We start from the raw sequence: 56725 nt of genomic DNA, 5'->3' as shown, positions 1-56725 counted from the left end.
TTCGGTGAGGACGCCGTCGACCAGGTCGAGGATCCGGCCCATCCGAGCGGCGTGATCCCGGTCGTGCGTCACCAGCACCAGGCCGCACCCGCGCTCGGTCGCACTCAGCAACGCGTCGATCACCAGGGTCCCGGTCTCGGTGTCCAGAGCCCCGGTCGGCTCATCGGCCAGCAGAACACGCGGATTGCGTACGAGGGCCCGCGCGATCGCCACCCGCTGCTGCTCGCCGCCGGACATCCGCGCCGGGCGGTTCTTGGCCAGATGCGCGATGCCGACCTGGTCGAGGGCCTCGAGCACGCGCCGTCGCCGCTCCCGCCGGGGCAGCCAGCCCTGCCCGTTGACCAGCGCCATCGACACGTTCTGGGCCGCGGTGAGGTGCTTGAGCAGGAAGAACCGCTGGAACACGAAGCCGAAGTGCGAGCTGCGCAGCTTGGCCGCCCGCCGCTCGGGCAGCCGGCTGATGTCCTGCCCGGCCAGGTGGTACGTGCCTTGGTCGGGCCGGTCGAACAGCCCGATGACGCTGAGCAGCGTGCTCTTGCCCGAGCCGGAGCGGCCGACGATCGCGACGCTCTCGCCGGGCTGGACGGTCAGGTCGACGCCGTCGAGGATCGTCCGCGGTTGTTGCTGGCCCTTGAGCACCTTGGTGATGCCGGCCAGCTCGATCAGCGTGTCTGGTTGTCCGCTCGTCCAGGCTTGTTCGTCGCTCATCCGGGCTTGTTCGTCGCTCGTCCGGGCTTGTTCGTCGCTCATCCGGGTGCTCCCGAGCCGCCCTGGTCGCCCGGCTGCGGCGCGGCGGTCGGCAGGTCGGGCCCGGGCACGGCGATGGTCTCGTCGCCCTTGAGGCCCTTGCGAATCTCGATGACCTTGCCGTCGGTGAGGCCGAGCGTCACGTCGACGGTCTTGCGGGTCTGGTCGGGCCCGACCACGTCGACCTTGCCCCGGCCCTGGATCCCGGCGACGGCCTCGACCGGCAGCACCAGCACGTGCGAGGCCTTGGCGGTGACCACATCGAGCGTGACCGCGGCCCCGTTGATCAGCTTGACGTCCTCCGGCGCCGTGCAGACCAGCCGCAGCCCGGTCGGCTCGGACCCCTCGCTGCCGCCGGTGTCGCCGGTGTCCCCGGCCGGATCGGGCAGGCTGACGACGGGCGGCCCGCCGGACGGGTTGGTGGCCGGCGCCGTAGTGGACGGCGGCGGTTCCGGAATCGTCCCGGCCGGCAGCGCGGCGATCGTGCCGAGCGCCTCACACGCGAACGGCCCCGGCCCATTCTTGATCTGCCCGCGAACGGTCTTCACGGCCCCCGAGATCCGGTACGCCTGGGCGCTGTCGATGTCGGCGACGATCCCGTAGCCCGCATACTTCGCCGACACCACCGGCATGCCCTTGGTGACGTCCGCATGGTCGTCCATGAGCCGCCCCGCAAGCGTCGAGTCCTTGGGAATCTCCACCCGCCGAGGCACACCGTCGTCCCAGACCGAGGCCACCCACAACGGCCGCGTAGCCGGCGTCTTGGACGGTTGCTTGTCGAGCCACCGAAGCTCCCCATCAACCGGCGCCACGATGCCGAAGATCGGGTTGATGGTGACCTTCCCGCTCAGGCTGATCCGATTGCTCAGATCCTGCCGCGTCGGCTTCACCGTGGTGAAGACCGTCCCGCGATCGGCGAGCCCCGGCGTCTCGGCCGCATCCGTGGACGACGTGCACCCGCACAACAGGGCGCCCGCCGCGACCACGACGCCCAAGTGGGCGAGCCTGCGTCTGTCCACGAATCTCCCCTTCGCCGGGTTGGCCGGTGCGCCGGGCAACAACAACGAAGACCGCCGATACGCCCTGGCGGGGGAGACGCTACATCGATCATGCAACCCCGCAGCGGACGCTTGTCACCACGCTGAGTGGTCGCGGTCGGGGTCCCGGAGATCGGGGATGGGGGGTTGGCCGGAGTGCCGCCGGGCCGAGCTGAACCGAGCCGAGCCCGCCGGCCAGCCCGCCTGCCCGCCTGCGGCTGAGCGGTACCCGGTCGGCGGGGAGGCGAGCGCTGTGGCCTTGGCCCGCCCTGGGTGGGCGCTGTGGCCCGAGCCCGCCCCCGGTGGGCGCTGCGGCCGAGCTCGTCCGACGTGATTCGCAGCCGGCGTCCTCCGAAGGACGCAGTCCCCGCCCCAGCAGTCCCCGCCCCAGCAGTCCCCGCCCCGAGCAGTCCCCGCCCCGAGCAGTCCCCGCCCCGAGCAGTCCCCACCCGTCAACTGGGTGGGGCGACGTTAGCGCCGGCATACGACATTTTCGGACGGCCGTCCACAGGGCCTTGGCGCTCGATGAGCGGTGATCGGTGGCCGGGATCTGGTGCGAGATGGCCGCAGAGAAAGCTGAACCGGAACGAGCGCCCCCGTTGGTCCCCCACCCCGTCAACTGGGTGGGGCGACGTTAGCGCCGGCATACGACATTTTCGGGCGACCATCCACAGAGGGCCTTGGAAAACCCCACCCAGCGTTCAACCCGCCACAGTCAATCGAAACGGAACCGAAGCCCCTTCCGGCTCCCCCGACACGGGCCGCGCCGTGATGGTCACTGCGGCTGCGTCGGCGCGGGCCACCCGGGACGTGGTCAAAATCAGCACCGCCACCCCGCCCAGCCTCGGCATCAGCGGGTAGAACTCCACCGCTACCCCGCGGGGCAGACCATCTGCCCCGAGCCGCACGCGGGTGCGCCTCAAGCGGTGTGGTGCGCGGAAGGTGACCAGCACGGCCGCCATGGCGCCGCACGCGACCTCGGCCGCTATCGGGTCCAGGGCCATGGTGTATTCGTCGTGTCGCACGGCGGCTCCGGGAGGATGAGCGGCGAGACGGACGGTGACAAGAGATGCGGGCGGTGACAAGAGAAACGGGCGGTGACAAGAGATAAGGGCGGCCGGCACCCCAGGCCGGCCGCCCGAAGGGTCGCGCTGGAGGCAGAGTTAGCTCTGGGCGGCCGTTGAAACCTCGACGGTCGAAGCAACTTCCGAGCGGCGCGCCGCCCAGCCGAACAGGAGCATCGCGGGCAGCAGGAACAGGCCCGCCACCGAGATGCCCGTTCCCAGGGACGTGCGGGAGGCGATCACGCCGACCGGCGGGCCGCCGGCGATCTGGCCGAGGGCGTCGGCCTGGGCCTGGATCGAGAAGACCGTGGCCCGCGAGGACGGGGCCGTGGCCGAGACCAGCCAGACGTTCAGGATCGGGGCCGACGTGTCCCGCAGCAGTCGCACCAGCAGGTAGAGCGGCACCGCCACCCACCAGACGCCGCTCAGGCCGAACCAGATCATGCCGGCCGCCGTGATCGCCTGGACCGCGGCGAGCAGGCGGCCGACCCGGCGCGGGTGGGCCAGGTCGAGCCGGCGGCCGATCAGTCCGGTGGCGGCGATCGCACCGAGCGAGGCGATCACCGCCAGCGCCCCGAAGATCAGGGGGCGGTCACCGACGTACGGGATCAGGAAAGGCTGGCTCAGGCGGTCGAAGCCCTCGCTGCTGAGGCCCGCGAAGAACGTGCCGGCCACGATGCCGGTCAGCAGCGCGCTGCCCCGGACGGCGCGGCCGCCGGCCACCACCTGCCGGCCCATCGAGCTCAGCGCGCCGGAAGCGACAGGCGAAGGGGACCACCGCCGCTCGGTCATGAGGACCGCGAGGAGTGCGCCGAGGAGCAGCGTCAAAACACCACCGGCGACGATCGGGACCGCCAGGCCGAAGACGGCGAGCCCGACCGCGGCGAGGATGCCGAGCAGCGAGCCCGCCTGGCCGATCTGGCCGCCGCGCACGAAGGCGGAGGTGACCCGGTCGGGGTCGATCTCGTCGGCGGCCCAGGCCTCCTCGGCGCCGTCGACGCAGACCGCGCCGATCGACCAGATCACGTTGGCCACGATGATCGCGGCGAACGACGGGACGAGGCCCCACACGAGCAGGCCGGCGCCCATCAGCAGGTAGCCGATGATGACCGAGAGCCGGCGGCTGATCACGTCGGCGATCACGCCGGTGGGCACCTGGGCGACGAAGCAGACCGTCTCCATCACGGTGCCGACCAGCACGAGCTGCAGCGGCGACAGCCCGACGACGGTGGCCTGGTAGATCAGGTTGAGGGTGAAGGCGATCTTGCCGGCGAACGAGCCGAGACCGCAGATGAGCAGATAGAGCCGATATGGCGACATGCGGAAACTCCGAGATCGTCAGGTCCCGGCGCTCAGACGTACGCGTCGCCTGCTAGAGGGTCATCAGCCCGGCAGACCGCGCACAGCACCGGAGGGACACACGATGGAGTGCGCAGATGTCATGGCCGAAGTTTCGGAGAGGGCGCGAGGGCTGTCAACCAATTTACGAGACCGGCCCAGATCACGACGGCGGCGAACCCGAGGACCAGCGACGCGCCACTGGCCACGATCCCGATGGCCGAGGCGGAGACAACCATGGGGAGCGTACGCACGGCGATCGCCCCGCCGAGGGCCCGGACCGCGGCGCTGTACGCCAGGTTCCGGGTCACCGACTCGGGCGACGACGTGGCCGCGACCCGGGCGTCCATGTCGCCCTCGAACGCGGTCTGCGCCAGCCCGGCCGCGAACTGCGCCACCAGCACCATCGGCGCGAACGACGGCGCGAAGATCCAGCCGGCCAGCATGCCGAGCCCCCACAGGCACCAGCGCAGCACGACCGGCAGCCGCAGCCGCCCGATCAGCGCGACGGCGGTGGTCGACAGCAGGGTGCCCAGGCAGAACGCCACCGCGGCGCCGGCCACCCAGCGGCCGCCGTGCAGTTGCTCGGTGACCGGCACGGCGAGCAGCGCGGGCCCGGCCGCGATCAGCATGACCGCGCCGCCGGAGATCAACAACCGGGTTGAGGGCAGCGGCAGGCGACCGGCGACGAAGGGACCGAGCGAGATCCGGGAGCGGCGGGCGATCAGCACGGTCGGCAACAGCGAGCCGAGGTAGACGGCGAAGACGGCGCCGAGCAACCACCCGGTGGGATGGCCGTCCGGGCCGGTCGGCAGCAGTGCGGCGAGCGCCGTGCCGGCGGCCTCGACCCCGGCGATGCACACCGCGTAGCGGGTCATCGAGCGCGGCGACGCGTCGATGGCGGTGACCTCGGCCCGCATTCCGGCGAAGCCGGCCCACGCGGCCACGTGCATGAGGACGACGGCGGTGGCGATCGCGGCCGGCGGCGCACCCATGACCAGCCCGGCGAGCACGCCGAAGCGCAGCACGACCTCGGCGCCGGCCGCGGTGCGCAGCAGGCTGCCGCCGGCCAGCCGCCGGGCGAGCCAGCCGGTGACCGGGGCGGACAGCACGACGCCGCCGAGCATGGCGGCGTTGTAGAGGGCGGCCTCGGCGAGGCCGCCGCGGGCGGTGGCCAGCAGGACCACGACGGTCCAGCCCAGCGCCATGCCGAACGAGTCGACGATGCCGGAGACGAGCAGCTCGCGCAGCCGTCCGGCCCGGCGCCGCCCACCCGGCCGGGCGCGACGCCGGCCGGGGAGGCGGGGGTCAGCCACCGATGAAGGTCGGCGTGGGCGGCGGGAATCCGTTGAACGAGGTGGCGTACGAGAGCGTGTAGGCGCCCGCGGATCCGAAGTAGACCACGTCGCCCACCGTCAGCGTGGACGGCAGCATCACCCCGTACGCGAAGGTGTCCGCACTGTCGCAGGTCGGACCGCTCAGCGTGTAGGGCAGGAGATCGCCGGAGGGCCGGGAGGTCCACATCGGATAGCTCCAGCCGCCCGGGATCTGCAGCGGCTCGGTCATCCCGTGGAACGCGCCGACCTCGAGGTACAGCCAGTTCTCGTCGCCGCGGATCTCCCGGCCGATGATCGTGGCGGCCAGCACGCCGGCCTCGGCGACCAGGTGCCGTCCGGGCTCGGCCGCGACCAGCTCGGGCCGGTACGGCAGGTCGATGATCTCCTTGGCGATGATCTCGCCGATCTCCACGATCGAGGGGCCGGCAACGCCGTAGCGCGCGGGGAAACCGCCGCCGAGGTCGAGCATCTCCAGCTCGATGCCGTCCGGGAGCAGCATCTCCATCAGCGTGCCGGCGGTGCGGATCGCGGTGCGCCACGCCTCGGTGCTCTCGCACTGCGAGCCGACGTGGAAGGTGACGCCGTACGGCCGCAGCCCGAGCCGCTGGGCGAGCAGCAGCAGGTGATAGGCGTCCTCGACGTCCGTCCCGAACTTGCGGGACAGCGGGAAGACACTCGTGCTGTCGTCGACCCGCAGCCGTACGTAGACGGCCGCCCCCGGCGCCAGGTCGGCGATCTTGGCGAGCTCGCCGGGGGAGTCGACGCTGAACCGCCACAGCCCGGCGGCCGCCGCGGCCTCGATGTGCGCGGGCGGCTTGATCGGGTTGCTGTAGAGCACGTCGGCCGGGTCGACGCCGAGCGCCTGGAGCGTGCGCAGCTCGCCGATCGAGGCGATCTCGAAGCTCGACCCGCGGCCGCGCAGGGCCTGGAGGATCTCCGGCGACGGGTTGCACTTCATCGCGTAGAAGACCGAGACATCGGGCAGGGCCGCGACGAACGCGTCGTACCGGGACGCGACCATGCCGAGGTCGGTCACCAGGTACGGCGTCGGGATGTCGATCAGCCGGAGCATCGCCGGGGAGAGCAGGGACTCGACGGTGCCCGTGGACATGGAACTCCTCATGAGGTGGAGACGGCGAGGAACAGGGCGCCGGCCTCGTCGGCCGGGACCGGGCGGGAGAAGTAGTAGCCCTGCGCGAAGTGACAGCCCATCTCCCGCAGCGCCGCGAGCTGGCCGAACTCCTCGATGCCCTCGGCCACGGTGGCCATGCCGAGGCTCTTGCCGAGCTGCACGATCGTGTCGGCGAGCGCGGTGTCGTCGGTGAGCGCGCCGAGCCGCTCGACGAACGACCGGTCGATCTTGAGGGTGTCGACCGGGAACCGGCGCAGGTACGCGAGCGACGAGTAGCCCGTGCCGAAATCGTCGATGGCCAGCGTGACGCCGAGCGCCTTGAGCCGTACGAGCTGCTCGAGGTTGTCGTCGGTGTCGGTCATCAGCACGCTCTCGGTCATCTCGAGGCACAGCTGGTCGGCCGGCATGCCGGTCTCGGCGAGGATGCCGCCCACCACGTCGACGAGGTCGGCCCGGTCGAACTGGCGGACCGAGACGTTGACCGCCATCTTCACCGGGCGGCCGCCCGCGGCGGTGCTCCACTCGACGGCCTGCCGGCACGCCTCGCGCAGCACCCAGCGGCCCAGCGGCACGATGAGCCCGGTCGCCTCGGCGATCGGGATGAACTCGGCCGGCGGGATCATGCCGCGCGTCGGGTGCTCCCAGCGGGCCAGCGCCTCGAAGCCGATGACCTCGCTGCTGGCCAGGTCGACCGTGGGCTGGTAGTGCAGGTGCAGCTGGCCGCGCTCGAGCGCGACCCGCAGGTCGGCCTCCAGCTCGAGGCGGGCCACGAGGCCGGCCAGCATGTCCGGGTGGTAGCTGGCGAAGCATCCGCCGCCGGCCGACTTCGCCTTGTACATGGCCAGGTCGGCGTTGCGCATGAGCTGCTCGGCGCCGTCGCCGTTGCCCTCGGTCGGGCCGAAGGCGCCGTCGCTTTCGGCCGCGCCGAGGACGCGGGCCGAGGCCAGGCCGATGCTCGCCGGCACGTGGATGTCCCGGGTCTCGCTGCCGAACGGCTGCTCGAGCACCTCGACGATCCGGCGGGCGACCTGCTCGGCGTCGTCGGCGTCGCTGACCGCCTCGATCAGCACGGCGAACTCGTCGCCGCCGAAGCGGGCCACCACGTCGCCCTCGCGCACCGAGGTGCGCAGCCGGTCGGCGACCTGCACGAGCAGCTGGTCGCCGGCGAGGTGCCCGAGGCTGTCGTTGACCTCCTTGAAGCCGTCGAGGTCGAGGAAGAGCACGGTGACGTCGTCGTCCGGGCCGCGGCGGCGCAGCGCCTCGGCGACCCGCTCGCGGAACAGGGCGCGGTTGGCGAGCTGGGTGAGCGCGTCGTGGTACGCCTCGTGCACCAGCTGGTCCTGCAGTTCCTTGCGCTCACTGATGTCGCGGGTGTTGAGCACGAGGCCGGCGACGCTGGGGTCGGACAGCAGGTTCGTGATCGTCATCTCGGCCTGGCGCAGGCGCCCGTCCCGGTGCCGGACCGGCAGCTCGAGCACGGTCGTCGCGTACGGCCGGCCGGCGACCTGCCGCAGCGCCTGGGCGAGCCGTACCGCCGACTCGGGGTCGACGAGCTTGGTGAGGCGGCGGCCGGTCAGCACGTGCGCCGGGTAGCCGAAGACGCGCTGCACCGACTCGCTCTGGTAGAGCACGTCGGCCTCGGGCGAGACCACGGTGACGACGTCCGAGCTGTGCTGCACGAGCGCGTGGAACCGCTGCTCGCTGGCGAACAGCTCGGCCGTCCGGTCGGCGACGCGGGCCTCGAGCGTACGGGTGAGGTTGCGGTTCTCCCGGAGGGTGAGCAGCTGACGCCCGACGATCAACAAGATCAAGGCCGAGCGGGTGTACGCGACGAAGAGGTTGCTGTGCCCGGTCTTGGCATACCAGACGACGGTCGTCAGGAGGGCCGCCAGCACGGCGACGTAGGGCAGCAGGATGCCGACCGGCTGACCCTCGGCCGCGGCCGCCTCGTCGGCCGCGGACGCGGGCCGGACCGGCTTGGCCGCCGCCAGCAGGATCAGCATGAAGCCCGCGAACCAGCCGATGTCGGTGACGCCGCCGGACTCGTACGCGCCGATGAGGTTGAGATAGGCGTAGCAGATGTCGGAGGCCGCGAACGCCACGATGCCGCCGCCGACCAGGGCGAGCTGACTGAACGTGCGGCCGTGCCGGCGCTGCTGGGCGAGCATGTAGATGACGATCGTGATGATCACGACGTCGCCGAGCGGGTAGGTCAGGCTCACGTAGAGCGCGATCGCGGTGTCCCGGCCCTCGGAGAGCAGCGGCGCGACGACCCAGATCCAGGCGATCAGGCTGAGCGAGGCGGCGACCATGAGGCCGTCCAGCACGCTGCGCACCCGGTTGGCCAGCGCCTGCGTGCTGCTCGGCAGGATGAGCAGCCCGATCGGGGTGAGCAGGACCATGCCGATGTAGCCGAGGTCGGCGGGCGAGGGGAACGGCGCCGCCTCGCCGCGGAACGTCTCGAGGTAGACCCAGGTCCACTGGCCGAGCCCCCAGCTGAGCACGCCGAGCCCGACGAAGCCCCAGCCCCAGCGCATCCGCCCGGCGAACGAGCGGGCGCGGACCAGGCAGGCCACGGCCGCGGCGAGGGCGCCGAGGCAGAGGCCGAAGTTGGAGACGAACTGCGAGAAGCGAGGGCCGCCCACGGCCGTGCCGAGCACGAGCGCGAACAGGAGAACGACCGTTCCCACGATCAGGCACAGCCGCGGCCAGCGGCCAAGCGCGACCGGGGCCGTGGCCCGCGGTTCGTTCATGCCTGCCTCCGGTCAGCCTGGGTCGTTGTCTTCGAGATCGGGACCGAACGCCCGGCCATGAGGGTTTCGGCGGGCAAAGCCGGAGCGGGCGGGTGCAAATCGGGTGCGAGTCATTGACTTCTGTCACTGGCCTACGACAACGTTGTCAACGGGAGATCAATGCCGTCACAGGAGGTTTCGATGACCGCATTAGCATCGGCCGCGTTGCTCGCCGCCACGATGGCGCTCGCGCCGCCCGCGCCCGTCCCGTCGGCCGTCACCGCCGCGCCCGCCGCGGTCGACTCGGTCAACCCGTTCGTGGGCACCGAGAACTTCGGCAACACGTTCCCCGGGGCGAGCGCGCCGTTCGGCATGGTGCAGGTCAGCCCGGACACCGGCGGCCAGGGCGGATACGACTACAAGCAGACCTCGATCTACGGCTTCAGCCAGACCCACCTGTCCGGCGTGGGCTGCGGGGTGGCCGGCGAGCTGCCGATCATGCCGACCACGGGCGCGGTCACCAGCGTCGACCCGAACGCCTACAAATCGCCGTACTCCCACGACGACGAGTCGGCGTCACCCGGCTACTACCGGGTCGGGCTGCCCCGATACGGCGTCGGCGCCGAGCTCACCGCCACCGCCCGGACGGGCTGGCAGCGGTACACGTTCCCGGTCTCCGGCCAGGCGAACGTTCTGTTCAACACCGGCAAGGCCAACCAGTCGGTCTTCGACTCCGAGATCCACGTGGTCGGCGACCGCACGATCGAGGGCCGCGTGCACGCCGGCAACTTCTGCGCCGGGAAGGACGACCACACGGTCTTCTTCTCGGCCCAGTTCGACCGTCCGTTCGCGTCCTACGGCACCTGGCGCGGCTCGGCGATCTCGTCCGGCGCCCGGGACGCGGCCGGCACGGGCGGCAACGGCGCGTTCGTCACCTTCGACGCGACCGCCGACCGGGACGTCGTGCTCAAGGTCGGCCTCTCCTACACCGGTGTCGCCGGCGCCCGCGCCAACCTCGCCGCCGAGACCGGCGACGGCTTCGACTTCGACCAGGTCCGCGACTCGCTGCGGGCCTCCTGGGTGGCCGCCCTCGACAAGATCAAAATCTCCGGTGGTACGGACGAGAGGCGCACCGCCTTCTACACGGCGCTCTACCACGCGCTGCTGCACCCCAACCTGGCCGGCGACGTCGACGGCTCGTACACCGGCTTCGACCGCGCCGTCCACCGGGCCGAGGGCTACACGCCGTACCAGAACTTCTCGCTCTGGGACACCTACCGCCCGCAGAACCAGCTGCTCGAACTGCTGACCCCGCAGGTGGCGCGGGACGTGGCGCTGTCGCTGGTGGCGATCGGCCGGGACGGCGGCTGGCTGCCCCGATGGGCGCTGGCCGACAGCGAAACCAACATCATGACCGGCGATCCGGTGACCCCCTTCCTGGTCGAGGCCTGGTCGAAGGGGCTGCTCAAGGGACATGAGCAGGAGGCGTACGCGTTGCTGCGCGCCAACGCCCTGAGCCGGCCGCCCGCCGACTCGCCGTACAACGGGCGGACCGGCATCGACTACTACAGCGCCCGCGGTTACATCCCGTCCGGCCTTCGGCTCGGGACCGACTGCGCGGCCAAGGGCGGGGACAACGACTGTCAGCACCCGGCCTCGGCGACGCTCGAGTACTCGGCGGCCGACGCCTCGCTCGCGCTGATGGCGGCCGGGCTCGGCAAGAAGGCGGACGCGGCGCTGTTCGCCCGGCGCGGCCAGTGGTACCGCAATCTCTGGGACCGCTCGATCGGGCAGTTCCGCCCGCGGACCACGGCCGGGACGTGGCTCACGCCCTACGACCCGGTGGCGGCGGACGAGCAGTTCCACGAGGGCGGCGCGTACCAGTACCAGTGGCTGGTGCCGCAGGACCCGGCGGGACTCGTGGGGCTGATGGGCGGCCGGCGGGCCACCGAGAAGCGGCTCGACGACTTTTTCGCGTACGGGAAACTGCTCGGTGACCCGGCCGGGACCGCCCGGAGTGAGTGGATCGCCAGCCCCTACGACTACTACGCCAAGCCGACCTACAACCCGAACAACGAGCCGGACCTGCTCGCGCCGTACATGTACCACTGGGCCGGCGCGCCCGCGAAGACGGCGACCGTGGTGCGGGCCGCGATGACGCTGTTCACCACCGGGCCGGACGGGATGACCGGCAACGACGACCTCGGCACGATGAGCGCCTGGTACGTGTTCTCGTCGCTCGGCCTGTACCCGACCATGAGCGGCGGCAACTTCCTCGCGGTGTCGAGCCCGCAGTTCCCGTCGGCGGTCGTCGCCGTCGGCGGCCGGCAACTGAAGATCACCGCGCCCGGGGCCTCCGACACCGACCGCTACATCCAGCGGGTGAAGGTCAACGACCGGTCGCTGACCAAAAACTGGATCCCGTGGTCGGCGATCGGGTCGGGCGGCACGATCGCGCACACGCTCGGCGATCGGCCCTCGTCGTGGGGCACGGCGCCGTCGGATCAGCCGCCGTCGGTCAACCGGGCGCCGGCCGACGACCGCTCGCACCTCGACGCGTCGCTGCGGCCGGCGAGCGCGGCGCTGGCGGCCGGCGGCACCGTGACGCTGACCCTCGACCTCGTCGGTCAGGCGCCGGGCGTGCTGTTCCCGCGCGTGTCGGCGACCGCGCCGGCGGGCTGGACGGTCTCGGTCGAGCAGCCGCGGCCGATCGTCTCGCGGCGCCTGCCGGTGGGGGTCTCGACCACGCTCTCGGTCACGGCGCCCGCGGGTGCGGCGCTGGGGACGTACCCGCTGAAGGTGCGGGTGACCGGCGCCGAGCCGGTGGAAACGACGGCGAGCCTGGTCGTCAGGACGCCCTTGACCTGTGCTTCCGAGGCCGATGGGCAGTGCGCCGTCGGGCTGGCGGGGGAGATGACGCGGGACGGCACGGCCACCGTCGCGTCGCCGGCCGAGGGGAACTTCGACGGCGGCGGCTGGAGCTACGACGCCGCGCTGATGCCGGCGGCCGGCCCGGTCACCTGGGACGGGGTGTCCTACGACGCGCCCTCGCCGCTCGGCGGCGCTCTCAACTTCGTGCAAGCGAACGGGCAGGCGTTGCTCCTGCCGGAGTCGTCTGCCGCGTCTCTTCGGCTCGTGATGACCTCGCACAACGGGCCGGTGAGCGGGGCGCTGACGATCGGCTACACGGACGGGACCAGCGCCGACGTGCCACTGACCATCGCCGACTGGTGCGGGACGGCGACGACCGGGACGACGGCGGTGCTGGCGATGGACCACCGGATCAAGGCCGGGCAGGGTGTGGACGGGCCGCCGGTGAGCCTCTTCGGGGTGACGGTTCCGCTGGCGGCCGGGAAACAGGTGCGGTCGGTCGCTTTCCCCGCCGACCCGCGCCTCTATCTGTACGCGATGACGCTGGTCGCTCAGGAAGCCCAGCCGTAGAGGTGCTCGACATGGATGCGGACGACCAGCCGGCCGTCCGCCACCATGGCCCGGCGGTAGTCGTCCCAGTCCGGGTGCTCGTGGCCGGTGATCAGCCGGTAGACCTCGATAAGCTCCTCCACGACGGCGTCGTCGAGGGCCCAGGAGACCGCGCTGAGCTCGGCGGTGCCCTCGGCGACCGCGTAGCCGTGCCCGTCCTGCGCCGTGACCTTCATGCTCACCCGGGGGTCGCGGCGCAGGTTGTGCACCTTGGCGAGCGCCGTCCGGGTGGAGAAGCGGACAGTCCGGTCGGCGGCGATGTAGCTGACGTCCGACAGCTGCGGCCGCCCATCCTTCTTGATCGTCGCCACGGTCCCGAGCCGGCCCGCGGCGATGACGCCCCAGAGCAGATCTTCAGCCATGATCCAAACGATACGGCCATCTCGGTCGAAAGGCCCGGCCAACGCCGCCGTCATCCGGCCCACCCGGCGAGCGGGCTCAGATTCGCCGCCCGCTTGCCGATAGCCCCGTGCGTGACGACCCGCACCGCCCGCCCGGCCGCGCCGGCGGTGCCCTTGCTCTGCTTACCTCGACGCGCGGCTGGGTGCCCTTGCTCTGCTTACCTTGATGCGCGGCTGGGTGCCCTTGCTCTGCTTACCTTGACGCGCGGCTGGGTGCCCTTGCTCTGCTTACCCTGACGCGCGGCTGGGTGGTCTTGCTCTGCTTACCTTGACGCGCGGTTGGGTGGTCCTGCTCGCCGTGGCCGGCGCCACCGTCGGCGGCGCCCTCGCCGTCCGAGCGTCAAACCGCAACCGAGCCGCGGCCTCGCCCGCCCTCAGAGCGTCGGCTCCGCCCGGCCCCAGCGCACCGAACTCGGCGGCATCGCCCAATCACGGCACCCCGAGTTTGTCCGCATCGCCCGGCCGCGGCGCGTCGCCCAATCGCGGTGCGCCGGTTTTGCCCGCGTCGCGCGGCCGCGGCTCGCCGACCGGCCACGGCGTGCCGGCGTCGAGGTTCCCCAGGCGGCCCGGCCGACCCGCCTGCACATCGCCCTACCGCTAGGGAACCTCTAGCGCGCGGGCGAGCCGAGCAGCTCGATCTCGGCGAGACTGCCGGTGAGATCGAACGCGTAGTGCTTGTACCGGCCCGGCTTCGCGATCTTGAAGGGCCGGGTCTGCAGCCGCCAGTCGAAGGTCTGGTCCGCCCGCCGGTCGATGGTCGTCCAGGTGACGCCGTCGTCCGAGCCGCGCAAGGTCCAGGCCGCCGGGTCGGTGCCGGTTGTGTCGGCCGAGGTCAGCGTGTAGTACGTGGCCTTCTCGCCGGCGCTGTCGAAGGTGTACGTGAACGAGCCGTCCACCGCCGACCGGGTGGCCGAGGTGTCGTCGACCAGGGCCGGAATCGACGCCGTCCCGGCGCCCGGGCCGGTCAGGTCACGCAGCGGCGTGGCGACCTCGGTCCCGGTGGTCAGCGACGGCGGCGGCGAGGACGCGCCCCACGACGACGGCTTCGGGCCCATGTCGAAGTCGAGCGTCGCGCCCCCGGCCAGCAGCGCGTGCGGGAGCGACGTCGACGAGTACCGCTTCCCGTTCACGCGCAGGCCCTGGACGTAGACGTTGGCGGCGCTGTTGCGGGGCGCGTTGATGACGATCTTCCGGCCGTTCTCCAGCCGGACGGTCGCCTTCTTGAACAGCGGCGAGCCGATCGCGTACGCGGGGCTGCCCATTTGCAGCGGGTAGAAGCCCAGCGCCGAGAAGACCTGCCACGCCGACATCTCGCCGTTGTCCTCGTCGCCCGGGTAGCCCTGGCCGATCTCGCTGCCCAGGTACAGCTGGGACAGCGCCTCGCGGACCAGCGCCTGGGTCTTCGACGGCTGACCGGCGTAGTCGTACATGTAGAGGATGTGGTGCGACGGCTGGTTCGAGTGCCCGTACTGGCCCATCCGCACGTCCCGGGCCTCGAGCATCTCGTGGATCGTGCCGCCGTAGGAGCCGGGGAAGCCGGCCGTCTCCGGGGTGGCGAAGAACTGGTCGAGCTTGGTGGCCAGCCCGGCCCTGCCGCCGTAGAGGTTGGCCAGACCCTGCCCGTCCTGCGGCACGTGGAACGCCATGTTCCAGCCGTCGGTCTCGGTGTAGTCGTAGCCCCACACCCGCGGGTCGTATTGCGAGGGTGGCAGCCGCCACTGCCCGCTCGTGCTCTTGCCCTGGAAGAAGCCGACCGACGGATCGAACATGTTGACGTAGTTCAACGCGCGGTTCCGGAAATACGTGGCCTCCTCGTCGCGACCGAGGGCCGCCGCCATGTTGGCGATGCCGAAGTCGTTGATGTAGCCGTCCATCGCCCACGACATCGCCTCGCCGGTGGCGTCGCTCGGCGTGTAGCCCTTGAAGATCGACGACGCGAGCCCCTTGCGCCCGACGTTCTGGTTCGGGGGCGCGACGGTCGCGTTCTTCAGTGCCGCCTGGTAGGCCGCCTTGACGTCGAAACCCTTGACCCCCTTGAGGTACGCGTCGGCAAAGGCCACATCCGAGCTGGTGCCCACCATGAGGTTGGCGTAGCCCGGCGACGACCAGCGCGAGATCCAGCCGCCGTCCTTGAACTGCTGCACGAACCCGTTCACCATCTCGCCCGCGTCCCGCGGCGTGAGCAGCGAGTAGGCCGGCCAGGTGGTCCGATACGTGTCCCAGAACCCGTTGTTGACGAACACCTTGCCGTCCTTGACCGGCGCCCCGGTCTCGGTCGGCGTGCTGGCCGGCGAGGTGACGGCCGACTGCACGGTGTGCTTGAACACCGGCGCGGCAGCGGTGCCCGTGTTCTCGTACGCCGAGTTCGGGTAGAGGAACAGCCGGTACAGGTTCGAATAGAGGGTGACCAACTGGTCGGGCGACGCGCCCTCGACCTCGATCGTGCGCATCTTGGCGTCCCACAGCGACCGGGCCTGCGCCCGCACCGACTCGAGCGTCGCGCCGGCGGTGATCTCCAGGTCGAGGTTGTGCTTCGCCTGCGCCACGCTGATCAGCGAGGTCGCTATCCGCAGGTTGACGGTCTTGGCGGCGAACGTCAGATAGCCGGTGGCCGGCCGGTTGCCGGTCGGCAGCATCCCGCTCGCCGTGATCGGAGCGTCCACGGTCGCGTAGACGAACATGCGCGTGTACCCGGCCGAAAGGCTGCCGGAGTTCACATCGGACCAGCCGGAGAACGACCGGCCGGTCGCGTCGATGGTCAGGCCGGCGTTGCCGTTGACGTTGTCGAGGATCAGGTTGCCGCCGGCCGAGGAGCCCGGGAACGTGAACCGCATCAGCGCCGCGTGGTCGGTCGGCGCGAGCTCGGTCCGCAGCCCGTTGTCGAAGGTGACGCCGTAGTAGTACGGCTTGGCCACCTCGTTGTCGTGGCTGAAGGAGAGCGCCCGGTTCGCCCGGCCGGCGTCGGTGCCGAGCGACGGCATCACCTGGAACGTCTGCCGGTCGCCCATCCACGGCGACGGCTCGTGGCTGGCCGAGAACGCCTGGATCTCCGGCCGGTTGGCCGCGTTGTTCTGCCGCGACCACTGGTAGAGCCAGCTCGTCGAGCCGGCGTCGGTCACCGGCGTCCAGAAGTTGAAACCGTGCGGCACGGCGGTGGCCGGGAAGTTGTTGCCCCGCGAGAAGTCGCCGCTGGACTGCGTTCCGCGCCGCGTGTCGGCGTACGCGGAAAGGTGGGATTGAGGTTTGGCCGGCGCGACGTGGCCGATCGCGATGTCGTCGAACCACGCGCGGAAGCTGGTGGGCCCGCTCGGCTTGTCGTAGCCGACCAGGATCCGGTCGATGGTCTTGCCCTTGGCCGCCGCGCCGATCCGCGCCGTCCGCTTGTTCCACTGCGCGGTGTAGAGCGTCTTGGACGCGCCCTGCGCCGCCGGGCTCAGGCCGATGCCGTGCTGGTCGACGACCGGCAGGCCGGAAAGGTAGGTGCCGTCGGTGAACGCGAGGTCGACGGCGGTGTAGGTGGCCGGGTTGCTCAGGTCGGCCCGGTTGAACTCCGGGAACACCAGGTAGGAGAGCTCGGTGTCGGCGCTTACCGCGAGATTCACATCGAACACTTTCGCGTACGCGTAACCGCGCCCGTCCGCCGTGTGCCGCCCGGCCAGGGTGAACGCCTTGAGGCCGGTGTACCCGGCGCCGGCCTTGGCGGTCGGCGAGCTGGCCGGACCGTTCCCGGTTCGGCTCTGCGCGGGCCCGGTCGGCGGCGGCGTGGTGTTGGCGTCGGCGAGCTCCAGATCGGCGAGCTGCGTGAGATTCCCGGACGGATGCCCGGTGATCGTCAGCCGGTAGATCGGGAAACTGGCCGGGTTCGCCACGTCGAACACCACGGTCTGGAACCGCGAGGCGAACGACTCACCGGACCGCGTGTCCACGACCGTCCACGCGACCCCGTCGGCCGAGCCTTCCAGCGTCCAGTCCCGCGGATCCCGCTCCGGCGCGTCGTTGGCGCTGGTCAGCGCGTACTTCACGACCGTGGCCGGCGCGTCCAGGGTGTACTGCGCCCAGCTGGTCGGGGTGTCGGTCAACCACTTCGTGGCCGGGTCGCCGTCGTTGAGGTTGTTGCCGTTCTCGTTGGCGTTCGGCTGCGCGTTCACCGCGATCGCCGTGACGTGCGAGCGCAGGCTCCCCGGCATGCCGGTCGCGATGTTCCCGTCCACCCCGCCGGCGCGCTCGGGCGTGTCCGTCCAGTCCGGCTGCGGATCGCCGGCCTCGAAGGACGACGAGAACGACGACGGCGCGGCGGCGTGCGCCGGGCTTCCGATCAGCATGGCTCCCACCAGGCTCAGTATCGCGGTCGCGGCTGTCCAGCGTGGTCGGCGCATCCCGGCTCCTCCGATCGTCCGTCAACCTCCGCCGCCCATCGTTACCGTGAAATGTATCGATGGACAAGGGGGTGGCGAACAAATTCGAGCAGTGAATGACATCGATGTCAGCGGGGCCTTGTATGCCCGATGGCCTTGCCATAGTGTCGGGAAGGGCGGACCGTCCCTTCCCCGTCGATGTGCGATGGTGTGCGTTCTCATGGGCTCTCCCGCGGTACCCGAATGGCTCGTGTCGTGGTGCCGCAAGCACCTCGGCGCCGTGCCCTCCGACGTGCTGCACGTGTCCGAGCACATGTCCGAGGTCTATGGGCTGCGGCTCTCCGACGGCCGCGACGTGGCGGTCAAGGCCCGGCCCGACCAGAGCGGCCGCGAGGCGACCTGCGTCGAGGTGCAGCGCTTCCTCGTGCTCAACGGCTATCCGGCCGCCGCGCCGATCACCGGCGTGACCGTGACCGGCGGCCGGGCGATCCACGCCGAGGACTGGCGGCCCGGCGGCGACCTGCTGCGCGATGACTCTCCGTCGGCCGCGGCCCGATACGCGGCCGGGCTCGCGCGGCTGGTCGACCTGGCCGCCGACATCGAGGTGGGCGGCTCGGCGCCGGGCGCGGTCGAGCCCCCGCTGCCCAACCCGGAGTGGACCCGCTGGGATCACGACGAGCCGGGACTCTGGCCGCGCAACCCCTACCACGACGGCCGCGACGAGAGCCTGGTCCCGGCGTACGTCGTGGACGCCGGCCGCCGGGTGCGCGAGCGGCTCGCCGAGACCTACCTGCCGCGGGTGCTCGGGCACGCCGACTGGGAGTCGCAGAACATCCGCTGGCAGGGCGACCGGCTGCACGCCGTGCACGACTGGGACAGCCTGGCCTGGCTGCCCGAGGCCGCGATCGCCGGGGCGGCGTCGGGCGCGTTCGGCAGCTACGCCGAGCCGACGCTGACCCCGGTCGCTTCGTCGGCCGCGTTCCTCGACGCTTATCAGAAACACCGGCGCGATTTCTCCGGCGAGGAGATCGAGGTGGCCTGGGCGGCGAGCCTGTGGCTCGCGCTGCACAACGCGCGGGGTGAGGCGTTGCACCGTCAGCCACCGGTGGCGCTTTCGGCCGTACGGGCGCAGGTTGATGAACGCCTACGCCTGGCCGGCGCCTGAGGTCCGGTCCGGAAGGCTCGCCACCCATCGCTCGACCTCGCGTGGCGAGCGCAGCAGCACGGTCTCCGGGAAATCCGGGTGCGCGTGCCACAGGCGCATCCGCCGCTGCTTGCGCTTGAACGACTTGAAGTGCCACACCAGCAGCGACTCCCGGTCGAGGAACGTGCCCCGCCACGTCTCGGTGTTGCCGTTGCAGATCGGCTCCCGGGTGACCAGCCGGACGATGGTGCGCCGCAGCAGCCGCCCGAACGAACGCCAGCGCGGCAGGTCGAGACCCACGATCAGCTCGGCGCGACCGAGCGGGATATCCACCCATTTCCCGTACGCCGAATCCAGCACCCAATCCGCACCGGCGCAGATCTCGCGCACCCGGTCGCGCTGGATCTCGTCGCTCACCGGCACCCAGCCCGGCTCCCAGGCCAGGTCGTCGATCGGGTGATAGGGCAGCGCGAGCCGCCGGCCGAGTCGCCGGGCGAGCGTCGACTTGCCGGAGCCGGTCACCCCGTAGACCAGAATCCGCCGCACCGGGTCACCTTACGATTCTCCGGTGACCGTTGTGCATGCCTGTCTGCGAGACGGGGAGGGTGGAAGCCCGACCGTCGTGCTGTTCGAGAACGAGGGATCGTGGTCCGATGCCGAGCGACGGGCGGTGCCGGTCGCGGCCGGGACGTCGCACGCGGTGTTCATCGCGCCCGACGGCTCGCTGCGGTTCTTCACCGCGGCGGGGGAGTTGCCGGCCTGCGGGCACGGGACGGTGGCGGCGCTGGCCCTGCTCGCCGCCCGGACCGGTCGCCCCGAGCACCTGCTGAAGGTCGGCGGCCGCACATTCTGGGGCCGGGCGGTGGGCGCCGGTCTCGTCGATGCGGCGTTCGACCCCGGCCCGATCGGCGTCGGCCCCATCTCCGACATTTCCGAAATCTCGTCATCGATCGGCCTGGCGGCGACGGGTGAGGCCCGCATCGCCACCCTCGGCCGGCCACGGATCCTCTTTCCGGTGGCCGACCGAGCCGCCGTCGCCGCGATCGAGCCCGACCTCGACCGGCTGCGGGCCGAGACCGATCGGCAGGGCCTGCTCGGCGTCTACGTCTACTCCGTGCCCGACGGCGAGGGCCGGGCCGCCGCTCGCATGTTCGCGCCGTCGATCGGCGTACCGGAAGACATCGCGAACGCCAACAGCACCGCCTGCCTGGCCGCCCACCTGGGTTTCGCCCTGCGCGTCGACATGGGTGACGCCCTCGGGAGCCCGGCCACCGTGACCGCCGTCCCCGGCCCCGAGGGCGTCCTGGTCGGCGGCATCGCGCGCTGCTAGTCGGGGACGTCACCGGCCTGCCGCCGGCGGTCGCCGCGCCGACGCTGGTCATCCGGGCCCCGGCGGTGACGGAGCGGCGGCTGAACGAGCTCTTCGCGGTGTGGGGCGAGCGCTGAGGGCGGCGACCACCTCCGGGCGGTGGCCGGTCCACCAGCGCAGGAAGTTGCCGCGGCGGGCGAAGAGGTGGTCGCACGACCGGTCGTTCTCCCGGTAGTGCCGCTCCAGCTGCCACGTCTCGGTGAGCAGCGTCCACCAGCGACGGTCGGCGGCGTCGGCCAGCTCGGCGTCGGTCAGTGGCACGTGGCGGCGGTAACCGCGGGCGAAGGCGGCCACCCGGTCCAGATCGAGGCCGGTCTGGTCGCCGGTGGCGAAGGTGATCGTGGCGGTGCGGACCACCTCCAGGGCGTACGGCCGCACGCCCAGCCGGTCCCAGTCGAGGATGCCGCTGATCCGGTCGCCCTCCACCAGCAGGTTGAACGGCTGCAGGTCGCCGTGTGTCCAGCCGCACGGCGAGATCTCGCGGTCGGCGGGGCGGGCGCCGGCCGACGTGGCCAGCGTCGCCCGGCGCCAGGCGATCTCCCGGTGGGCCAGCCGGTCGAAGTCGTCGGTCGCGGGCATGGCGGCGTACGCCCGGAGTGAAGGCTCGGGATCGATTGCGGGGGAGTCGGGCAGGGACGTCGAAGCGGGCGGGCACAGCGACGCCAGCGCGAGATGCAGCCGGCCGACCAGGTCGCCGAAGCCGAGACAGCCGGACAGCGGCAGCGCGGCATGCGAACCGGGCAGCCAGGCGTTGGCGGCGTACCACGACGAGTCCACCCGCACGACCGTGCTGCCGTCGGGCGCCGCACACGCCGGCGCGACCGGGAAGCCCAGCCCCCGGAGTGCGGGCATCAACGCCTGGCCGGCCCGCACATCCGCGACCGGCCGGTCGCGCAACTGCTTGATGGCGTACGCCCCGGAGGCCGTCACCACCCGCCAGCTGAGATTCATGACGCCGGCCGTCAGGGGCCGGCAGTCCACCACCGGCCCGAGACCGAACGCCGAGGCGACGCGCGACAATGCGTCCACGCCGAGAACGTTACGAGGCCAGCAGCGCCCGGATCCAGCCGATGGCCCGCTCGAAATAGCGGTGGTCGACCGGCCGGGTCAGGAAGTCGGCCAGCGAGTACAGATCGAGGGCCCGGCTCAGCCGCCGCCAGTCGTCCGGCAGTTCGCCGCCGCCGGCGCGGAACCCGTCGAGGAACGCCTCCTCGAAACCGGCCGGCCGCGGCTGGCGCAGCATGTTGCCGACGTCGAACAGCGGCGTGCTGCTGAACGCGAACTCCCAGTCAAGCACGGCCAGCACCTGCCAGCGGCCGTCGCGCCGGGCGGCCAGCAGGTTCTTCGGGTTGTAGTCGGCGTGCACGAGCGAGCGGCTTCCGGCCAGCGCGGCGAGCGCCGGCGTGGCCCGGGCGGCGAAGCTCAGCAGGGCCCGCTGCTCGGTGTCGCTCAGGTGGCCGGCGGCGTTGCCCTCCTTAAGGCAGCGCTCGACGAACTGGTCGAGCCCGGCGGTCGGCTCGGCGCCGGGCGGGCCGGGCGTGAGGGTCGCGTCGGTGAGGAAGCCGGGCGCCGGGAACGTCACCGAGCCGATCGCGGCCAGCGTCTCGCCGACCGACCGGCCGAGCTCGGTCACGCCGACGTCGTCCAGCGAGGACAGCAGCTCGCCGACCGGGTAGCCGGGCACGAACTCGTACAGCAGCACGTCGTCGGCGGCCACCACCGTGGGTACCGGCACCGTCCCGGCCAGCCGCCGGGCCAGGGCGGCCTCGACCGCGCAGGCGTTCGTCCCCAGATAGCGGCGCACCACGTACGAGCCGCCGTCGGCCATCGTCACCAGCACGTTGTGGTTGCTGTACCCCCCGGTCAGCTCCCGCGTCGCGACGATCGTGCCGCCCGGCAGTGCCACGTCCTCGACCCAGCTCCGGAGCGATGGCTCCAGTCCCCCCGCGTTGTCCATCACGGCAGCCTCCTACCCACACGGTTGAAGGTGCAAGCGCGACGTCACCTGGCAGGACGTGCGAGCCGGCATCACCTGGCAGGATGGGGGTCGTGGCGGAGAAGGGCGAGGAACGAGACGGGGTCGCGCTGACGAACCTCGACCAGGAGCTGTTCGAGGGCGCCCACGCGACCAAGCGTGACCTGATCGACTACCTCGACGCGGTCAGCGGGCGCATCCTGCCGGTGCTGGCCGACCGGCCGCTGTCGGTGATCCGGCTGCTGCGCGGCCAGGAGCAGTTCATGCAGAAAAATCTGCCCAAATACACGCCCGAGTGGGTGCCGCGCACCGAGGTGTGGGCCGAGGCGTCGCACCGCAAGGTCACCTACGGCCTGTGCAACGACCGGCGGACGCTGCTCTGGTTCGGCAACCAGCGGGCGATCGAGTACCACCCGGCGCTGATGACGACCGGCAACCACCACCCCACCCACATGATCATGGATCTCGATCCGCCCGAGGGCGCGGGGTTCGAGGCGGTCACCAAGGCGGCGAAGCTGGTGCACCGGGTCCTCGACGACATCGGCATGGCCGGCGCCGTGAAGACCAGCGGCTCCAAGGGCGTGCACATCTTCGTCCCGCTCGACGGCACCTCGCCGGCCGACGAGGTGGCGGCGGCGACCCGGGCGCTGGCCGTGCGGGCCGAGAAGCTCGACCCCGAGCTGGCGACCACGGCGTTCATCCGCGAGGACCGGCACGGCAAGGTCTTCCTCGACGCGACCCGGTCGGGCGGCGCCACGGTGGTCGCCGCCTACAGCCCGCGTGTCCGCGAGAACGTGCGCGTCTCGTTCCCGGTCTCGTGGGACGACCTCGACGACGTCGCCCCGGCCGACTTCACCATCCACACCGCGCCCGCGCTGCTGAAGGACGGCGACCCGTGGGCCGAGTCGATGCCGGCGGCGCAGCCGCTGGACCGCGGCCTGGTCGAGGAGGGCCACACCATTCCGGTCGCCCGGGTGCAGGCCATGCACGAGGGCAAACGCCGGGCGCGGGCCAAGCGCGCCGAGGGCTAGACGAGGTCGCGCCAGAAGGGGACGGTCGGTCTCCGTCCCGCGGCCGGCGCCGGCGATCCCAGGGCGAACTCCCGGTTGAGCCAGTCGGCGATGTCGTTCCCGTACGGGATCACGTCGGTTTGATAGATCGACAGCACCGGGTGACCGGTCATCGCCGCGGGCAGGTAGCGGTGCGAGAACAGCGGGATCATCCGGGGGGCGGTCAGCAGGTAGCCGCGCGCCGCGGTCAGTGCCGCCTCGGCCGACGCGGGGTGGGGACCCCAGCCCTCGTACCAGAAATCGTTCTCCACCACGTCGAAGAGAACGCCCTCGACCGGCGCCGCGAGCAGCGACCGCAACCCTGCGCGGTCCGCGCCGCGCCAGTCCGGCCAGCCGCGGCCGGTGGGGACGCCGGCTGCCAGGAACTCCCGGTGGTCGTCGGCGAAGGTGAAGCCGAACTCCTTCTCGATCTGCGCGACCTCGTCGCCGGTGAGGCCGGTCGCGATGCTGAATCGTCCGGATGCGCTGAGCAGGTCCGCGGCGGTCACCCGGTTACCTTATCGAGAGAGATACATCCAACGGTGTACGCGCGTAGTCGGGAGGCGTCGGTGCAAGAGACGGCCGCGGGACGACGCGGGCCCGCCACCTCCGGAAATAGCGTTCCGGCCATGACACGAAAATCGACGGTCGCAGCTTCGGTCCTCACTCTCGTGGGTGTCCCCGCCGGCCTCGCGATCACCGGCGGCACCACCCAGACGGTCATGACCGCGACGATCGCGTTCTGGCTCGCGCTGTTCACGCTCGGGATCGGCCGGTGGCCGCTGACCGTGCTCATCGTGCAGGTCCTGTGCGTGGCCGCCGTCCGTCCCGCGTACCTGATCGACGCCGGCTGGGTCTGGCCGGCGACCGCCGCCCTCGTCGCGCTCGCCCTGGCCGGCCGGCTGAGACCGGCGGTGATCGTCGCGGCCACCGGGCTTCTCTTCGGTTTCGGGTGGGACGGGTTCGCCGAGAACCGGCACGGCGTCGACTGGGCGCTCGCGCACGTCGGCGGCGAGGCGCTGTGGCTGGCCGCGGTGCTCGGCGCGGCCACCGCCTACCGCAACACGGTGCGGTGGCGGGGCGAGGTGGCGCACCGGCTCGCGCACGACGAGCACGAGCGGGCGCTGGACGCCCGGCGCCGGCGGGCCGAGGAGCGCGTCGAGATCGCCCGCGACCTGCACGACGTCGTCTCGCACACGCTGGCGGTGGTGGGCGTGCACCTGAACGTGGCGCTGGACGCCTTCGACTCCGACCCGGCCGAGGCGCGCGAGTCGCTGCGGCTCGCCCAGGAGGTGCGCGGCCGGGCGATGGTCGACCTGAAGTCGCTGGTCGGCGTGCTGCGCGACGGTTCGGCGATCGAGGCCCCGGCCGACGACCTGACCGGGCTGGAACGGCTCGCCGAGCAGGTGCGGGCGGCCGGCGTACGGGTGAGTCTGAATGAGTTCGGCGAGCCGGCGGAGGTCCCGGCGCCGGTTGCCACCGCGGTCTATCGCGTCGTGCAGGAGTCGCTCACCAACACCGTGCGGCACGCCCACGCGAGCCGGGTGGCGGTCACCGTGCGCTATGCGCCGGCCAGCGTCGTGGTGGACGTGCAGGACGACGGCACGGGCGCGGCCGGGATGACCGACGGCCACGGCATCTCCGGCATGCGCGAGCGGGTGGCCGCGCTGGGCGGGGCGCTCACGGCCGGTCCGGGCAAGATCGGTTTCGCCGTACGCGCAACGATCCCCATCGCCTGAAGGACCGATCGATGACCATCTCCGTACTCCTCGCCGACGACCAGCACCTGGTCCGCGCCGGCTTCCGCAGCCTGCTCCGGCGCGACAAGAACATCGCCGTCGTCGGCGAGGCGTCCACCGGCGATGAGGCCGTGCGCACCGCCCGCCGGATGCGCCCCGACGTGATCCTGATGGACATCCGGATGCCCGGCCTCGACGGCATCGCCGCGACCCGCGAGATCCTGGCCGAGCTCCCGGAGACCCGCGTGATCATCCTGACCACGTTCGAGACCGACGAGTACGTCTTCGCGGCCCTGGCGGCGGGCGCGAGCGGCTTCCTGACCAAGGAGATCGGCCCCGACGGCCTGCGCCAGGCGGTCCGGGTGGTGGCGGGCGGCGACGCGCTGCTGTCCCCGAGCGTGACCCGCCGGGTGGTCGGCCAGTTCGCCCACCGCCCGGTCCCGGCCAACGGCGACCGTCTGCGGGTGCTGACCGAACGGGAGCGCGAGGTCGTACGGCTGGTGGCGGCCGGACTGTCCAACGAGGAGATCGCCCGGGAGCTGGTGATCAGCCCGTTGACAGCCAAGACCCACATCACCCGGGCGATCGCCAAGCTCGGTGTCCGCGACCGCGTCCAGCTCGTGATCGTCGCCTTCGAGGACGGCCTGGCCGGCGCGTGATCGCCGCCTTCGAGGATCGCCGGCCCGGCCGGCGCGTGATCGCCGCCTTCGAGGATCGCCGGCCCGGCCGGCGCCTGATCAATCGCCGATGAACCGCAGTCCCAGATCGCCGTCGTCGCGGCACCGCTCGGCCAGCCCGCGCACGGCCGTCAGCACCTCCCGCTCCCGCTCGTCGGGCGCGACGGCCAGCAGCCGGTCGAGCTCGCCCAGGAACTGCGGCATCTCGGCGGAGGAGAGCTCGAGCGCGCCATACAGGTCGAAGCGCTCGAGGAAGGCGGACGGATCGCCCCGCTGAGCCCGCGACACCGCCTCGGCGAACCGAAACCGCGTGTCGGCGATCCCGACCAGCTCGGCGGTCTTCCGCCACCGCGGCCCGGAACCGGCCTCTTCGATGTACACCAGCTCGACGTCGAGTCCCACGGACGCGAGGCTAGCCCAGCGAGGCGCGCAAGGCGGTCAGAGGCGGGTGATCGCGGCCGCCGGGAGGACCATCAGCAGGGTCAGCACCACGTACGCGCCGCCCAGGCCGAAGCGGCGGTTCCGGGTGGCGATCACGGCGGCCACGAACGGGCCGAGCAGCGTGGTGAAGGCGGTCAGGTCGAAGACGTTCTCGGGGTGGCGGGGGCTGGAAACGCCGTACACCAGAAGCAAGGGAACCACCACCAGCCAGGCGAGGGTGACCGCCACCAGCTTGAGATGCAGGTGGGTGCGCCGGGCGGGCTCGGCCGGGTCCTTCTGCAGGGCGAAGGCCATCCGCGTCGCGAAGCCGTCGGCCGGCTGATCCTCGGTGGTCACGGACATAACCCTATGGGCCGGTACGCGACGGCGCCTCATCCGGAGCGGACAATTCACCCGTCCCCGGCACGTCGTTAACGACGTGCCGGGGAACTGCAATCAACTCTTGACCGAGCCCGCCATCAGGCCGCCGATGAACCAGCGGCCGAGCAGCACGTAGACGACCAGCGTGGGCAGCGACGTGATCAGCGCGCCGGCCATCGAGGCCGCGTAGTCCGGGGACTGCGCGCCGGCCAGGGCGTTCAGGGCGATCGTGATCGGCCCGTTCCGGGTGTTCGACAGGAAGATCGCGAACAGGTAGTCGTTCCAGGCCGACGTGAACTGCCAGATGATCGTGACCACGAAGCCGGGGATCGAGATCGGCAGGATGATCCAGCCGAACGTCCGCAGCAGCCCGGCGCCGTCGACCCGGGCCGCCTCCACCAGCTCCTCGGGAACCGTGGTGGCGTAGTAGTTCCGGAAGATCAGCGTGCAGATCGGGATGCCGTAGATGCAGTGCACGAAGACCAGGGTCGGGATGCCGGGCGGGATGCCGATCGTGGTGACGATCTCCCGCAGCGGGATCATGACGGCCTGGTACGGGATGAACATGCCGAACAGGATCAGCGTGAACACCACGTCCGCGCCCGGGAAGCGCCAGCGCGACAGCACGAAGCCGTTGGCCGCGCCGATCAGTGACGAGATCACGGCGACGGGGATGGCCAGCTCGAACGTCCGGATGAAGGACGGGCGCAACGACTGCCACGCCTTGCCCCAGGACGCCGTCGTCCAGTGTTCCGGCAGGTTCCACTGGCTGGTGACGCCGATGTCGGAACCGGACTTGAAGCTGGTCACGATCAGCACGTACAGCGGCATCAGCACGATGATCAGGAAGATGACCGCCAGCGCGTACTTGATGATCGACGCCGGTCCGAAGGGGCGCCGGGGCTTGCGTTTGGGCGCCAGCGTCTCGACCGCGGCGGGCGGTGCGGCAACCGTGGTCATGAGTTCTTCTCCGCCCGGTTCGTGTAGATCAGGTAGGGCACGATGACGACGGCGACCAGCAGCAGCAGGACGATCGAGATCGCCGCCGCCTTCGCGTAGTCACTGGTCAGCAACGTCTGCCAGACGTAGACGGCGGGCACCTCGGTGAGCCACTGCGGGCCGGAGACGCTCATGATCAGGTCGAACATCTTCATCGACATGTGCCCGAGGATGATCAGGGCGGAGAGCGCGACCGGGGTCAGCTGCGGGAAGATCACGTTCCGGTACAGGCGGTAGGTGCTCGCGCCGTCCATGGCGGCGGCCTCGCGGAGCTCCTGCGGAATGCCGCGGAACCCGGCCAGGAACAGCGCCATCACGTACCCGGAAAGCTGCCAGATGGCCGGCATCGCCATCGCCGCCATGCCCCAGTTGGGGTTGGTCCACCACTTGTTCTGCAGGAAGTCCAGGTGCATCGCCGCGAAGATGGCGTTGATGCCGCCGGCGCCGTCGCCGACCACCGGGTTCATCAGCCAGCGCCACACGACGCCGGAGGCGACGAAGCTGACCGCCATCGGGAACAGGTAGATCGTGCGGAAGAAGCCCTCGGCCCGGATGCCGCGCTCGAGCAGGAACGCCCAGAGCAGGCCGAAGAGCATGGCGCCGACCAGGAAGACCACCGTGAAGATCAGCAGGTTCTTCAGCGAGTGGGTGAACCGGTCCTGGATGTCGTTGGTGAACAGGTTCTTGTAGTTCTCGAGCCCGACGAAGCCCTTCGACTCCAGCGCGGTGTGCTGGTCGGAGACGGAAACCTTCGTGGTCCAGGCGATCAGGCCGTACACGAAGACGGCGAGCAGGATGAGCGAGGGGGAGAGCAGGAGCAGGCCCGGTCCCCATTGGCGCAGGCGGCGCATCAAGGCTCCTTTGGCGAAGCGGGGCGGCACTGGGCCGCCCCGCTCAAGAGTTGCTTACTTGGCGAACTGCGAGGCCGCGGTGGCCATCGCCTTCTGGAGACCAGCGACATCCTGGTTGGTGGAGAACGCGCCCAGCGCCGAGTTGGCCGCGCCCTGGAAGCCCTGCGAGCAGGCCGAGCCGTGGGCGCAGGACGGCGCCTGCTTGAAGGTCTTCCAGTCGGCCATGGCGGCCTGCTGGTACTTCGGGTAGTCGGCGGGCGAGGCGTCCGTACGGGCCGGGATCGAGCCCTTCTTCGTGTTGAACGCCTTCTGGCCGTCGGCCGAGCCGACCGTCTTCAGCCAGCACTTGGTGCCATCGGTGTTCTTGGCGCCGGTCGGCAGCACGAACGAGTCGGCGAGCCACTGGTAGGTCTGGCCGTTGCCGGGGAAGGTGAACCAGCCGTAGTCGGCGAACTTCTTGGCGTCCATGTCGGCCGCCTCCCAGTCACCCATCAGCTGGTACGCGGCCTTGCCGTCCATGACCAGCTTCTCCGCGTCGGTCCAGTCGAGGGCGTCGCGGTCGGTGTTGGTGTAGGTCAGCAGCGTCTTGAAGTCGTTGATGCCCTTCGTGACGTCCGCGCCGTTCCAGTCGGTCGAGCCGTTCCACAGGCCGGTGAACTTGTCCGCGCCGAGGTCGGTGATGAGCACCGACTCGAGCAGCATCAGCATCGTCCAGTCCTTGCCGACGGCCAGCGGGGTCTTGATGCCCTTGGCCTTCAGCTTGTCCAGGTCGGCGATGAACCCGGCCATGTCGGTCGGGTCGGAGGTGATGCCCGCGTCGGTGAGGACCTTCTTGTTGGTCCAGACGACGTTGGCCCGGTGGATGTTCGCCGGCACCGAGTAGATCTTGCCGCCGACCGTGAGGTTGTCGATCAGGCCCTGCGGGAACGCGGACTTCAGGCCCCACGTGTCGTAGTCGGCGCTGATGTCCTGGATCTTGCCGGCGTTGATGTAGTCCTTGAGCTCCGCGCCCGCGTGCGCCTGGAACGTGTCCGGCGGGTCGTTCTGCTGGAGGCGGGAGGCGAGCACGTTCTTCGCGTTCGCGCCCGCGCCACCGGCGACCGCGCCGTTGACGAACTCCTGGCCGGCACAGTCCTTGCCGAACTGCGCGACGAGGCCGTCGAGACCGGCCTTCTCACCGCCGTCGGCCCACCACGTGAAGACTTCCACCTTCTTGGAGCCGGAGCCCCCGCTGCTGCCATCGCCGTCGTCGGCCCCACAGGCCGAGGCGGTCAGCAGCGCGGCGACACCCACTACGGCCACTGCGGCCCGTCGAATGCGCATAGCCATCTCCCATTCAGAGATTGACATCGTTGTCAAGTACGTCGGGGAGTACCGTGCCGCCTCAACCGCACAAGTGTCAACGGCTGTTTCCGTGTCGTTACGTGCGGACCTTAGTGGATCAGCGTGGTGAACGTTCACCACTACCGCGAGCGATCACGGATGTAGAGATGACGATGGTTCGCGCCGGGCCAGTATGTCCGCTGATCCTTTCGTACGCGAGCCGCGCCGCCTCGCGCCCGATCGCCGTCATGTCGTGCGCGACGACGGTCGTGCCGAGCACGTCGGCCAGGTCGAAGTCGTCGAAACCGACCAGAGCGGGCGGCGTGTCCTGGTCGCGCAGGGCGCGCAGGGCGCCGGTGGTGAGCCGGTTGTTGGCGGTGAAGATCGCGGTCGGCGGCGGGTCGAGGGCGAGCAGCTCCCGGACCGTGCGCTCGGCGTGCCGCACATCGTGCACATCCGTACGAAAATAGGGCTCCCACGCCGTGTTGCCGGCCGCCCGCATCGCGCTCACGAAGCCGTCGATCCGGCCCCGCTGCGGCGCCATCCGGGCCAGGTCGGCGACCAGCGCGATCCGCCGGTGCCCGTGTGCGAGCAGGTGCTCGCCGGCCGATCGCGCCCCGCCCGCGTTGTCGATCAGCACCGCGTCGGCGGCCAGATCGTCCGGCGGCCGGTCGAGGAAGACGAACGGGACGCCCCGATTTCCCTCGATCGAGAGGTACTCGTGGTCGTCGCCGCTCGGGATGATCAGTAACGCGCGCACCCGCCGCTCGAGGAACGCGTCGATCTGGCTGCGCTCGAGCTCGGCGTCCTCGTCGTTGTTCGCCGTGATCAGCAGCAGGCCGTGCTGGCGTAGCTCGCGCTCGATGCCGCTGGCCACCGCCGAGTAGAACGGGTTGGCCAGGTCGCCGCTGACCAGCCCGACCAGCGCGCTGGTGGCGCCGCGCCGCAGCTCACGGGCGATGCCGTTGAGGCGGTAGCCGAGCGAGTCGGCGGCGTCGCGCACCCGCCGCCCGGTCGAGGGCGCCACGTTCGGCTCGCGGTTGAGGGCACGCGATGCTGTCTTGAGGCTGACCCCCGCGAGAGCGGCCACCTCCGTCAGCGTCGGCCGGCGGACGGTTCCATCGTCGGCGGGCATGGCGCTCCGAAGGCTCGGCGGGCGGAAGGTCGGTTCAGATTATGACATCGATGTCGTCCGTGCCTATCAGGCAAGTCGCGCAACGATCTCGGCGGGGGACAGGTCGGTCACCGTTTCCGGGAAACCCTCGGCCAGCCGGGTGCCGGCGATGTCCGCGTAGACCTCGGCAATGCTGGTGAACAGGTCGGGGGTCAGCCCGGCGGCCTCCTGGGTGGCGGCCACCTCGCGCATCTCGGCCACAAAACGATGCGCCTTCGGCGCCGATCGCGCAACCGTGGCCAGCTGGGCGAGTTGGTTCCGATCCAGATCCCGTACGACGTGAGCCAGCACCCCGTTGGCGCCGGCGGTCCGGAGAGCCTGCGTGACCAGCGCGGTGAGCCCCTTGTACACGCTTCCCGTGCACATCTTCACCGCGCTGGCCGCGCCGACCTCGGTCCCCACGACGACGGTCTCGACCCCGTCCGCCCACGGCAGTCCCGCCACCACCCCGGCGTCGGCCCCCGCGAGATAGATGGTGGTGTGGCTCCCCGGCCCCGGCGGGGGACCCGAGATCGCCCCGTCGACGACCCGCCGGCCGGTGAGATCGCCGGCGATGGCGGCCATCGTCGTGGGGGAGACCGCGTTCAGATCCGCGATGACCGTGTTCGAATCTGTTGATTTGGCAAGCAACCGTGCGGCGGCCCGCGCCTGCCCCGGCGGCGTCACCGACAACAGGACGTCGGCGGCCGCGGTCACCTCCCGCAGACTCGGCAGGATCTCGAGCCCGGCCGCGGCCGCCAGCCGGGCCGTGCGCTCGGAGCGGCCCTCGAGCGTGGTGACGACGCGGACGCCGTTGAGGGCGGCGCCGAGCGCCGCCCCCATCTGCCCCGCACTGACAACTCCGACGATCGGCATGGTGCCGACAGTACGTCGGGTGACCGTTCAGACCTCGGCGGTGATCTCGTAGACCTCGGTCGTCGGGTGGCCGGCCCGCTCGTGGATGCGCATCACGGCCTCCTTGCTCGGGCCGGTGCTGAGGCAGAACACCTTGCCGGACTCCGGGTCGAGCCAGGCGCGCTCGAAGTGCACGCCCTCCTCGCCCTCGATCTTCAGGTCGGCGTCGTGGGCGTCGGCGAGCTGCTGCGGCGTGACGCCGTGGAACCCGCTGTGTACGTCCATGAATGTCGCCATGATGGTGACTCCCCCTCCGGTCGCGATGGTGCTGACATGGGAAGACTGCCCGGACCGGAGCAGTCGGACATCGGTCATTGCACCTAGGAAGGCCGGGTTCGTTGACCTAAAGTCGCGGGCGTGGACAGCGCGCTGAGCAGTCCGATCCTGGTCGGGCGGGACGATCTGGTCGCGCTCGCCGAACGCCGTCTGGCCGCGGCCGCCGGGGGGAGCGGCGAGCTGCTGTTCCTGGCCGGGGAGGCCGGGATCGGCAAGACCCGCCTGCTCGCCGAGATCGTGCGCCGGGCCGCCGGCTTCACCGTGATCACCGCGGGCGCGTCGCCGGGCGACGCCGAGGTGGCCGGCGGGATGCTCGCCGACCTCGGCCTGGAGCTGCGGCGGTGCGCGGCGATCGCGGAGGTCGGCGCGCGGGTGGCCGGCCGGCTGCGGGGGCTCGCCGACGGCGACGCGGAACGGCAGCGGCGCCTGCTCGTCGCCGACCTGGCCGAGATGATCTCGGTGGCGGCGTCCGGGCCGCTGCTGGTGGCGCTGGAAGACCTGCACTGGGCCGACGAGCTGACGCTGGACGTGCTCGGCCGGCTGGGCCGGCGGGCGTCGTCGCTGCCACTGCTGCTGGTCGGCACCTACCGCAGCGACGAGCTGTATCCGCGGGTGCCGATGCGGGCGTGGCGGACTCAACTGCTGACCCAGCGGTACGCCGAAGAGGTGCGGCTGTCCCGGCTGTCGCTCGCCGACACGGCCGCCATGGCGTCGGCCATCGCCGGCAGCGCCCTGCCCGGCGGCGTGACCGGGGCGGTCTTCGAGCGCAGCGACGGGATCCCGCTGCACGTGGAGGAGTTCCTGGCCGCCGGTGACCGGGTGCCGGACACGCTGGCGGACGCGGTGCTGGCCCGGGCCTCGCTGCTGTCGCCGCCGGCGCGGTCGCTGGCCGGGGTCGCCTCGGTTCTCGGGCGGTCCTTCGACCTCGACCTGCTGACGGCCATCACCGGGGAGGGGACCGTCGCCGTCGACGCCGGCCTGCGGGAGCTGAGCGAGCGGTTCTTCGTCCAGATCAACGCCGACAACTCGTCGTTCGACTTCCGGCACGCGCTGATCCGCGACGCCCTCTATGCGGATCTGTCGCCGCATCGGCGGCGGGAGCTGCACGCGGCCGCGGCGACGGCCGCGGTCAAGGCGGGCTTCCCGGCGGCCTTCGTCAGCGATCAGTACGAGCGGGCGGCGTTGCCGGGGGCGGCCTTCTCGTACGCGATGACGGCGGCGGCCGAGGCGGTCTCCATGTCGGCGCACCGGGAAGCGGTCGAGCTGCTCCGGCGCGCGCAGCGGACGCTGCCGTCCGACATCTCGGATCTGTCGGTCGCGGAGCTGCTGACGTCGCTCGCCGGCGAGCTCGCGGCCGTGGACGACAACGCGGCGGCGGCGTCCTGCTACGAGGAGGCGTACCGGTTGCGGCTGCGCCTCGGCGACCCGCTGGCGGCGGCCGCGCTCGTGCCCGACTGGGTGGCGGTGCGGCATCTGCTCGGGGCGAGCCTCGAGGAGCGGGCGGCGGCGCTGCGCGGGGCGCTGCCGCTGATCGCGTTCCGCACCGACGACCCGGCCCAGGAGGTGCGCGCCGACATCCACGCCGCGCTGGCGGCGGCGTACATGCTGGATCGCCGTCTGGCCGAGGCGATCGAGGACGGTGAGCTGGCCCGGTCGATCGCGGTCGAGGACTGCGACCGGGCGATGCGCTGCAACCTCGACGCCACGCTCGGCTCGGTGTTCCTCTTCGCCGGGCGGCACGACGAGGGGGTCGCGCTGCTCGAAGGGTCGATCGAGCGGGCCAAGGAGTGGCGGTTCGAGGGCCAGACCGCGCGCGGCTACCGGATGCTGGGCTCGAGCGCGTCGGTGCTGGTCGAGTACGACCTGGCGATGCGGTGGCTGCCCGAGGGGATCGCGTACGCCGAGCGCGTCGAGCAGTTCAACGACCGGAACTATCTGACCGCCCACCTCGGTCACGTGCTGTGGGCGACCGGGAACTGGCCGGCCGCGACGGTGGCCGCCCGGCAGGCGCTGGCCGACGGTGGCGGCATCACCACCCGGATCACGGCGCTGCACGTGCTCGGGTTCGTGGCGATGGGCCACGGCCAGCCGGCGACCGCGGTCGAGCACCTGAGCGAGGCGGCGTCGCTCGGCGCCGGGATGCGCGAGCTGCAGCGCATGTCGCCGGCCTGGTGGGGGCTGGCCGAGGTGGCGCTGCTCGGCGGCGATCTCGACACGGCCATCGCGCGGTGCGAGGAGGGATATGAGGCGTCGGCCCGGGTGCGGGATGCGGCCTACCTTTTCCCGTACGTGGTGACGGGCGTCCGTGCGCACCTGGCGCGCGCCGGGGGATCGCCGGCGCGGGAGTGGCTGGAGCGCAGCGGCGATCTCGTGGCCGAGCGGGGGATTCCGGGGACGCTGGGCGTGCTGGCCCACGCGCGCGGGCTCATCCATCTCCACGAGGGACAGACCGGGAAGGCGCGGGCGGAGCTGGCCTCGGCGGCGTCGTTCTGGGCCGGGCGGCGGCGGTTCTGGGAAGGGGCGGCGGTGCTGGTCGACCAGGCTCGATGCGCGGCTCGCAGCCGGCGTCCGGCCGAGGCGGCGGCGTTCCTCGCGGCGGCTCGCGACGCCTACGGCGGGGTGGGGGCGCGGATTCCCGACCACCTGGGGGCGCCCGGGCTCGACGGGGTGGTCGGCAGGTCGTCTGCTGGCGGGCGCGATCCTTCTCTCGTACGCGAATCAGATTTTTCGCATTTATCGTCTTTGTCCGCCCGGGAGGTCGAGGTTGCTCGGCTCGTGGCGGCGGGGATGACCAACCGGGAGATCGCCGCCGAGCTCACCATCGCGCCCAAGACGGCCGCCGCTCATGTCGAACATATCCGCACCAAGCTGGGCGTTTCGCGGCGCGCGCAGATCGCCGTGTGGGTGGTCGGCCTGGCTGATCCGGCGCGCTCATTCGATCGGGGTACGTCAAACGGGCCATAGCTGCCGGTCGATCAACTTGGCCACAATCGGTGCCATGACCGCGCCCGGCAACTCAGCTCTGATCTTCACCCTGATGGCCGTCTTCGTGGCCTGCTGTGGCTACGCCGCGGGCCGGCTCCACCAGCGGTACCAGATGGAGCACGACCGCGAGGAGGCGTATCGGGACGGCTATGACTCGGCCACCCGGAGCATCTTCAGCCTGGCCGCCCGGGTGATCGCCCCTCGGCGGGGGGTGCGCGGGTCGGCCCCGGTCCTCGATGGCGCCCTGGTCGCGCCGGCGCCTCCAGCTGCCGAGGAGGAGTTGCCCGCGGTTCCCGTTCCCGCGCTGCCTCCGGCACTGCTCCGCCGATCGGCCGTTCCCGGGTCGTCGCCCGCGCCGGCCGTCCCGCCGTCCTCGCCGAGCCTGGGGTTCCCCGCGCCGCCTCCGTCGCCGTCCCGCATCGTCGGTGAGCCGGAGGCCGTCGGGGGCCTCGTCTATCGGCCGTTCCCGGATCCGCGGCCGGCCGATCCGTCACCTCCGTCATCCTCGCCGCCGCCTTCCTCTTCCCCTTCCCCTTCCCCTTCGCCGCGTGGGCGGCACACGGTGCCCGATGAGCTCGTGCAGGCCGCCACCTATCGGCTGCCGCCCGATCGGGTGTTCCGCGCCAAGATTCCGGACGCCGACGGGCCCGGTCTTCCCGAGGAGCCCACCACCCGCATCTCGGTGCCGAAGCCGCGCCAATCCTGACGGCTTCTGTCGTACCCCGGGCGTAGGTTCCGGGCATGGTCACCGTCGATGACGTGCGCAACGTCTGCCGCGATCTGCCCCGCAGCCAGGAGCACCTGATCCGCGACCGGGTCAAGTTCCGGGTCGGCGCGATCGTCTATGTCGCGTTCTCCCGCGACGAGACGATCATGGGTTTCGGCTTCCCCAAGGAGGAGCGGGCCGCGCTGGTCGCCGCCGAGCCGCGAAAATTCCATCTGCCGCGCGAGTCCGACATGCGGTTCAACTGGGTGCAGGCGTGGATGGCCGAGCTCGACGAGGAGCAGATGACCGAGCTGGTCCTCGACGCCTGGCGCATGGTCGTGCCCAAGAAGGTGTGGGCCGCCTACCTCCCGCGGCTGGCCTGAGCCGTCCTCGAACGGCTGAAGTTCTCCCGCGTGCGTGTCACTTCGGCCGATCGCGTATTGGCGGCGCGCCCGGTGACCGGAAACCTGACCGCATGAACCGTCTCTGCGCCGTCACCGCCGTTTCCGTCGCCGCCGTCGTCGCGCTCGGCGGGTGCGGGCTGCTCGACACCGGCGCCAAGGAAAAGGCGGCCTCGGCGGCCGGTGTCCCCAGCGACGCGGCCCGGCCGACGCCCGGGGGTTCGGCGGTCAGCGGGCTCGGCTCGGTGCGCGACGAGGGCGACATCCCCGACCCGTGCACCGTCCTCAGCGAGGCCGAAGTGGCCGGCCTGACCGGTCGCCAGATCACCCAGGTCGACACCGACGGCGCCGACCCCGGCGACCCGAGCCGCTACTGCCAGTGGCAGCAGGACGGCGGACAGCTGGCGTTGTTCCTGTCCCGCACCACCGACGACGAGTTCCACACCGTGATCGCCGGCGCCACCCCCGTGGACGGCGTCGGCGAGGACGCCTTCGAACTGGCCGGCCACCTGTACGTGCTCTACGGAACGGTCCAGATCGACGTCTACTCCCGCGGCGGCTCCGACCCGCAAAACCTGACCGACGCGAAGAAGGTGGCGAAGGCCGTGATCCCCCGCATCTGATTTCGCGTGTACTGTCCCGCCGGGCCCGCCACGAGAGCCGGGCCATCGGCGGCAACCCGGGGGACAGCAATGCCGGACAACGACGCACCCGAGGCGCCGAGCATCCCCGCCCCGCGCCCCCCTTCCGACGAGCCCTCGGCCCCGGCCGTTGTCGCCGCTGCCGCCCCCGCTGCCGCTGCCGCCCCGGCCGAGGTGACCGCCCCGGCCGACGCTTCCGCTCCCGCCGGGTCGCCCCCGCCCGCCCCGACCCCGCTTCGGCCGGCCTCGGCACCGTCGACCCCGACGTCGACCCCGCTTCTGCCGCCCTCAACCCCGCCGCCCCCGCCCCTGACCCCGCCGCCTCCGATCCCGCCAACCCCGGCCCCGCCCTTCCCCCTCGGCATTGGGCTCCCGGTTCTGGGCGCACCTCCCGCCGCACCTCCCCGCGGGCGGATCGCGGCCCTGCGCATCGTTCTCGCCGGCGCCCTTGCCATCGCGGTGCTGGCCTCGATCGGGGTGTTCTTCGGGCGCGGGCACGAGCGCGCCGTCAAGGCCGAAGCCGCTCCCAGCTCCATCCCGACGCCGACCGAGCATCACTACGGGCCGGTCACGGAGACGCCGTTCGAGTCCGCGGTTCGGGCCCTCCAACTGCACGGGGCGGCGCTCGTCGACGGCGACGAGGCCGGCTGGATGGCGGTCGTCGACCCGGGAAAGTCCGCCCTGGTGTCCCAATATCACGGACTTTTCCGCACACTTCGGGCGCTCGGCATCACGCGCTTCTCGTACACGCCCGGCATCAGTGCCAAGGACAAGCAGGATCCGGCGGCGTTCACCTTCCCGGCCCGGGTCGACTACTGCTTCGGCGCCGACACCTGCGGCGCGGGCTATCCGGCATCGATCGGCCTCGCGCTGACCATGAAGAACATCGGCGGCCGGTACGTGATCACGGCCGTCCGGGACCATCCCGACCGGGGCAGCCTCGAACCCGTCCCCTGGCAGGACGGCAAGCTGCAGGTGGTCCAGGGGCGGCGGGTGGTCGTCGGGGCCGATGCGAGCGAAGCCGCGTACCTCGCCAAGATTCTCCCGGTCGCCGAGAAGGCGGCGGCCGCCGACGAACCGTTCGCCGGCATGTTGCTCGCGCGCCAGACCCGATATCGCGTCTTCCTGGCCGGGGAAAAGCAATGGCAGCGGTGGTACGGCGGGAAGGACGACAAGTGGGTCATCGGGTACGCCACCCCGATCAGCCAGTACGGCTACGACGTGGTCCTGCGGGTGCGCAGCATCGACTCGCCGACGGAGTTGCTGGTGACGCTGCAGCACGAGTTCGGCCACGTGATCACCCTGACCGGCTCGGAGACCTACCACGACCGCGACGAATGGCTGCGCGAGGGCGTGGCCGAGTACATCGGCTGGTCCCCGAAACATGCCACCGACAGCTACCGCCGCCGGAGCGTCGAATGGGCGGTCGCCCGCAAACGACCGTCCACAATGATTCCGGCCGAACCGCCAAGCAACGCATCCGCCCGAGCCGGCGACGCCTATTACGGCCTGAGCCACTTCGCCGTCGACTGCCTGGCGCAAAAATATGGCCAGGCCGGCATGTTCCGCTTCGTCCGCCTCGTCCTGCTGCGAGACGAGTCCTACGAGGAGGCCGCCAAGGACGCGTTCAAGCAGCCCTTCGCCAAGGTCGACCGCACCTGCGCCGCCTGGATCCGCCAGAAGGCTTGATCGCCGGGTCGCCGCTGGAAGCCTGGTCGCCGCTGGATGGCTGGTCGCCGCTGGATGGCTGGTCGCCGCTGGATGGCTGGTCGCCGCTGGAAGCCGGGTCGCCACTGGAAGCCTGGTCGCCACTGGAAGCCTGGTCGCCACTGGAAGCCGGGTCGCCACTGGAAGCCGGGTCGCCGCTGCCCGGCGCGAGTCCCGTCCGCCGAGTCAAGCGGATGGCCCGCCGGCGGACGCCACCGTCAGGCAAGCACGTGCGTGTCGGCCCGGCTGGCCGCGGTCAATCTGAGGCGAGCGCGGGTACACGCGGCCCGCACCCATCAAATGAGCGCGAGCGCGCCCGCTCGGATCTCGTCGACGAAGAGTGCCGGCTGTTCGAAGGCGGCGAAGTGGCCTCCCCTCGGTGGGGTGTTCCAGTAACGGATGTCGGGGAAACGGCGCTCGGCCCAGCGGCGGGACGGGCGCGGGTTCTCCCGGGGGAAGATCGAGCAGGCGGTCGGCACCGGGATCACGTCCGTCGCGCCGGTGCGGAAGACGGCCTGGACCTCGGGGAAGCTCTCGCGGTAGAGGCGGGCGGCCGAAGCGCCGGTGGCGGGGAGCCAGTAGAGCATCAGGTTGTCGAGGAAGCGGTCGCGCGGGAAGGTGTGGCCGTCGGTCCAGGCGTGGAACTTCTCGGCGATCCACGTGCACAGCGCGGCGGGGGAGTCGACCAGGCCGTAGCCGATCGTCTGCGGCCGGGTGGACTGCTCGAACGAGTAACCGTCGCCGCCGGCGGCCGCTTCGAGGTCGGCCAGGGCGGCGCGCTCGTCGCCGGTCAGGTCGTCGAGGGTGGCGGGGTCGGGCGCCACCAGCGGGGGCATCAGGTGGATGCCGATCAGGCGGTCGGGGTGGTGGCGGGCGAGGGCGGTGCTGACGCTCGTGCCCCAGTCGTGGCCCTGGGCGATGAAGCGGGCGTAGCCGAGGCGGGACATCAGCGTGGCCCAGGCGCCGGCGATGCGGTGGATCGTCCAGCCGGGCGTGGACGGCTTGTCGCTGAAGCCGTAGCCGGGCAGCGACGGGCAGACCACGTGGAACGCGGGCGCGCCGGGCGGCGGCTCGGCCAGCGGCCCCACGACGTCGGCGAACTCGGCCACCGAGCCCGGCCACCCGTGGGTCATGAGCAGGGGAGTGGCGTCGGCCCGGGACGATCGCACGTGGACGAAGTGGATGCCCAGCCCGTCGATGACCGTGCGGAACTGCGCATGCCGGTTGAGTCGCTCGCCGGCCGCGGCCCAGTCGTACCCGTCGGCCCAGTAGGCGCAGAGCTCCCGAGCATCGTCGAGCGGCGTGCCCTGCTCCCACCCGGGCGTCGTCGCGGGCTCGGGCCAGCGCGTGCGCCGCAGCCGATCCCGCAGATCGTCGACGACGTCATCCGCGAGCAGCACCCGAAACGGCGATATCATGCAACCTCCGCGAAGACCGGCGAAAGCGCCCCGACCCGAAATCGGGCGGCCGGCTCGGCGGCCCGGAACCGGGCGGCCAACGCGGCGAGCCGGAACCGGGCGGGCAACGCGGCGACCCGAAATCGGGCGGGCAACGCGGCGACCCGAAATCGGGCGGGCGCCGCCCCGACCCGCGTCATGACGGCGAACGCGGCGGGCCGGCGGCGATGCGGGCCCGAATATCGGCCATGCGGTCCGCCGAGTTGTGCGGCATCTGCCAGCGCGTCTCCATCCACCAGGTTGCGCCCGCCTCGGCCCACGGCGCGACCGCCGACGCCGCGGCCGCCGGGTCGGTGGTGGGGGTCTCGCCCTCGGCCAGGATGTCGAAATCGGGCGCGGCGCCGTGCTTGGTCAGCCACTCGCGGATGTCGCGGACCGCCTCGGGCGACGGCTCGTGACCGGGAATGAGGCCGTCACAGCGCAGCACCCGCCGCATCGACTTGGGGCGTGGCCAGACGCCGACCACCCAGATCGGGATGCGGTCCTGCACCGGGCGAGCCACGTCGCCCAGGTCGTCGCGGTCCGTCTCGTACGAGTAATGCTCGCCCTGATAGGCCCTGGCCCCGGACCAGACCGCGCGGATCAGGTCGATGCCCTCGTCCATCATGGATGCTCGCAGCCGCAGGTCGGTGGGCTCGCCGGTGACCGGCAGATCGGTGGTGACCGCCCCGACGCCGATGCCGAGGATCGCCCGGCCGCCGGAGAGCTGATCGAGGGTGGCCACCTGACTCGCCACCTTCCACGGGCGGCGCCAGGGCAGCGGGGTCAGGATCGTGCCGAGGCGCACCCGCGTGGTGCGGGCGGCGATCGCGGACAGCAGCGCCCACGCGTCGATGCCGTAGGCCGCCTCCCACACGAAGACGCCGTCCCAACCGGACTGCTCGGCCAGAACCGCCTGGTCGAGCTGCTCGCGGGCGGTGCCGCCCGGGAGGATCACGCCGAACCGTAGGGTCATGCGTCCTTCGTAGCAGCACCCTCCGACACTTTTCGGCCCAGCCGCAGGAGGATCTCGGTGAGCGGGTCGGCCCCGGGCGGAACCGGCAGCGCCGGCGCGAAGGCGGTCGACCCCGGCGGGACGGCCCGGGCCAGAGGGAGCGTCGCCTCGAGCACCTCCGGCGAGGCCTCGAACGGCAGACCGGCGGCGACCGCCACGTCCCACCCGTGCACGACGTAGTCGACCAGGTGGAAGCCGATCGCCATCGAACCCGGGAACGTGCGGGCGGTGCTGATCTCGGGCAGGCGGAACTCGCGGGTGAGGACATCGGGGTCGGCGAAGGCGTCGATCACCTGGTCGGCCGCGGCGAGATAGGACCGTACGGGATCAGGCAGTCGCGGGGTTGACCAGTCCGCGTCCAGGCCCTCCGCCGCGAGCGCGAATCCCCGGTGTTGCACGGTCATGTGGGTGAGCAGTGCCGCCAGGTCCCACTCCGAACAGGGCGTCGGCCGGGACAGGTCGGCCGGGGTGAGCCGCGAGACGAGCCGCACGGTCTCCTTCACCGCGAGCTCGTCCAGGAATATGATAGTCATGCGCTTATCATCTACATGAGCGTACGATTCCGCAAGGGCGGCACGGGTAGGAGAATGCGGATGTGGAGAGCGACTGGCCCGATCTGGGCGCGATGGTGCTGCGACTGGGCCGCCGCCTGCTGGCCATGGAGCAGCCGATCCTGGAACGCCACGGGGTGACCATGTGGGCGTACATCGTGCTGAGTTCTCTGCGCGAGAGTCCCGCCCGCGCTCAGGCCGCGCTGGCCGCCTCGATCGGCGCCGACAAGACGCGGCTCATCCCGGTCCTCGACGACCTGCAGCGACGCGGGCTGATCGAGCGCGAGCCCGACCCGGCCGACCGCCGGGCGCGCCTGCTGGGCCTGACCGAGGCCGGCCGCCGGCTCCAGGGCGAGATTCAACTGGAGATCCGCCGCGGCGAAGAGGCCCTTTTATCCGAAATAGACGAGATAAAGGACAAGGACGTGTTTGTCCGTACGCTACGCGCGCTGAGCGGTTAAGGCCTCTTGCAGTCCCCGGGCGGCGAGCCGATCGGCCCGCTCGTTCTCCGGATGGCCGGCGTGCCCCTTGACCCAGTGCCACTGCACGTCGTGCCGCAGGACGGCCTCCTCGAGGCGCTGCCAGAGGTCCACGTTCTTGACCGGCTGCTTGGCCGAGGTCTGCCAGCCGTTCGCCTTCCACCGCGGCAGCCACTTCGTGATCCCGTCGCGCACGTAGATGCTGTCGGTGTAGAGCATGACCGTCATCGGCGCCCGGTTGAGCGCCTCGAGCGCGCTGATCGGCGCGAGCAGCTCCATCCGGTTGTTGGTGGTGGACTCGGCCGTGCCGCCGCAGAGATCCTTCTCCCGGCCGCCGTAACGCAGCACGGCGCCCCACCCGCCCGGGCCGGGGTTGGGCACGCACGCCCCGTCGGTGTAGATCTCCACCACGCTCATGCGAGCACCCTACCGACCGCGCGAGAGTGGAAGACCCGGGCGCGCGTATGGGTGAGCAGAGCTGGGCCGCGCGTGTAGGTGAGCAGAGCCGGGCTGGGCCGCGCGTATGGGTGAGCAGAGCTGGGCTGGGCCGCGCGTATGGGTGAGCAGAGCTGAGCTGGGCCGCGCGTATAGGTGAGCAGAGCTGAGCTGGGCTGGGCCGCGCGTATGGGTAAGCAGAGCAAAGCGCGCGGAAGGTGAGGCCGGCCATGCCCGGACCCGCCCTCAGCGGGGTGACAGCGGAGGGCACGTAAGGTGGCCAGGGCGGCGGAAGGGGTCGACGAGTGAGTGACGGCGCGGTCGAGTGTCGGGACGTCGTCGTGCGCTACGGCGGCACGGTTGCCGTCGACGGGGTGTCGCTGACGGTTCCGCGCGGCCGGGTGCTGGCGCTGCTCGGGCACAACGGCGCCGGCAAGACCAGCCTGCTTCAGGTCTGCGAGGGATTCCGGCCGGCCGACGGCGGCGCCTGCACGGTGCTCGGGCTCGACCCGGTCAAGGACCACGACGAGCTCATGCCGCGGCTCGGCATCATGCTCCAGTCCGGCGGCATGTACCCGTGGGCGACCGCCGGTGAGCTTCTTCGGCTGTACGCCTCGTTCTCCGCCAACCCGATCGACCCGGGCACGCTGATGGAGCGTCTCGGCCTGCACGAGTTCGCCAAGACCCGGTACCGCCGCCTCTCCGGGGGCGAGCAGCAGCGACTGTCCCTGGCGGTGGCCCTGGTCGGCCGGCCCGAGCTGGTCTTTCTCGACGAGCCCACGGCCGGAATGGACACCGAGGCCCGCCACACCACCTGGGGCCTGATCGAGGAGCTCACCCGCGACGGCGTCTCGGTGCTGCTCACCACCCACCTGCTCGACGAGGCCGAGCGCCTCGCGCACGATGTGGTGATCATGCGGTCGGGGCGGGTGGCGGCAACCGGCACGCCGGCCGAGCTCACGGCCGCGGCGGGCATCGACCTTCTGGAGGTACGCGCGGAGCCGGCCCTCGCTCCCGATCTGCCCCATCTCAAGGTCACCGAGCGCAACCCCGGCGAGTACGAGATCGCCGGCGCCCTGGACGCGGCCGCGATCGCCGAGGTGCTCGCCTGGTTCGCCGGCGCGGGCGCCCAGGTCACCGCCGTGAACACGCGCCGGCGCACCCTCGAGGACGTCTACCTGGCGCTGTCCCGGGAGAAGAACGACAAGGCGGGAGCCACCCGATGAGCACCTTCGCGCCCGCCCCCGCGCGCAACAGCACCGGGGCGATCCTCCGCAGCCAGGTGCGCATGGAACTGACGCTGACGGCGCGCCGGGGCGAGGCCGTCGTGCTGGCCATGGGCGTCCCGCTGCTGGTCCTGCTCGGCGCCGGCCTCACCGACGTCACCAACGTCCCGGGGGGCGACCGCCTGGCGTACGTGGTGCCCGGTGTTCTCGCTCTCACCGTGATGTCCACCGCCTTCACCGGCCAGGCGATCACCACCGGCTACGAGCGCAGCTACGGCGTTCTCAAGCGCCTGGGCGCCTCGCCGTTGAGCCGCCCCGGGCTGCTGTTCGCCAAGACCGCCGCCGTCCTCGCCCTGATCGTCGTGCAGCTGCTGGTGCTGGCCGCGGTCGGCATCGCCGTCGGCTGGCGCCCGCATTTCGGCGAGATCCTCCCGGCGCTGGGCATCACCGTGCTGGCCACGGCGGCGTACAGCGGCCTCGCCCTGCTGCTGGCCAGCGTGCTCAAGCCGGAGACGACGACCGGCCTGGCCACCCTGATCTACGTCCTGATGCTGGCGGCCGGCGGCATCATGTTCGCCGGCCCCGGCCAGATCTCGGAGTTCCTGCCGCTGGCCGCGCACGCCGAGGCCCTGCGCGCCACCCTCTCCCACGACCAGCCGGTGCCGCTCGGCTCATGGGCGAGCCTCGCCGTCTGGGCCGCCGTCTGCCTGATGGCCGCCGCCAAGAAGTTCCGCTGGGAGTAGCGGAAACACCGCGTCCATCGATCGGTGGACAACCGCTGACCGCCTCGCGGTCGTCCCGCGCAAGGCCGCCGAAGCCGCACGATCGACGCCATGGACGCCATTGAAGTCAGGGGACTTCGCAAGACCTACCGCGGTCACGAGGCGGTCGGCGGCATCGATCTCAGCGTCACGCGCGGTGAGGTGTTCGCGCTGCTCGGGCCGAACGGGGCGGGCAAGACCACGACCGTCGAGATCCTCGAGGGGCATCGGCGGCGCGACGGGGGCGACGTGCGGGTGCTGGGCGACGACCCGGGCACGGCCGGTCGCGCCTGGCGGGCCCGGATCGGGGTCGTTCTCCAGGACGCCGACGACGCCGCCGACCTGACCGTCGCCGAGATGGTGACGCACGTGGCCGGCTTCTACCCGGACCCGCGTCCCGCCGGCGAGGTCATCGAGCTGGTCGGGCTCACCGGGAAGCGGGCCAGCAAGATCCGGCAGCTGTCGGGCGGACAGCGCCGGCGGGTGGACGTGGCGCTCGGCATCGTCGGGCGGCCCGAGCTGCTCTTTCTCGACGAGCCGACGACCGGGTTCGACCCGGCGGCCCGTCGCCAGTTCTGGGATCTGATCCGTGACCTGGCCGCCGAGGGCACCACGATCCTGCTCACCACGCACTACCTGGAGGAGGCCGAGGCGCTCGCCGACCGGCTGGCGGTGCTGGCCGGGGGCCGGATCGTCGCCGAGGGCACCCCGGCCACGCTCGGCGGCCGGGCGCAGAGCGGCGCCAAGGTCGCGTGGCGGGAGAACGGGACCAACCGCGAGGAGCGGGTCGCCGACCCGACGGAGCTGATCAGGCGCCTGGTCGAGGACGACGCCGACCTCACCACGCTGACCGTCACCCGGCCCACGCTCGAGGACGTCTACCTCACCCTGATCGGAGCCGGCCGATGACCACCACCGCGATCCTCCCCTCGACCGCGATGACCGGTCTGTCCCGGGGCAAGGTGGAGACCCTCCAGTTCGTGCGGGACCGCACGGCCGTCATCTTCACGTTCGCGTTCCCGGCGATGCTGCTCCTGCTGTTCGGCACGATCTTCGGAGACTCGTACGGCGAGACGGGCGTCAGCGCGAGCCAGGTCTACTCGGCCAGCCTGATCGCGTACGGCATCCTCGCCACCGCCTTCGTGACCATGGGCTCGGGCGTAGCGATGGACCGCGAGGACGGCACCCTGAAGCGCCTGCACGGCACGCCGATCACGCCCTCGGCGTACCTCCTCGGGAAGTTGATCCTCGTTCTGGTCCTGGGCGTCGCCGAGGCGGCTCTCCTGATCCTGGTCGGCGTGCTGGTCTTCGGCATGCCGGTGCCGGACGCGTCGCACTGGCTGACGTTCGCCTGGCTGTTCCTGCTGTCGACGTTCGCCTGCACCACCTGCGGCATCGCGGTCAGCGCGATCGTCAAGCACGCCCGTACGGCCGGCGCGATCCTCAACGTCCCGCTGGTGGCGCTGCAGTTCATCTCCGGCGTCTTCATCTACCCGATCACGCAGCTGCCGAGCTGGCTGATCACGGTGGCGTCGATCTTCCCGGTCAAGTGGATGAGCCAGGGCTTCCGGTACGTGTTCCTGCCCGACAACATGAAGCAGTTCGAGACGGCCGGCGCATGGGAGCTCGGCCGCATCGCCTTGGTGCTGGGCGCCTGGTGTGTGATCGGATTGGTGTTGTGCCTGGTGACGTTCCGCTGGACCCAGAAGGACCGATGACCGAGGCCCACATGCGGTATTCGCAGTGGTGGGACGGGTACTTCGGGATTGTCGCGATCGCGGTGGCGGTCGCGGTTCTCCTCAACGACAGTCACGCTCTGTGGCGCCGGCTCGTGGTGGCCGGCGTCATCGGCCTGATGATCCTTCTGCATCTGGTGATCGGCCGCCATCTGATCCAGCGAAACAAAGAGAGCCTTATCGCGGCAATTGTCCAAATCGGTCTCTTCGCGGTCGCGGTCGCGCTCATCCCCTTCGCGACCTGGCTGCTGTTCGCGATGATCCCGATGATCTTCCAGCTCGTCTCCATGCGCGCCGCGATCGTGCTGGTGATCGTGGTCAACCTGATCACGCCGGTGGTCGACCTGGTCACGGACTCGGGCATGTTCCGCGCCGACCTGATGATCGCGCTGATCTCGTCGGCCGCCGGCGTCTGGCTCGGTTTCTGGATCATCCGGGTGATCGAGCAGAACGTCGAGCGCGGCCGGCTGATCACCGAGCTCGAGGCGAGCCGGGCCGAGGTGTCGCGCCTGTCGCACGAGGCCGGGGTGGCGGCCGAGCGGGCCCGGCTGGCCGGCGAGATCCACGACACCCTGGCCCAGGGCTTCACCAGCATCATCACCCTGCTCCAGGCGGTCGACCCCGGGTTGCGCGACGAACGGCTGGCCCTCGCGGTCCGCACCGCGAAGGAAAACCTGGCCGAGTCGCGGGCCCTGCTGGCCGCGCTGGCGCCGGCCGCGTTGTCGGAGGGCTCCCTTCCCGATTCCGTACGCCGCCAGGCCGCCCGCTTCGCCGAGGAGACCGGCACCCCGGCCAGCGTCCGGGTGACCGGCGACGAGCGGGACCTGCCGACCAAGGTCGAGGTCGTCCTGCTGCGCGCGGCCCAGGAGGCGCTCACCAACGTGCGCCGGCACGCGGCCGCGAACGAGGCGGCGGTGCTGCTCGCCTACGGCCCGGAGTCGGTGCGGCTGGTGGTGCGCGACGACGGCCATGGCTTCGACCCGTCGGCCGCCGACGGCTTCGGGCTGAACGGCATGCGCGCCCGCGCCGACCAGGTGGCGGGAACCCTGACCGTGCACAGCGACCCGGACATGGGCACGACGATCGAGCTGGAGGTGCCGGCGTGATCCGGATCATCCTGGTGGACGACCATCCGGTCGTACGGCATGGGCTGCGGGGGATGCTCGACGCCGAGCCCGATCTCACGGTCGTGGGGGAGGCCGGCTCGGGCGACGCCGGCGTGACGCTGGCCGCCGCCGAACGCCCCGACATCGTGCTGATGGACCTGCGCATGCCCGGCGGCGACGGGGTCTCCGCGACCGAGCGGATCCTCAGGACCGTGCCCGGCGCGCGGGTCATGGTGCTCACCACGTACGAGGCGGACCGCGACATCTTGCGCGCCATCGAGGCCGGCGCCTGCGGCTACCTGCTCAAGGACGCCTCGCCGAGCGAGCTCGCGGACGCCGTGCGGGCCGCGGCCCGGGGCGAGACCGTGCTCGCCCCGAGCGTCGCGTCCACTCTGGTCCGTCAGGTGCGGCAGCCCGCCCCGCCCGCGTTGTCGGCCCGGGAGGCCGAGGTGCTGCGGCTGGTGGCGAGCGGGCTGACCAACGCCGACATCGGCAAGCGGCTGTTCATCTCGGAGGCCACCGTGAAGACCCACCTGCTGCGGGTCTTCAACAAGCTGGACGTGGCCGACCGCACCGCCGCGGTGACCACGGCGATGCGGCACGGCCTGCTGTGAGACTCAGCGCTCGCTGAAGCGCTGCACGAACGCCAGCGACGTGTTGGCGACCTCGAGCCAGCCGCTGTCGATGGTCAGCGAGTGGCCACGGCCGGGGATCGAGGCGAACTCGGTCACCCCGCTGTTCTTCTGCTGGATCTTGTAGTTGTACTCGGAGATGGCCGGCGGGACGGTGTGGTCCTGGTCGCCGGAGATGATCAAAAGCGGGCCACGGTACGCGTTCTCGTGGTCCACCTTCACCTCGCTCCACGGGTTGAAGTTCGCCACGGCCGCCTGGAACAGCGGCGCGCCCGGGGCCGGGACGGCGAACTCCTCGTACAGCTTGTGGGCCTCCTCCTCGCTGACCACGTTGGCGAAGGCGTACCGGAACTGCTCGTAGGTCAGCGGGATCGCCTTGTGGTAGTTGGTCGGGTTGGACAGCACCGGCGACGCCGCCCGCAACGCCGAGACCGGCAGCGGCAGCACGCCCTGGAACGGCGCCGCGTCGATGGCCACGGTCGCGTTGGAGAGGCCGCGCCCGGCGATGATCTGCGCGAGCAGGCCGCCGAACGAGTGCCCGATCACCGCGGGCTGCTTGTCGAGCTTGCCGATCACCTCGGCGTAGTGGTCGGCGACCTGGCCGACGGTCTTGCCGGCGAACACCTCGGGGTGCTCCTTGGCCTCCGCGACCGTCTCCGGGTCGTCCGGCCAGCCGGGGGAGATCGGGGCGTAGCCGGCGCCCTGGAAGACCTCGGCCCAGCGGTCCCAGCTGCTCGGCAGCAGCCACAGGCCGTGGATGAAGACCACCGGGGTGAGACCGGTGGCGTTGACCCGTTCGATGTCGTCGAGCGTGTGCTGCGGAATGACGGGCATGGTGGAGCTCCCCCTAGATCAAGGTCATCAACGCTTCGGGAATCAATCTAGGTAGCCGGACCCCATCACCGATACCGCCAATCGACTTACTTCTTGTTACAGCTGTTGTTCACAGGAACCGCCAAGCATCGACACAGGTCAGAGCCAAGCCCGCACCCCACGATTGGTTGAGTCATCAACGAAGGGGAGCGACGGGATGAAGCGGGACACGGGACTGCGGCGGACGACGCTGCTCACCGGCGCCTTGGTCGCGGCGAGCCTGGCGGGGACGGCCGGCATCGGGGTGGCCGCTTATGCCGCCGACTCCGGCTCGGCCCAGACCAGCAGCACGTCGACTTCCACGTCGGCCGACGACGACCAGAGCACCTACCCGAGCCTGAGCGGCAGCAGCGACAGCGGCGGCCAGGCCACCTCGGGAGGGTCGTGACATGCCGCTCGTCGAGACACTGCCGATCCGCGCCGGCACCGCCCAGTGGCCGGTCTGGGGCACGACCGCCCGGATCGTGGTCACCGACCCGGCCCGGCTCGCCGAGGCCACCGACCTGGTCGAGCGCGAGCTCGCCGCCGTCGACGCGGCGTGCAGCCGGTTCCGCGCCGACTCCGAGCTGCGGCATGCCTGCCGGGCCGGCGGCCGACCGGTGGCGGTGAGCCCGCTGCTCGCGCACCTGGTCGGGGCCGCCCTCGACGCGGCCCGGGAGACCGGCGGCGCGGTCGACCCGACCGTGGGGGCGGCGCTGTGCGGGCTCGGCTACGACCGGGACTTCGCGGCGATCACCGGCCGGGCGGTGGCGCCCGCGGTGCGGGTCTTCGCGACCCCGGACTGGCGGGCCGTGCGGCTGCGGGACGGCGAGCTGACCGTGCCCGACGGGGTGCTGCTCGACCTGGGTGCGACGGCCAAGGCGGTGGCGGCGGACCGAGCCGCCGCCCGGGTGGCCGAGCGGCTCGACGTGGGCGTGCTGGTCGCGCTGGGCGGTGACATCGCGACCGCGGGGCGGGGCCCGGACGGCGGGGACTGGCGGGTGCTGGTGCGGGATCGGCCGGGCGACCCCGCGGAGACCGTACGCCTCCCGGCCGGCGCCGCTCTCGCGACGTCCAGCACCGCGGGCCGCACCTGGGGCCGCCCCGGCGAGCTGCTGCACCACATCGTCGACCCGGCGACCGGCCGGCCCGCCCCGGCGGTCTGGCGCACGGTGTCCGTGGCCGCCTTCAGCTGCCTGCGGGCGAACACGCTGAGCACCGCGGCCATCGTCCGCGGGCACGCCGCCCCCGACCTGCTCGGCCGCGCGCCGAGCCGGCTGGTGACGCCGAGCCTCGACGTGCTGCGCCGGGGCGGGTGGCCGTCGTGACCGACGCGCTCTGGTACTTCGCCCGCGGCTCGGGGGTCGTCTCGCTCGTGCTGCTCACGGTCGTGGTCGCGCTCGGCATCGGCGCCCGCTCGGGCAAGCCGGCGTTCGGGCTGCCCCGGTTCGCGGTCTCGCTGCTGCATCGGAACGCCGCGCTGCTGGCGGTCGTCTTCCTGGCCGGTCACGTGATCGGTCTGCTTTTCGACCCGTACGCGCAGCTCCGGATTTTTGATCTTGTCGTGCCGTTCGCCGGCAATTACCGCCCGGTCTGGCAGGGCCTGGGGACGCTCGGTTTCGACCTGTTGCTCGCGCTGGTGATCACCAGTCTGCTGCGGCACCGGATCGGCGCCCGCGCCTGGCGCGCCGTGCACTGGCTGGCCTACCTGTGCTGGCCGGTGGCGCTGACGCACGGCCTCGGCACCGGCACCGACCGCGGCGCCGGGTGGCTCTGGACGATCTCGCTGACCTGCGCCGCCGTCGTGGCCGCCGCCGTGATCTGGCGCATCTCCCCGGCCTTCGCCCGTTTCCCGGCCCGCGCCGAGCGCCGGGTCGCCACCCGACTGATGGAGGAGGCTTCCCGATGAGTGTTGCCACCGAGGCCCCCGGCCTGCTGCTGGCCGGCGACGGGACGCTCGACGGGCATCTCGCCCGGCACGGCCGGATCCCGGTGCTCGACCCCCGCCAGATCATCGGCATCGCCCGCGACGCGACCCTCACCGGCCGCGGCGGCGCGGGCTTCCCGGTGTGGCGCAAGCTGAGTGCCGTCGCCGTGTCCACCGTGGACAAGAGCGTGATCGCCAACGGCGCCGAGGGCGAGCCGGCCAGCGGCAAGGACCGCGCGCTGCTCGCCGGCCGGCCCCACCTCGTGCTCGACGGCCTGCAACTCGCGGCCCGGGCGATCGGCGCCCGCCGGGCCCATCTCTACGCGCCGGCCGCCCTGCTCCCGCGGCTGCGCGACCTGCTGGCGGCGCGCCGGGGTGCGGGTCTCGACGCGCTGCCGGTGGGCCTGCACGCGGCCCCGGACGCCTTCGTCGCGGGGGAGGAGACCGCGGTGGCCTCGGCGGTCGCCGGCCACGGGGCGGTGCCGGCCGACAAGCGGATCCGCCTGGTCGACACCGGCACCCTGGTGCAGAACGTGGAGACGCTCGCCCACCTCGCGCTGATCGCCCGCTACGGACCCGCCTCGGCCGGCACGTTCCTCGCCACCGTCAGCGGCGCGGTCGCGCGGCCGGGCGTGGTCGAGGCCCGCTACGGCGTTCCGCTCGGCGAACTGATCGGGCCGGCCGGCGGGCTCCAGGCCGTGCTGGTCGGTGGCTACCACGGCGGCTGGGTGCCGCCCGACCCCACGCTGCCGGTGAGCGCCGAGGCCCTCGCCCGGTACGGCGCCGCCCCGGGCGCCGGCGTGATAGTCGCGCTGCCGGCCCACGTCTGCGGGCTGACCGAGACCGCGAAGATCGCGAACTACCTGGCCGGCCAGGTCGCCGGCCAATGCGGTCCGTGCGTGAACGGGCTGCCCCGGATGGCGGCCACCCTCGCCGACCTGGCCGTCGGCCGCCCGCGGGCCGGGCTGCCGGGCGAGGTCGCGCGGCTGGCCGCGATGGTCACCGGCCGCGGCGCCTGCCGCCACCCGGACGGCACCGCCCGCCTGGTGCTGACCGCGATGCGGGCGTTCGAGGCCGACGTGGCGGCGCACCTCACCGGCCGCTGCCTCGCAACCGGAACACCGACATCGGGATGGAGGTGACCTTGATGAAGACGCTGCACATCGATTGGACCGCCTGCGACGGCCGCGGGGTCTGCACCGAGCTGCTCGAGGAGCTGCTGGTCGAGGACGACTGGGGCTACCCGGCGGCGCGGGACGGCCAACGCGAGCCGGCCGTGCCCCGCCCCCTGGAGGGCGCGGCACGGCAGGCCGTGGACCGGTGTCCGATGCTGGCGTTGCGCCTTAGTGGTTGAGGCCCAGGGCTCGGCCCATCGTGAAGAACAGGTCGGTCTGGTTGGTCACGCCGAGCACGTTGGCCGCCTGCGGGCCGCCGGCGGCGATCCGCACCTCGGTGCCGGTGTGCTGCTGCGAACCGGTGATGTCCGCGGTGGCGTACGAGATGGTCATGTTCGCCTTGTCGTGCGTGACCAGCGTGGCCGTGTAGCCCAGGGTCGGTGCCTCGACGATCTGGCTGGTGTGGCCGTGGTCGGCGGTCACGACGACCAGGGTGTCCGGGTGGGACTTCTGGTAGTCGAGGACCTTCTTGATCGCGGCGTCGAAGGCCACGGTCTCGCCGATCTGGCCGCACGGGTTGGCGGCGTGGTCCTGCTTGTCGATCGAGGCGCCCTCGACCTGCAGGAAGAAGCCCTTGTGGCTGTTGCGGGCCTGGTAGTCCAGGACGTCGAGAGCCTTGGCGGTCATGTCGACCAGGTGCGGCTGCGCGGCCGTGCGAGCCGTGTTCACGGCGCAGGTGGACGGCGCGGTGCCGGTCTTGGTCGGGGTCGGGCCGACCCACTCCAGGTCCATGTTGTTCTTCGCAAAGGCGCCCAGGATCGGGCCCTTCTTGGAGGCGGCGGCCAGGCCGGCCGCGTCGGTGACGATCTGGTAGTCGTTCACCTGCGCCTGCTGCAGAACGGTCAGGCCCTGGTACTTGCCGGCCTTCACGGTCTGGTCGAAGAACTGCTTGCCGCCGCCCAGCAGCACGTCCGGGCGGGTCTGCACGAGCTGCTCGGCGATCGAGCCGGCGCCGCCGTTGAGCTTGTCGTTCACGGCGCACTCGGCCATCGCGTCCGGGCCCTTGCAGTTCCGGCTCACCACGTGCGAGCCGAGGACGGCCGGGGTGGCGTCCTGGAGCTCGGCGGTGGAGACGTCACCGGTCTTGTAGCCGGCCTTCTTGGCCAGCTCCAGGATCGTCGCGACCGGCTTCTCGTTCGGCAGCACCGAGATCGCGCCGTTGTAGGTCTTGTGCCCGGTCGCCCAGCCGGTGCCGGACGCGGCCGAGTCGGTCACGTACTCCGGCAGCTCCGGGTGCGCCTTCTGCACGGCGTACGTGGTGTAGGCGCCGGTCAGCGGGAGCTTGTCCATGGCCAGGCGCCCGTTCGCGCCGACCTGGTAGTTGCGAGCGATGGTGATCTCGCTGTCGCCCATGCCGTCACCGATGAGCAGGATGACGTTGCGGGCCTTGCCCCCCTTGATGGCCTGCTTGGCGGCCTGGGTGCGGTCCTGGTGTGCGTCGGAGGCCACGGCCACCGTCGGCACGGCGACGACCGCGGTCGCGGCCAGCGCCAGAGCCAGGCGTCCGCGGCGGGAACGCAGAACATTCATGGATGCGCACTCCAATATGTGTGACTGGTTGGGTCGGCTCCACGCCATCATTCACAGGTTTCTCCAAGGTTGATGGCAATCGAAGCGTCGGCAAACCTCGACCGTGGGACCGGAGTTCTTAAGATCGATTGACGGGCAAACCGGGGCGGATCGTCGGGTCGACGCGGGCTCGGTCCGCCCGTCCGCCGGTGGCCGCGTCGCGCCGGGCTTCGCTCTCCGCGTAACCGCCCGCGCCCCCACCGGCGGACTGGCATGGTCCCGTTCGGCTTCACCGAGCGCCAAAGCAACGGCGCACGGCCGCCTTGCCCCGATTTGAACCGGAAAATTGCGTTCCGCCAGTAACGCTCACATTCGACGGTTAGATTACGGAAGGCGCGACATCATGCCGGATCTTCGACATCCGGTGTCTGCGCTGCTCAGCCGGGTTGTCCGGCGCCCCGTTCCGCCCTCGTGTGCGGTACCCGAACAGGCAAACCCGCCGCAAGGCGGGGACGCAAAGCCAGGGGCCTCCCCCGACGGAGGCAGCCCAGCCGCCGAAGGAGAAAGAAAAGACATGCGCTATCAAGAAGCCCATGCGGCCAAGAGCGGCTCGGTCCCGTTCACGCTGCGTGGCAAGAAATCCGCGCGGACGCTGCTAGCCTCCGCCGTGGCCGGGTTCGTCGGCCTGGTGCCGGCCTTCATGGCCACCCCGGCAATGGCCGCCCCGAGCGCCAACGGCCTCATCGTGTCGACCGCCTCGGCCTCCGAGGGCGACACCATGACCTTCACCGTCCGCTGCACGAGCGGCGCGGACTGCGTCGGCGCGACGTACGCCATGGCCTTCGACTTCACCGGCGCGAACACCGCCTCTTCGGCGGACGTCACCGCGCTCACGCAGGCGCAGTCGAGCCTGACGTTCACGGCCAGCACCCTCGTCCAGACCATCGCCGTCAAGACCGTTAACGACCAGGTCTACGAGGGCACCGAGAAGTTCACCCTGACCGCGGACGACGGCAGTGGCGACACCACGAGCGGCGTCGGAACCATCCTCGACGCCCAGCAGATGCCGTCCTACACGCTGTCCGCCTCGCCCGCCACGGTGAGCGAGAACCGGGACGGCACCACCGACGTGCTGACCCACATCACCGCCACGCTCAGCGGCAAGTCGGCGACCGACACCGAGATCAACATGACCAGCGGGGGCGGCACGGCCACGGCGGGCACCGACTACACGGCCGTGACCGGGTCGCTCACCGTCCCGGCCATGGGCCTGAAGAACACCGTGGTGTTCGACGTCACGGTCAAGAGCGACGGCACCAAGGACTCGGCCGACCTCGAAACGTTCAATGTCAACGGCACCGCGGTCAGCGGCGTGTCGCCGAAGACCGCGACGACGGCGGTCAGCATCAAGGACGCCGAGACCACGCCGGTGCTGACGCTGTCGCAGCCCGGTGGCAACACCGGGACCGAGGGCGACACGGTCACCTACACGGTGACCGCCGACCCGCCGTCGGAGCTGCCGATCACGGTGAAGTGGAGCGCGGGCGACGCCTCCACGCTGCCGACGGGCGACGACAAGGCCACCTCGGGTACCGACTTCAGCTACCCGGCCGACCGGACGGTCACCATCCAGCCCGGGTCGGCGACCGGCACGTTCGACGTCCCGCTGACGGCGGACAACCTCAACGAGAACACCGAGGCCTACGGCGTCATGATCGCCGACCCGACGAACGCCGTGCTCGGCGCGACGGTCAAGCAGGACACCGAGATCACCGACGGCGACCAGGCGCTGGTGCCGACGGTCACCATCGACCCGACGTCGGTGACCGAGGGCAACAACGGCCGGCAGGCCCGCACCTTCACGGCGAACCTCAAGCCGGCCTCCGGCCGCGCGGTCACCGTCAACTGGTCCGCCGACGCGTCCGGCGTGGGCGCCGGCCTCGCGACCTCGGGTGCCGACTTCGTGCCGAAGAGCGGGAAGCTGACCTTCCCGGCCGGTTCGACCAGCCAGACCTTCACGGTCGACGTCATGGGCGACACCCTGCACGAGGACGACGAGACCTTCGACGTCTCGCTCAGCCAGGCGCAGGGCGACACGTCCGCGGACGTCAGCAACTCGCCGGCCACCGTCACGATCAAGGACGACGACGCGCTGCCGACCCTGTCGGTCAGCGACGCGAAGGTCAAGGAGGGCGACGACGGCACGACGCCGGTCCTCGTCCCGATCAAGCTCAGCTCGCCGTCCAGCGAGCCGATCGTGGTCGACCTCACCGACAACACCAGCGGCTCGCAGCCGGGCGCCACCGACTACACGCTGGTCACCCAGCAGGTGACCATCCCGGCCGGCAAGACCAGCGCGGACGCGGTGGTGCTGGTCTACGGTGACGGCCTCTACGAGGCGGACGAGGACGTCTCGCTGCAGGCGGCGGTCACCTCCGGCACGGTGTCGGGTGCGCAGTCGAAGAACATCACGCTCACCATCCAGAACGACGACAAGCCGCCAGCTCTGAAGATCGACAACGTCACGGCCAAGGAGGGCGAGACCGCTCAGGTCACCGCCACCGTCACGGGCGGCTCCGAGAACGACGTCGTCTACAACATCGCGTTCGCCGGTGGGTCGGTCGGCGGCAGCAAGGCCGCCGACTCGTCCGACTTCACCAACCCGGGCACCCAGTCGATCACCGTGGATGGCGGAACCGAAGCCGGCACCGTGATCCCGATCGCGGTGGTCCCGCTGCTCGAGGACAAGTCCGACGAGGGCAACGAGACGATCGTCGTGAGCGGCACCTCGCTCAGCGGCGTCGGGGCGGTCACGCCGGGCGCGATCGTCATCGGGACCGGCACCAGCAACCCGACGCCGACCGGCCTGACGCTCAGCGTCGCCGCGAACGTCACGGGTGGCGTCAACACGCCGATCTCCGGCAAGGCGACCGCGGGCGCGACCGTCGAGCTCTGGGGGGCGCCGATCTCGGCCGCCAACCCGGCGCTGGCCAAGCTCGCCGACACCAAGGCGGGGGCGAACGGCTCGTTCACCTTCACCCGGACGCTGATGCAGGGCTACCGCTTCGCGGTCAAGTCGGGCGATGACACCACCGCCGAGAAGCGGGTCATGGTCACCCAGGCGCCGGTCTTCGTGGCCAGCTCGCCGAGCAAGGGCATGGTGAGCTTCGCGGTGCAGGGCACCCCGCGTGGTGTCGGCCAGTCGGTCATCATCCAGCGCTGGGTCGGTGGCAAGTGGGTCAACACCTGGAAGGGCACGACCCTCAGCAACAACCAGTGGCGGGCCACCGCGAAGCTTGCTTCCGGCACCGCCGTGGCGGTCCGGGCCTTCGTGGCCGGCTACACCCCGAACGGCACGGCGGGCGGTTACTCCGACGTCAAGCGGTTCACGGTCAAGTAGGTAACACCTGACGGAACGAAGGCGGGGGGGGGCCCCCAAAGGGCGCCCCCCCCCCACTCGATCGGTCCACCCCCCCCCCCCACGGCCCGCGGGAAAACAAACAGGGGGCGTTGGCGTTCGCCTCGCACCCGACCAACGCCACACTTCGGCG

51 protein-coding genes and 1 riboswitch (1 of these 52 cut by a window edge) are annotated in these 56725 nt (G+C 71.5%); of the genes, 24 read left to right on the top strand and 27 right to left on the bottom strand.

Going from position 1 to position 56725, the window contains the following annotated elements; genetic code table 11:
* From ACZ6TB_RS45490 to ACZ6TB_RS45460, 7 genes are all read right to left on the bottom strand, one after another.
* On the bottom strand, positions 1 to 708 hold the 5' portion of the coding sequence (locus tag ACZ6TB_RS45490; protein WP_465567031.1) for an ABC transporter ATP-binding protein. 15 nt of this gene lie to the left of the window's left edge; 708 of the gene's 723 nt are visible here — the first part of the coding sequence; its start codon is at positions 706 to 708; its stop codon lies off the left edge, out of view.
* A 38-nt stretch (positions 709 to 746) separates the two neighbouring features.
* The gene (locus tag ACZ6TB_RS45485; protein ID WP_465567028.1) at positions 747 to 1766 is read right to left on the bottom strand and encodes an efflux RND transporter periplasmic adaptor subunit; all 1020 of its coding nucleotides are present in this window, start codon (positions 1764 to 1766) and stop codon (positions 747 to 749) included.
* A 719-nt stretch (positions 1767 to 2485) separates the two neighbouring features.
* Positions 2486 to 2809, bottom strand: coding sequence for a hypothetical protein (locus ACZ6TB_RS45480; protein WP_465567026.1), 324 nt, complete (start codon positions 2807 to 2809; stop codon positions 2486 to 2488).
* Between the two features lie 138 nt (positions 2810 to 2947).
* Positions 2948 to 4168 (bottom strand): MFS transporter, encoded by a 1221-nt coding sequence (locus ACZ6TB_RS45475; protein ID WP_465567023.1) that lies wholly within the window; start codon positions 4166 to 4168, stop codon positions 2948 to 2950.
* Positions 4169 to 4287: 119 nt separating this feature from the next.
* Entirely contained in the window at positions 4288 to 5502 is a 1215-nt protein-coding gene (locus ACZ6TB_RS45470; protein ID WP_465567020.1) for a hypothetical protein, read from the bottom strand.
* Positions 5495 to 6634: a type III PLP-dependent enzyme gene (locus tag ACZ6TB_RS45465; RefSeq protein ID WP_465567017.1), complete on the bottom strand. Its 1140-nt coding sequence runs from the start codon at positions 6632 to 6634 to the stop codon at positions 5495 to 5497. The genes ACZ6TB_RS45470 and ACZ6TB_RS45465 overlap by 8 nt, the downstream gene beginning before the upstream one ends.
* An 8-nt stretch (positions 6635 to 6642) precedes the next feature.
* A complete protein-coding gene (locus ACZ6TB_RS45460; protein WP_465567014.1) occupies positions 6643 to 9408 on the bottom strand; it encodes a putative bifunctional diguanylate cyclase/phosphodiesterase in 2766 nt (921 codons plus the stop codon).
* Positions 9409 to 9588: 180 nt separating this feature from the next.
* On the opposite strand from ACZ6TB_RS45460, the gene ACZ6TB_RS45455 reads away from it, so the two are divergent.
* Entirely contained in the window at positions 9589 to 12828 is a 3240-nt protein-coding gene (locus ACZ6TB_RS45455) for a GH92 family glycosyl hydrolase (protein WP_465567011.1), read from the top strand.
* Here the strand turns inward: ACZ6TB_RS45455 and ACZ6TB_RS45450 are convergent.
* Both ACZ6TB_RS45450 and ACZ6TB_RS45445 read right to left on the bottom strand, forming a co-directional pair.
* Complete coding sequence (locus tag ACZ6TB_RS45450; RefSeq protein WP_465567009.1) at positions 12810 to 13229, bottom strand: PPOX class F420-dependent oxidoreductase; 420 nt, start codon at positions 13227 to 13229, stop codon at positions 12810 to 12812. The two genes, ACZ6TB_RS45455 and ACZ6TB_RS45450, sit on opposite strands and share 19 nt — an antisense overlap.
* Positions 13230 to 13876: 647 nt before the next feature.
* Positions 13877 to 17644, bottom strand: coding sequence for a GH92 family glycosyl hydrolase (locus ACZ6TB_RS45445; protein ID WP_465567006.1), 3768 nt, complete (start codon positions 17642 to 17644; stop codon positions 13877 to 13879).
* A gap of 199 nt (positions 17645 to 17843) precedes the next feature.
* Here ACZ6TB_RS45445 and ACZ6TB_RS45440 point away from each other — a divergent pair, with 199 nt between their 5' ends.
* Positions 17844 to 18788, top strand: a complete 945-nt coding sequence (locus ACZ6TB_RS45440; protein ID WP_465567003.1) for a hypothetical protein — start codon at positions 17844 to 17846, stop codon at positions 18786 to 18788.
* Here ACZ6TB_RS45440 and ACZ6TB_RS45435 read toward each other — a convergent pair.
* Positions 18768 to 19313: an AAA family ATPase gene (locus tag ACZ6TB_RS45435; RefSeq protein WP_465567001.1), complete on the bottom strand. Its 546-nt coding sequence runs from the start codon at positions 19311 to 19313 to the stop codon at positions 18768 to 18770. The genes ACZ6TB_RS45440 and ACZ6TB_RS45435 overlap by 21 nt on opposite strands.
* A 22-nt stretch (positions 19314 to 19335) precedes the next feature.
* On the opposite strand from ACZ6TB_RS45435, the gene ACZ6TB_RS45430 reads away from it, so the two are divergent.
* The gene (locus ACZ6TB_RS45430) at positions 19336 to 20097 is read left to right on the top strand and encodes a PhzF family phenazine biosynthesis protein (RefSeq protein ID WP_465566999.1); all 762 of its coding nucleotides are present in this window, start codon (positions 19336 to 19338) and stop codon (positions 20095 to 20097) included.
* Between the two features lie 48 nt (positions 20098 to 20145).
* On the opposite strand, the gene ACZ6TB_RS45425 is transcribed toward ACZ6TB_RS45430, so the two are convergent.
* Positions 20146 to 21165 carry a phosphotransferase gene (locus ACZ6TB_RS45425; protein ID WP_465566996.1) on the bottom strand — a complete coding sequence of 340 codons (1020 nt, stop codon included), beginning with the start codon at positions 21163 to 21165 and terminating at the stop codon, positions 20146 to 20148.
* Positions 21166 to 21175: 10 nt separating this feature from the next.
* Positions 21176 to 22093, bottom strand: a complete 918-nt coding sequence (locus ACZ6TB_RS45420; protein WP_465567144.1) for a phosphotransferase family protein — start codon at positions 22091 to 22093, stop codon at positions 21176 to 21178.
* A 92-nt stretch (positions 22094 to 22185) separates the two neighbouring features.
* On the opposite strand from ACZ6TB_RS45420, the gene ligD reads away from it, so the two are divergent.
* Positions 22186 to 23142 (top strand): non-homologous end-joining DNA ligase, encoded by a 957-nt coding sequence (gene ligD, locus ACZ6TB_RS45415; protein ID WP_465566994.1) that lies wholly within the window; start codon positions 22186 to 22188, stop codon positions 23140 to 23142.
* Here the strand turns inward: ligD and ACZ6TB_RS45410 are convergent.
* Positions 23139 to 23669: a hypothetical protein gene (locus tag ACZ6TB_RS45410; protein ID WP_465566992.1), complete on the bottom strand. Its 531-nt coding sequence runs from the start codon at positions 23667 to 23669 to the stop codon at positions 23139 to 23141. The two genes, ligD and ACZ6TB_RS45410, sit on opposite strands and share 4 nt — an antisense overlap.
* A gap of 120 nt (positions 23670 to 23789) precedes the next feature.
* Here ACZ6TB_RS45410 and ACZ6TB_RS45405 point away from each other — a divergent pair, with 120 nt between their 5' ends.
* Together ACZ6TB_RS45405 and ACZ6TB_RS45400 are read left to right on the top strand one after the other, a co-directional pair.
* Complete coding sequence (locus ACZ6TB_RS45405) at positions 23790 to 24899, top strand: sensor histidine kinase (RefSeq protein WP_465566989.1); 1110 nt, start codon at positions 23790 to 23792, stop codon at positions 24897 to 24899.
* 11 nt (positions 24900 to 24910) lie between these two features.
* Positions 24911 to 25558 carry a response regulator transcription factor gene (locus ACZ6TB_RS45400; protein WP_465566986.1) on the top strand — a complete coding sequence of 216 codons (648 nt, stop codon included), beginning with the start codon at positions 24911 to 24913 and terminating at the stop codon, positions 25556 to 25558.
* Between the two features lie 78 nt (positions 25559 to 25636).
* Here ACZ6TB_RS45400 and ACZ6TB_RS45395 read toward each other — a convergent pair whose 3' ends face one another.
* The 8 genes from ACZ6TB_RS45395 to ACZ6TB_RS45360 all read right to left on the bottom strand — a co-directional run bounded on the left by ACZ6TB_RS45395 (position 25637) and on the right by ACZ6TB_RS45360 (position 31855).
* Positions 25637 to 25978: a hypothetical protein gene (locus tag ACZ6TB_RS45395; RefSeq protein WP_465566983.1), complete on the bottom strand. Its 342-nt coding sequence runs from the start codon at positions 25976 to 25978 to the stop codon at positions 25637 to 25639.
* A 36-nt stretch (positions 25979 to 26014) separates the two neighbouring features.
* A complete protein-coding gene (locus ACZ6TB_RS45390; RefSeq protein WP_465566980.1) occupies positions 26015 to 26353 on the bottom strand; it encodes a hypothetical protein in 339 nt (112 codons plus the stop codon).
* A gap of 99 nt (positions 26354 to 26452) precedes the next feature.
* Entirely contained in the window at positions 26453 to 27337 is an 885-nt protein-coding gene (locus ACZ6TB_RS45385; RefSeq protein ID WP_465566977.1) for a carbohydrate ABC transporter permease, read from the bottom strand.
* Positions 27334 to 28227, bottom strand: coding sequence for a carbohydrate ABC transporter permease (locus ACZ6TB_RS45380; protein ID WP_465566974.1), 894 nt, complete (start codon positions 28225 to 28227; stop codon positions 27334 to 27336). The genes ACZ6TB_RS45385 and ACZ6TB_RS45380 overlap by 4 nt, the downstream gene beginning before the upstream one ends.
* Before the next feature lie 54 nt (positions 28228 to 28281).
* Positions 28282 to 29544 (bottom strand): ABC transporter substrate-binding protein, encoded by a 1263-nt coding sequence (locus ACZ6TB_RS45375; RefSeq protein ID WP_465567142.1) that lies wholly within the window; start codon positions 29542 to 29544, stop codon positions 28282 to 28284.
* Between the two features lie 124 nt (positions 29545 to 29668).
* Positions 29669 to 30685: a LacI family DNA-binding transcriptional regulator gene (locus ACZ6TB_RS45370; RefSeq protein WP_465566972.1), complete on the bottom strand. Its 1017-nt coding sequence runs from the start codon at positions 30683 to 30685 to the stop codon at positions 29669 to 29671.
* A gap of 66 nt (positions 30686 to 30751) precedes the next feature.
* Complete coding sequence (locus ACZ6TB_RS45365; protein WP_465566969.1) at positions 30752 to 31579, bottom strand: NAD(P)-dependent oxidoreductase; 828 nt, start codon at positions 31577 to 31579, stop codon at positions 30752 to 30754.
* 27 nt (positions 31580 to 31606) lie between these two features.
* A complete protein-coding gene (locus tag ACZ6TB_RS45360; RefSeq protein ID WP_465566966.1) occupies positions 31607 to 31855 on the bottom strand; it encodes an SCO4226 family nickel-binding protein in 249 nt (82 codons plus the stop codon).
* Between the two features lie 120 nt (positions 31856 to 31975).
* Here ACZ6TB_RS45360 and ACZ6TB_RS45355 point away from each other — a divergent pair, with 120 nt between their 5' ends.
* The 5 genes from ACZ6TB_RS45355 (at position 31976) to ACZ6TB_RS45335 (ending at position 38316) form a co-directional block, all read left to right on the top strand.
* Positions 31976 to 34858, top strand: a complete 2883-nt coding sequence (locus ACZ6TB_RS45355) for a helix-turn-helix transcriptional regulator (RefSeq protein ID WP_465566963.1) — start codon at positions 31976 to 31978, stop codon at positions 34856 to 34858.
* Positions 34859 to 34892: 34 nt separating this feature from the next.
* Positions 34893 to 35585 (top strand): hypothetical protein, encoded by a 693-nt coding sequence (locus ACZ6TB_RS45350; RefSeq protein WP_465566960.1) that lies wholly within the window; start codon positions 34893 to 34895, stop codon positions 35583 to 35585.
* 35 nt (positions 35586 to 35620) lie between these two features.
* On the top strand, positions 35621 to 35968 hold the full coding sequence (locus ACZ6TB_RS45345; RefSeq protein WP_465566957.1) for an MmcQ/YjbR family DNA-binding protein: 348 nt from the start codon (positions 35621 to 35623) through the stop codon (positions 35966 to 35968).
* Between the two features lie 92 nt (positions 35969 to 36060).
* Positions 36061 to 36609, top strand: a complete 549-nt coding sequence (locus tag ACZ6TB_RS45340) for a DUF3558 family protein (RefSeq protein WP_465566954.1) — start codon at positions 36061 to 36063, stop codon at positions 36607 to 36609.
* 477 nt (positions 36610 to 37086) lie between these two features.
* Positions 37087 to 38316 (top strand): hypothetical protein, encoded by a 1230-nt coding sequence (locus ACZ6TB_RS45335; RefSeq protein WP_465566953.1) that lies wholly within the window; start codon positions 37087 to 37089, stop codon positions 38314 to 38316.
* Between the two features lie 314 nt (positions 38317 to 38630).
* Here ACZ6TB_RS45335 and ACZ6TB_RS45330 read toward each other — a convergent pair whose 3' ends face one another.
* The 3 genes from ACZ6TB_RS45330 to ACZ6TB_RS45320 all read right to left on the bottom strand — a co-directional run bounded on the left by ACZ6TB_RS45330 (position 38631) and on the right by ACZ6TB_RS45320 (position 41318).
* A complete protein-coding gene (locus ACZ6TB_RS45330) occupies positions 38631 to 39752 on the bottom strand; it encodes an epoxide hydrolase family protein (RefSeq protein WP_465566950.1) in 1122 nt (373 codons plus the stop codon).
* 175 nt (positions 39753 to 39927) lie between these two features.
* Entirely contained in the window at positions 39928 to 40746 is an 819-nt protein-coding gene (locus ACZ6TB_RS45325; protein WP_465566947.1) for an LLM class flavin-dependent oxidoreductase, read from the bottom strand.
* Complete coding sequence (locus ACZ6TB_RS45320; RefSeq protein ID WP_465566944.1) at positions 40743 to 41318, bottom strand: TIGR03086 family metal-binding protein; 576 nt, start codon at positions 41316 to 41318, stop codon at positions 40743 to 40745. Before ACZ6TB_RS45320 ends, ACZ6TB_RS45325 begins: the two co-directional genes overlap by 4 nt.
* A gap of 62 nt (positions 41319 to 41380) precedes the next feature.
* On the opposite strand from ACZ6TB_RS45320, the gene ACZ6TB_RS45315 reads away from it, so the two are divergent.
* Complete coding sequence (locus ACZ6TB_RS45315) at positions 41381 to 41797, top strand: MarR family winged helix-turn-helix transcriptional regulator (protein WP_465566941.1); 417 nt, start codon at positions 41381 to 41383, stop codon at positions 41795 to 41797.
* Here ACZ6TB_RS45315 and rnhA read toward each other — a convergent pair.
* Positions 41777 to 42232: a ribonuclease HI gene (gene rnhA, locus ACZ6TB_RS45310; RefSeq protein ID WP_465566938.1), complete on the bottom strand. Its 456-nt coding sequence runs from the start codon at positions 42230 to 42232 to the stop codon at positions 41777 to 41779. The two genes, ACZ6TB_RS45315 and rnhA, sit on opposite strands and share 21 nt — an antisense overlap.
* 323 nt (positions 42233 to 42555) lie before the next feature.
* On the opposite strand from rnhA, the gene ACZ6TB_RS45305 reads away from it, so the two are divergent.
* The 6 genes from ACZ6TB_RS45305 (at position 42556) to ACZ6TB_RS45280 (ending at position 47693) form a co-directional block, all read left to right on the top strand.
* The gene (locus ACZ6TB_RS45305) at positions 42556 to 43476 is read left to right on the top strand and encodes an ABC transporter ATP-binding protein (RefSeq protein ID WP_465566936.1); all 921 of its coding nucleotides are present in this window, start codon (positions 42556 to 42558) and stop codon (positions 43474 to 43476) included.
* A complete protein-coding gene (locus tag ACZ6TB_RS45300; protein WP_465566933.1) occupies positions 43473 to 44219 on the top strand; it encodes an ABC transporter permease in 747 nt (248 codons plus the stop codon). Before ACZ6TB_RS45305 ends, ACZ6TB_RS45300 begins: the two co-directional genes overlap by 4 nt.
* Positions 44220 to 44309: 90 nt before the next feature.
* Positions 44310 to 45146: an ABC transporter ATP-binding protein gene (locus ACZ6TB_RS45295; RefSeq protein ID WP_465566930.1), complete on the top strand. Its 837-nt coding sequence runs from the start codon at positions 44310 to 44312 to the stop codon at positions 45144 to 45146.
* A complete protein-coding gene (locus ACZ6TB_RS45290; protein ID WP_465566927.1) occupies positions 45143 to 45955 on the top strand; it encodes an ABC transporter permease in 813 nt (270 codons plus the stop codon). The genes ACZ6TB_RS45295 and ACZ6TB_RS45290 overlap by 4 nt, the downstream gene beginning before the upstream one ends.
* A complete protein-coding gene (locus ACZ6TB_RS45285; RefSeq protein ID WP_465566924.1) occupies positions 45952 to 47079 on the top strand; it encodes a sensor histidine kinase in 1128 nt (375 codons plus the stop codon). The genes ACZ6TB_RS45290 and ACZ6TB_RS45285 overlap by 4 nt, the downstream gene beginning before the upstream one ends.
* Positions 47076 to 47693: a response regulator gene (locus ACZ6TB_RS45280; protein WP_465566921.1), complete on the top strand. Its 618-nt coding sequence runs from the start codon at positions 47076 to 47078 to the stop codon at positions 47691 to 47693. Before ACZ6TB_RS45285 ends, ACZ6TB_RS45280 begins: the two co-directional genes overlap by 4 nt.
* 3 nt (positions 47694 to 47696) lie before the next feature.
* On the opposite strand, the gene ACZ6TB_RS45275 is transcribed toward ACZ6TB_RS45280, so the two are convergent.
* Positions 47697 to 48545 carry an alpha/beta hydrolase gene (locus ACZ6TB_RS45275; protein WP_465566918.1) on the bottom strand — a complete coding sequence of 283 codons (849 nt, stop codon included), beginning with the start codon at positions 48543 to 48545 and terminating at the stop codon, positions 47697 to 47699.
* 196 nt (positions 48546 to 48741) lie between these two features.
* Here ACZ6TB_RS45275 and ACZ6TB_RS45270 point away from each other — a divergent pair, with 196 nt between their 5' ends.
* From ACZ6TB_RS45270 to ACZ6TB_RS45250, 5 genes are read left to right on the top strand one after another with little or no spacing between them, the layout of a single operon-like run.
* A complete protein-coding gene (locus tag ACZ6TB_RS45270; protein WP_465566917.1) occupies positions 48742 to 48972 on the top strand; it encodes a hypothetical protein in 231 nt (76 codons plus the stop codon).
* 1 nt (position 48973) lies between these two features.
* Positions 48974 to 49891: an FAD:protein FMN transferase gene (locus tag ACZ6TB_RS45265; protein WP_465566915.1), complete on the top strand. Its 918-nt coding sequence runs from the start codon at positions 48974 to 48976 to the stop codon at positions 49889 to 49891.
* Positions 49888 to 50472, top strand: coding sequence for a ferric reductase-like transmembrane domain-containing protein (locus ACZ6TB_RS45260; protein WP_465566913.1), 585 nt, complete (start codon positions 49888 to 49890; stop codon positions 50470 to 50472). Before ACZ6TB_RS45265 ends, ACZ6TB_RS45260 begins: the two co-directional genes overlap by 4 nt.
* Positions 50469 to 51632, top strand: coding sequence for an NADH-ubiquinone oxidoreductase-F iron-sulfur binding region domain-containing protein (locus tag ACZ6TB_RS45255; protein ID WP_465566911.1), 1164 nt, complete (start codon positions 50469 to 50471; stop codon positions 51630 to 51632). The genes ACZ6TB_RS45260 and ACZ6TB_RS45255 overlap by 4 nt, the downstream gene beginning before the upstream one ends.
* 5 nt (positions 51633 to 51637) lie before the next feature.
* Positions 51638 to 51844: a ferredoxin gene (locus tag ACZ6TB_RS45250; RefSeq protein WP_465566908.1), complete on the top strand. Its 207-nt coding sequence runs from the start codon at positions 51638 to 51640 to the stop codon at positions 51842 to 51844.
* Here ACZ6TB_RS45250 and phoA read toward each other — a convergent pair.
* Positions 51834 to 53195: an alkaline phosphatase gene (phoA, locus tag ACZ6TB_RS45245; RefSeq protein ID WP_465566906.1), complete on the bottom strand. Its 1362-nt coding sequence runs from the start codon at positions 53193 to 53195 to the stop codon at positions 51834 to 51836. The two genes, ACZ6TB_RS45250 and phoA, sit on opposite strands and share 11 nt — an antisense overlap.
* A 458-nt stretch (positions 53196 to 53653) precedes the next feature.
* A riboswitch (cyclic di-GMP riboswitch) is annotated at positions 53654 to 53733 on the top strand.
* Positions 53734 to 53748: 15 nt separating this feature from the next.
* On the opposite strand from phoA, the gene ACZ6TB_RS45240 reads away from it, so the two are divergent.
* Positions 53749 to 56574, top strand: coding sequence for a beta strand repeat-containing protein (locus ACZ6TB_RS45240; RefSeq protein WP_465566903.1), 2826 nt, complete (start codon positions 53749 to 53751; stop codon positions 56572 to 56574).
* The last annotated feature ends 151 nt before the right edge of the window (positions 56575 to 56725 follow it).

The sequence above is a fragment of the Actinoplanes sp. NPDC051537 genome, from assembly GCF_055586105.1.
The sequence above is the reverse complement of the archived record's forward strand: the minus strand, read 5'-3'. Positions and strand labels throughout refer to the sequence as shown.

Excerpts from the sequence above, each read along its gene's own strand:
- ACZ6TB_RS45475 (WP_465567023.1), bottom strand. The coding sequence starts at position 4,168 with ATGTCGCCATATCGGCTCTATCTGCTCATCTGCGGTCTCGGCTCGTTC.
- ACZ6TB_RS45465 (WP_465567017.1), bottom strand. The coding sequence starts at position 6,634 with ATGTCCACGGGCACCGTCGAGTCCCTGCTCTCCCCGGCGATGCTCCGG.
- ACZ6TB_RS45460 (WP_465567014.1), bottom strand. The coding sequence starts at position 9,408 with ATGAACGAACCGCGGGCCACGGCCCCGGTCGCGCTTGGCCGCTGGCCG.
- ACZ6TB_RS45455 (WP_465567011.1), top strand. The coding sequence starts at position 9,589 with ATGACCGCATTAGCATCGGCCGCGTTGCTCGCCGCCACGATGGCGCTC.
- ACZ6TB_RS45450 (WP_465567009.1), bottom strand. The coding sequence starts at position 13,229 with ATGGCTGAAGATCTGCTCTGGGGCGTCATCGCCGCGGGCCGGCTCGGG.
- ACZ6TB_RS45445 (WP_465567006.1), bottom strand. The coding sequence starts at position 17,644 with ATGCGCCGACCACGCTGGACAGCCGCGACCGCGATACTGAGCCTGGTG.
- ACZ6TB_RS45440 (WP_465567003.1), top strand. The coding sequence starts at position 17,844 with ATGGGCTCTCCCGCGGTACCCGAATGGCTCGTGTCGTGGTGCCGCAAG.
- ACZ6TB_RS45420 (WP_465567144.1), bottom strand. The coding sequence starts at position 22,093 with ATGGACAACGCGGGGGGACTGGAGCCATCGCTCCGGAGCTGGGTCGAG.
- ACZ6TB_RS45405 (WP_465566989.1), top strand. The coding sequence starts at position 23,790 with ATGACACGAAAATCGACGGTCGCAGCTTCGGTCCTCACTCTCGTGGGT.
- ACZ6TB_RS45400 (WP_465566986.1), top strand. The coding sequence starts at position 24,911 with ATGACCATCTCCGTACTCCTCGCCGACGACCAGCACCTGGTCCGCGCC.
- ACZ6TB_RS45385 (WP_465566977.1), bottom strand. The coding sequence starts at position 27,337 with ATGACCACGGTTGCCGCACCGCCCGCCGCGGTCGAGACGCTGGCGCCC.
- ACZ6TB_RS45380 (WP_465566974.1), bottom strand. The coding sequence starts at position 28,227 with ATGCGCCGCCTGCGCCAATGGGGACCGGGCCTGCTCCTGCTCTCCCCC.
- ACZ6TB_RS45370 (WP_465566972.1), bottom strand. The coding sequence starts at position 30,685 with ATGCCCGCCGACGATGGAACCGTCCGCCGGCCGACGCTGACGGAGGTG.
- ACZ6TB_RS45365 (WP_465566969.1), bottom strand. The coding sequence starts at position 31,579 with ATGCCGATCGTCGGAGTTGTCAGTGCGGGGCAGATGGGGGCGGCGCTC.
- ACZ6TB_RS45360 (WP_465566966.1), bottom strand. The coding sequence starts at position 31,855 with ATGGCGACATTCATGGACGTACACAGCGGGTTCCACGGCGTCACGCCG.
- ACZ6TB_RS45350 (WP_465566960.1), top strand. The coding sequence starts at position 34,893 with ATGACCGCGCCCGGCAACTCAGCTCTGATCTTCACCCTGATGGCCGTC.
- ACZ6TB_RS45345 (WP_465566957.1), top strand. The coding sequence starts at position 35,621 with ATGGTCACCGTCGATGACGTGCGCAACGTCTGCCGCGATCTGCCCCGC.
- ACZ6TB_RS45340 (WP_465566954.1), top strand. The coding sequence starts at position 36,061 with ATGAACCGTCTCTGCGCCGTCACCGCCGTTTCCGTCGCCGCCGTCGTC.
- ACZ6TB_RS45330 (WP_465566950.1), bottom strand. The coding sequence starts at position 39,752 with ATGATATCGCCGTTTCGGGTGCTGCTCGCGGATGACGTCGTCGACGAT.
- ACZ6TB_RS45325 (WP_465566947.1), bottom strand. The coding sequence starts at position 40,746 with ATGACCCTACGGTTCGGCGTGATCCTCCCGGGCGGCACCGCCCGCGAG.
- ACZ6TB_RS45320 (WP_465566944.1), bottom strand. The coding sequence starts at position 41,318 with ATGACTATCATATTCCTGGACGAGCTCGCGGTGAAGGAGACCGTGCGG.
- rnhA (WP_465566938.1), bottom strand. The coding sequence starts at position 42,232 with ATGAGCGTGGTGGAGATCTACACCGACGGGGCGTGCGTGCCCAACCCC.
- ACZ6TB_RS45300 (WP_465566933.1), top strand. The coding sequence starts at position 43,473 with ATGAGCACCTTCGCGCCCGCCCCCGCGCGCAACAGCACCGGGGCGATC.
- ACZ6TB_RS45295 (WP_465566930.1), top strand. The coding sequence starts at position 44,310 with ATGGACGCCATTGAAGTCAGGGGACTTCGCAAGACCTACCGCGGTCAC.
- ACZ6TB_RS45290 (WP_465566927.1), top strand. The coding sequence starts at position 45,143 with ATGACCACCACCGCGATCCTCCCCTCGACCGCGATGACCGGTCTGTCC.
- ACZ6TB_RS45285 (WP_465566924.1), top strand. The coding sequence starts at position 45,952 with ATGACCGAGGCCCACATGCGGTATTCGCAGTGGTGGGACGGGTACTTC.
- ACZ6TB_RS45275 (WP_465566918.1), bottom strand. The coding sequence starts at position 48,545 with ATGCCCGTCATTCCGCAGCACACGCTCGACGACATCGAACGGGTCAAC.
- ACZ6TB_RS45270 (WP_465566917.1), top strand. The coding sequence starts at position 48,742 with ATGAAGCGGGACACGGGACTGCGGCGGACGACGCTGCTCACCGGCGCC.
- ACZ6TB_RS45265 (WP_465566915.1), top strand. The coding sequence starts at position 48,974 with ATGCCGCTCGTCGAGACACTGCCGATCCGCGCCGGCACCGCCCAGTGG.
- ACZ6TB_RS45255 (WP_465566911.1), top strand. The coding sequence starts at position 50,469 with ATGAGTGTTGCCACCGAGGCCCCCGGCCTGCTGCTGGCCGGCGACGGG.
- ACZ6TB_RS45250 (WP_465566908.1), top strand. The coding sequence starts at position 51,638 with ATGAAGACGCTGCACATCGATTGGACCGCCTGCGACGGCCGCGGGGTC.
- phoA (WP_465566906.1), bottom strand. The coding sequence starts at position 53,195 with ATGAATGTTCTGCGTTCCCGCCGCGGACGCCTGGCTCTGGCGCTGGCC.
- ACZ6TB_RS45240 (WP_465566903.1), top strand. The coding sequence starts at position 53,749 with ATGCGCTATCAAGAAGCCCATGCGGCCAAGAGCGGCTCGGTCCCGTTC.